55 protein-coding genes (1 of these 55 cut by a window edge) are annotated in these 57,671 nt (G+C 41.1%); 33 read left to right on the top strand and 22 right to left on the bottom strand.

The features are described 5' to 3' along the window. From nirB to NQT65_RS01280, 4 genes are all read left to right on the top strand, one after another. Positions 1-1,968, top strand: partial view of a nitrite reductase large subunit NirB gene (gene nirB / locus NQT65_RS01295; protein ID WP_256850301.1) — the 3' portion only. It extends 609 nt beyond the left edge of the window; 1,968 of the gene's 2,577 nt are visible here — the last part of the coding sequence; the start codon falls outside the window, past its left edge; it ends in the stop codon at positions 1,966-1,968. Then, positions 1,955-2,308, top strand: coding sequence for a nitrite reductase small subunit NirD (gene nirD / locus NQT65_RS01290; protein WP_256850300.1), 354 nt, complete (start codon positions 1,955-1,957; stop codon positions 2,306-2,308). The genes nirB and nirD overlap by 14 nt, the downstream gene beginning before the upstream one ends. 11 nt (positions 2,309-2,319) lie before the next feature. Continuing rightward, on the top strand, positions 2,320-3,186 hold the full coding sequence (gene cobA, locus NQT65_RS01285; RefSeq protein ID WP_256850299.1) for a uroporphyrinogen-III C-methyltransferase: 867 nt from the start codon (positions 2,320-2,322) through the stop codon (positions 3,184-3,186). 269 nt (positions 3,187-3,455) lie between these two features. Beyond that, positions 3,456-4,709 carry a nitrate regulatory protein gene (locus tag NQT65_RS01280; RefSeq protein ID WP_029771678.1) on the top strand — a complete coding sequence of 418 codons (1,254 nt, stop codon included), beginning with the start codon at positions 3,456-3,458 and terminating at the stop codon, positions 4,707-4,709. 32 nt (positions 4,710-4,741) lie between these two features. On the opposite strand, the gene lepB is transcribed toward NQT65_RS01280, so the two are convergent. The 4 genes from lepB to aceK form a co-directional block, all read right to left on the bottom strand. Further along, positions 4,742-5,392, bottom strand: a complete 651-nt coding sequence (lepB, locus tag NQT65_RS01275; RefSeq protein ID WP_004586775.1) for a signal peptidase I — start codon at positions 5,390-5,392, stop codon at positions 4,742-4,744. 138 nt (positions 5,393-5,530) lie between these two features. Further along, on the bottom strand, positions 5,531-5,785 hold the full coding sequence (locus NQT65_RS01270; protein ID WP_004586776.1) for a DUF2999 family protein: 255 nt from the start codon (positions 5,783-5,785) through the stop codon (positions 5,531-5,533). Positions 5,786-5,888: 103 nt separating this feature from the next. Then, positions 5,889-6,851: a zinc-binding dehydrogenase gene (locus NQT65_RS01265; protein WP_256850298.1), complete on the bottom strand. Its 963-nt coding sequence runs from the start codon at positions 6,849-6,851 to the stop codon at positions 5,889-5,891. Positions 6,852-7,169: 318 nt separating this feature from the next. Then, positions 7,170-8,945: a bifunctional isocitrate dehydrogenase kinase/phosphatase gene (aceK, locus tag NQT65_RS01255; protein ID WP_256850297.1), complete on the bottom strand. Its 1,776-nt coding sequence runs from the start codon at positions 8,943-8,945 to the stop codon at positions 7,170-7,172. 117 nt (positions 8,946-9,062) lie between these two features. Between aceK and NQT65_RS01250 the strand changes: the two genes are divergently transcribed. The 3 genes from NQT65_RS01250 to NQT65_RS01240 all read left to right on the top strand — a co-directional run bounded on the left by NQT65_RS01250 (position 9,063) and on the right by NQT65_RS01240 (position 11,537). Next, complete coding sequence (locus tag NQT65_RS01250; RefSeq protein ID WP_256850296.1) at positions 9,063-10,010, top strand: LysR family transcriptional regulator; 948 nt, start codon at positions 9,063-9,065, stop codon at positions 10,008-10,010. A gap of 196 nt (positions 10,011-10,206) precedes the next feature. Beyond that, positions 10,207-10,509 (top strand): hypothetical protein, encoded by a 303-nt coding sequence (locus NQT65_RS01245; protein ID WP_256850295.1) that lies wholly within the window; start codon positions 10,207-10,209, stop codon positions 10,507-10,509. A 596-nt stretch (positions 10,510-11,105) separates the two neighbouring features. Further along, positions 11,106-11,537: a hypothetical protein gene (locus tag NQT65_RS01240; protein ID WP_256850294.1), complete on the top strand. Its 432-nt coding sequence runs from the start codon at positions 11,106-11,108 to the stop codon at positions 11,535-11,537. A gap of 12 nt (positions 11,538-11,549) precedes the next feature. Here the strand turns inward: NQT65_RS01240 and icd are convergent, their stop codons facing one another. Then, the gene (icd, locus tag NQT65_RS01235; RefSeq protein ID WP_256850293.1) at positions 11,550-12,800 is read right to left on the bottom strand and encodes an NADP-dependent isocitrate dehydrogenase; all 1,251 of its coding nucleotides are present in this window, start codon (positions 12,798-12,800) and stop codon (positions 11,550-11,552) included. Positions 12,801-12,978: 178 nt separating this feature from the next. On the opposite strand from icd, the gene NQT65_RS01230 reads away from it, so the two are divergent. Beyond that, complete coding sequence (locus tag NQT65_RS01230) at positions 12,979-13,782, top strand: M61 family metallopeptidase (RefSeq protein WP_256850292.1); 804 nt, start codon at positions 12,979-12,981, stop codon at positions 13,780-13,782. Here the strand turns inward: NQT65_RS01230 and NQT65_RS01225 are convergent. Beyond that, positions 13,779-14,324, bottom strand: coding sequence for a dienelactone hydrolase family protein (locus NQT65_RS01225; RefSeq protein ID WP_256850291.1), 546 nt, complete (start codon positions 14,322-14,324; stop codon positions 13,779-13,781). The genes NQT65_RS01230 and NQT65_RS01225 overlap by 4 nt on opposite strands. Positions 14,325-14,693: 369 nt before the next feature. Here NQT65_RS01225 and NQT65_RS01220 point away from each other — a divergent pair, with 369 nt between their 5' ends. Beyond that, positions 14,694-14,861 carry a hypothetical protein gene (locus tag NQT65_RS01220; protein WP_024033460.1) on the top strand — a complete coding sequence of 56 codons (168 nt, stop codon included), beginning with the start codon at positions 14,694-14,696 and terminating at the stop codon, positions 14,859-14,861. Between the two features lie 131 nt (positions 14,862-14,992). After that, positions 14,993-15,853 (top strand): transporter substrate-binding domain-containing protein, encoded by an 861-nt coding sequence (locus NQT65_RS01215; RefSeq protein ID WP_256850290.1) that lies wholly within the window; start codon positions 14,993-14,995, stop codon positions 15,851-15,853. A 29-nt stretch (positions 15,854-15,882) separates the two neighbouring features. On the opposite strand, the gene NQT65_RS01210 is transcribed toward NQT65_RS01215, so the two are convergent. From NQT65_RS01210 to rnm, 5 genes are all read right to left on the bottom strand, one after another. Continuing rightward, positions 15,883-16,458, bottom strand: coding sequence for a YceI family protein (locus NQT65_RS01210; RefSeq protein ID WP_256845100.1), 576 nt, complete (start codon positions 16,456-16,458; stop codon positions 15,883-15,885). Between the two features lies 1 nt (position 16,459). Further along, positions 16,460-17,008: a cytochrome b gene (locus NQT65_RS01205; protein WP_256850289.1), complete on the bottom strand. Its 549-nt coding sequence runs from the start codon at positions 17,006-17,008 to the stop codon at positions 16,460-16,462. A 120-nt stretch (positions 17,009-17,128) separates the two neighbouring features. After that, complete coding sequence (locus tag NQT65_RS01200; protein WP_004586788.1) at positions 17,129-17,968, bottom strand: segregation and condensation protein A; 840 nt, start codon at positions 17,966-17,968, stop codon at positions 17,129-17,131. Positions 17,969-17,973: 5 nt separating this feature from the next. Next, positions 17,974-18,594 (bottom strand): L-threonylcarbamoyladenylate synthase, encoded by a 621-nt coding sequence (locus NQT65_RS01195; RefSeq protein ID WP_126007363.1) that lies wholly within the window; start codon positions 18,592-18,594, stop codon positions 17,974-17,976. Beyond that, on the bottom strand, positions 18,591-19,445 hold the full coding sequence (rnm, locus tag NQT65_RS01190) for an RNase RNM (protein WP_004586790.1): 855 nt from the start codon (positions 19,443-19,445) through the stop codon (positions 18,591-18,593). Before rnm ends, NQT65_RS01195 begins: the two co-directional genes overlap by 4 nt. 449 nt (positions 19,446-19,894) lie before the next feature. Between rnm and NQT65_RS01185 the strand changes: the two genes are divergently transcribed. The 6 genes from NQT65_RS01185 to trpA are packed head-to-tail and all read left to right on the top strand — an operon-like array spanning position 19,895 to position 26,483. Beyond that, positions 19,895-21,463, top strand: a complete 1,569-nt coding sequence (locus NQT65_RS01185) for an anthranilate synthase component 1 (RefSeq protein ID WP_256850288.1) — start codon at positions 19,895-19,897, stop codon at positions 21,461-21,463. Position 21,464: 1 nt separating this feature from the next. Continuing rightward, entirely contained in the window at positions 21,465-22,067 is a 603-nt protein-coding gene (locus NQT65_RS01180; RefSeq protein ID WP_004586792.1) for an aminodeoxychorismate/anthranilate synthase component II, read from the top strand. 11 nt (positions 22,068-22,078) lie between these two features. Next, complete coding sequence (gene trpD / locus NQT65_RS01175) at positions 22,079-23,116, top strand: anthranilate phosphoribosyltransferase (protein WP_256850287.1); 1,038 nt, start codon at positions 22,079-22,081, stop codon at positions 23,114-23,116. After that, positions 23,109-24,473, top strand: a complete 1,365-nt coding sequence (trpCF, locus tag NQT65_RS01170) for a bifunctional indole-3-glycerol-phosphate synthase TrpC/phosphoribosylanthranilate isomerase TrpF (protein ID WP_256850286.1) — start codon at positions 23,109-23,111, stop codon at positions 24,471-24,473. The genes trpD and trpCF overlap by 8 nt, the downstream gene beginning before the upstream one ends. A gap of 7 nt (positions 24,474-24,480) precedes the next feature. Then, a complete protein-coding gene (gene trpB / locus NQT65_RS01165) occupies positions 24,481-25,665 on the top strand; it encodes a tryptophan synthase subunit beta (RefSeq protein WP_004586795.1) in 1,185 nt (394 codons plus the stop codon). After that, complete coding sequence (gene trpA / locus NQT65_RS01160; protein ID WP_004586796.1) at positions 25,662-26,483, top strand: tryptophan synthase subunit alpha; 822 nt, start codon at positions 25,662-25,664, stop codon at positions 26,481-26,483. Before trpB ends, trpA begins: the two co-directional genes overlap by 4 nt. Positions 26,484-26,546: 63 nt before the next feature. On the opposite strand, the gene NQT65_RS01155 is transcribed toward trpA, so the two are convergent. Together NQT65_RS01155 and NQT65_RS01150 are read right to left on the bottom strand one after the other, a co-directional pair. Continuing rightward, positions 26,547-27,125, bottom strand: a complete 579-nt coding sequence (locus NQT65_RS01155; protein WP_004586797.1) for a type 1 glutamine amidotransferase domain-containing protein — start codon at positions 27,123-27,125, stop codon at positions 26,547-26,549. 400 nt (positions 27,126-27,525) lie between these two features. Next, a complete protein-coding gene (locus NQT65_RS01150; RefSeq protein ID WP_256850285.1) occupies positions 27,526-27,795 on the bottom strand; it encodes an HU family DNA-binding protein in 270 nt (89 codons plus the stop codon). Between the two features lie 172 nt (positions 27,796-27,967). On the opposite strand from NQT65_RS01150, the gene NQT65_RS01145 reads away from it, so the two are divergent. Then, the gene (locus NQT65_RS01145; RefSeq protein WP_004586799.1) at positions 27,968-28,543 is read left to right on the top strand and encodes an inner membrane-spanning protein YciB; all 576 of its coding nucleotides are present in this window, start codon (positions 27,968-27,970) and stop codon (positions 28,541-28,543) included. Positions 28,544-28,610: 67 nt separating this feature from the next. Next, the gene (locus NQT65_RS01140) at positions 28,611-29,252 is read left to right on the top strand and encodes a CPBP family intramembrane glutamic endopeptidase (RefSeq protein ID WP_024033448.1); all 642 of its coding nucleotides are present in this window, start codon (positions 28,611-28,613) and stop codon (positions 29,250-29,252) included. A gap of 70 nt (positions 29,253-29,322) precedes the next feature. Here the strand turns inward: NQT65_RS01140 and NQT65_RS01135 are convergent, their stop codons facing one another. Then, positions 29,323-30,747, bottom strand: a complete 1,425-nt coding sequence (locus NQT65_RS01135) for a sodium-dependent transporter (RefSeq protein ID WP_256850284.1) — start codon at positions 30,745-30,747, stop codon at positions 29,323-29,325. 186 nt (positions 30,748-30,933) lie between these two features. On the opposite strand from NQT65_RS01135, the gene NQT65_RS01130 reads away from it, so the two are divergent. From NQT65_RS01130 to NQT65_RS01110, 5 genes are all read left to right on the top strand, one after another. Beyond that, complete coding sequence (locus NQT65_RS01130) at positions 30,934-31,236, top strand: YciI family protein (protein WP_256850283.1); 303 nt, start codon at positions 30,934-30,936, stop codon at positions 31,234-31,236. 155 nt (positions 31,237-31,391) lie between these two features. Continuing rightward, entirely contained in the window at positions 31,392-31,655 is a 264-nt protein-coding gene (locus NQT65_RS01125; protein WP_024033445.1) for a PepSY domain-containing protein, read from the top strand. Between the two features lie 3 nt (positions 31,656-31,658). Further along, positions 31,659-32,333 (top strand): response regulator transcription factor, encoded by a 675-nt coding sequence (locus tag NQT65_RS01120; RefSeq protein ID WP_004586804.1) that lies wholly within the window; start codon positions 31,659-31,661, stop codon positions 32,331-32,333. After that, entirely contained in the window at positions 32,327-33,664 is a 1,338-nt protein-coding gene (locus tag NQT65_RS01115) for an ATP-binding protein (RefSeq protein ID WP_055018715.1), read from the top strand. Before NQT65_RS01120 ends, NQT65_RS01115 begins: the two co-directional genes overlap by 7 nt. Continuing rightward, positions 33,651-34,061, top strand: a complete 411-nt coding sequence (locus NQT65_RS01110; RefSeq protein WP_256850282.1) for a hypothetical protein — start codon at positions 33,651-33,653, stop codon at positions 34,059-34,061. Before NQT65_RS01115 ends, NQT65_RS01110 begins: the two co-directional genes overlap by 14 nt. A 110-nt stretch (positions 34,062-34,171) precedes the next feature. Here the strand turns inward: NQT65_RS01110 and NQT65_RS01105 are convergent, their stop codons facing one another. Next, complete coding sequence (locus NQT65_RS01105; RefSeq protein WP_024033443.1) at positions 34,172-35,206, bottom strand: AI-2E family transporter; 1,035 nt, start codon at positions 35,204-35,206, stop codon at positions 34,172-34,174. Between the two features lie 170 nt (positions 35,207-35,376). On the opposite strand from NQT65_RS01105, the gene NQT65_RS01100 reads away from it, so the two are divergent. Then, positions 35,377-36,270 (top strand): TIGR01777 family oxidoreductase, encoded by an 894-nt coding sequence (locus tag NQT65_RS01100; RefSeq protein ID WP_126007381.1) that lies wholly within the window; start codon positions 35,377-35,379, stop codon positions 36,268-36,270. Between the two features lie 130 nt (positions 36,271-36,400). Further along, positions 36,401-37,576: a GGDEF domain-containing protein gene (locus tag NQT65_RS01095; RefSeq protein ID WP_256850281.1), complete on the top strand. Its 1,176-nt coding sequence runs from the start codon at positions 36,401-36,403 to the stop codon at positions 37,574-37,576. A 50-nt stretch (positions 37,577-37,626) separates the two neighbouring features. Here NQT65_RS01095 and NQT65_RS01090 read toward each other — a convergent pair whose 3' ends face one another. Continuing rightward, positions 37,627-40,179 (bottom strand): glycoside hydrolase family 3 protein, encoded by a 2,553-nt coding sequence (locus NQT65_RS01090; RefSeq protein ID WP_256850280.1) that lies wholly within the window; start codon positions 40,177-40,179, stop codon positions 37,627-37,629. Further along, positions 40,179-41,453, bottom strand: a complete 1,275-nt coding sequence (locus NQT65_RS01085) for a sugar MFS transporter (protein WP_256850279.1) — start codon at positions 41,451-41,453, stop codon at positions 40,179-40,181. The genes NQT65_RS01090 and NQT65_RS01085 overlap by 1 nt, the downstream gene beginning before the upstream one ends. Before the next feature lie 258 nt (positions 41,454-41,711). On the opposite strand from NQT65_RS01085, the gene NQT65_RS01080 reads away from it, so the two are divergent. The 3 genes from NQT65_RS01080 (at position 41,712) to NQT65_RS01070 (ending at position 45,500) form a co-directional block, all read left to right on the top strand. Continuing rightward, complete coding sequence (locus NQT65_RS01080) at positions 41,712-43,043, top strand: GH1 family beta-glucosidase (RefSeq protein WP_096041555.1); 1,332 nt, start codon at positions 41,712-41,714, stop codon at positions 43,041-43,043. Positions 43,044-43,103: 60 nt separating this feature from the next. Continuing rightward, a complete protein-coding gene (locus NQT65_RS01075) occupies positions 43,104-44,432 on the top strand; it encodes a glycoside-pentoside-hexuronide (GPH):cation symporter (RefSeq protein WP_256845107.1) in 1,329 nt (442 codons plus the stop codon). Positions 44,433-44,495: 63 nt separating this feature from the next. Next, on the top strand, positions 44,496-45,500 hold the full coding sequence (locus tag NQT65_RS01070; protein WP_256850278.1) for a LacI family DNA-binding transcriptional regulator: 1,005 nt from the start codon (positions 44,496-44,498) through the stop codon (positions 45,498-45,500). 54 nt (positions 45,501-45,554) lie between these two features. Here the strand turns inward: NQT65_RS01070 and NQT65_RS01065 are convergent, their stop codons facing one another. Both NQT65_RS01065 and NQT65_RS01060 read right to left on the bottom strand, forming a co-directional pair. Continuing rightward, positions 45,555-46,220, bottom strand: a complete 666-nt coding sequence (locus NQT65_RS01065; RefSeq protein ID WP_256850277.1) for a DUF2987 domain-containing protein — start codon at positions 46,218-46,220, stop codon at positions 45,555-45,557. Further along, a complete protein-coding gene (locus NQT65_RS01060; RefSeq protein WP_256850276.1) occupies positions 46,213-47,022 on the bottom strand; it encodes a glucosaminidase domain-containing protein in 810 nt (269 codons plus the stop codon). The genes NQT65_RS01065 and NQT65_RS01060 overlap by 8 nt, the downstream gene beginning before the upstream one ends. A 265-nt stretch (positions 47,023-47,287) precedes the next feature. Between NQT65_RS01060 and NQT65_RS01055 the strand changes: the two genes are divergently transcribed. The 3 genes from NQT65_RS01055 to NQT65_RS01045 all read left to right on the top strand — a co-directional run bounded on the left by NQT65_RS01055 (position 47,288) and on the right by NQT65_RS01045 (position 52,108). After that, the gene (locus NQT65_RS01055; protein WP_256850275.1) at positions 47,288-48,580 is read left to right on the top strand and encodes an anti-phage deoxyguanosine triphosphatase; all 1,293 of its coding nucleotides are present in this window, start codon (positions 47,288-47,290) and stop codon (positions 48,578-48,580) included. Positions 48,581-48,796: 216 nt separating this feature from the next. Then, the gene (locus tag NQT65_RS01050; protein ID WP_024033431.1) at positions 48,797-49,108 is read left to right on the top strand and encodes an Mpo1-like protein; all 312 of its coding nucleotides are present in this window, start codon (positions 48,797-48,799) and stop codon (positions 49,106-49,108) included. A gap of 444 nt (positions 49,109-49,552) precedes the next feature. Then, positions 49,553-52,108, top strand: a complete 2,556-nt coding sequence (locus NQT65_RS01045; RefSeq protein ID WP_256850274.1) for a TonB-dependent receptor plug domain-containing protein — start codon at positions 49,553-49,555, stop codon at positions 52,106-52,108. 80 nt (positions 52,109-52,188) lie between these two features. On the opposite strand, the gene NQT65_RS01040 is transcribed toward NQT65_RS01045, so the two are convergent. The 3 genes from NQT65_RS01040 to NQT65_RS01030 form a co-directional block, all read right to left on the bottom strand. After that, positions 52,189-53,232: a branched-chain amino acid aminotransferase gene (locus tag NQT65_RS01040; RefSeq protein WP_083901793.1), complete on the bottom strand. Its 1,044-nt coding sequence runs from the start codon at positions 53,230-53,232 to the stop codon at positions 52,189-52,191. A gap of 150 nt (positions 53,233-53,382) precedes the next feature. Next, the gene (locus tag NQT65_RS01035) at positions 53,383-54,435 is read right to left on the bottom strand and encodes a fatty acid desaturase family protein (protein WP_256850273.1); all 1,053 of its coding nucleotides are present in this window, start codon (positions 54,433-54,435) and stop codon (positions 53,383-53,385) included. Further along, positions 54,432-55,475, bottom strand: coding sequence for a flavin reductase family protein (locus NQT65_RS01030; RefSeq protein WP_055255678.1), 1,044 nt, complete (start codon positions 55,473-55,475; stop codon positions 54,432-54,434). The genes NQT65_RS01035 and NQT65_RS01030 overlap by 4 nt, the downstream gene beginning before the upstream one ends. Before the next feature lie 401 nt (positions 55,476-55,876). Between NQT65_RS01030 and NQT65_RS01025 the strand changes: the two genes are divergently transcribed. Then, the gene (locus NQT65_RS01025) at positions 55,877-56,977 is read left to right on the top strand and encodes a PQQ-dependent sugar dehydrogenase (protein WP_256850585.1); all 1,101 of its coding nucleotides are present in this window, start codon (positions 55,877-55,879) and stop codon (positions 56,975-56,977) included. Positions 56,978-57,431: 454 nt separating this feature from the next. Beyond that, the gene (locus NQT65_RS01020) at positions 57,432-57,611 is read left to right on the top strand and encodes a DUF6435 family protein (protein WP_029772742.1); all 180 of its coding nucleotides are present in this window, start codon (positions 57,432-57,434) and stop codon (positions 57,609-57,611) included. Positions 57,612-57,671 lie beyond the last annotated feature (60 nt).

Here is a 57,671-nt window from a genome sequence, read left to right as displayed (position 1 = left end):
CATACCGCTAAAGCCACCAGCGAAATAGTAAAAGGCGAAACGAGCCGTTACAGATTAAATTTTTCAGATGACACGTTTTTAGAAACCGACTTAATTTTGTTCTCGGCCGGTATTCGCCCATACGATGAGCTTGGCAAAGTAGCCGAACTTGAATTAGGACAACGTGGCGGCATTGTAATTAATAACCAATGCCAAACATCAAACCCAGATATATATGCTATTGGCGAATGTGCCTTGTGGGACAAAAAGCTTTTTGGCTTAGTTGCTCCGGGATATAACATGGCTCGCGTGGTTGCAAGTCAACTTACAGGCGGCGAACTTGAGTTTTTAGGCGCCGATATGAGCACAAAATTAAAACTACTCGGGGTAGAGGTAGGCTCAATTGGCGATGCCCACGCTAAAACTCCCGATTGCAAAGAGCTAGTTTATCAAGATCCTATTCGTGATTGTTATAAAAAAATTATTTTAAATGAGGCAGGCAACAAGTTATTAGGCGCAGTGCTTGTTGGCGATACTAGCGATTACGACACACTGTTGCAGTACATGTTAAACGACATGGAATTACCCGCACACCCTGAGTGCCTCATTTTACCTGATAGCGAAGGAGCACCTGTTTTAGCGGGAAATGCCCTGCCCGATACTGCCACTATTTGTTCGTGTCACAATGTAAGCAAAGGCGACATTGTGGGTGCAATTGATGGCGGCTCATGCGATTTACCTGCAGTTAAAGCTTGTACCAAAGCCGCCAGCGGCTGCGGGGGCTGTGCCGCATTATTAAAATCGGTAGTCGACAGTGAACTTCAAAGCCGTGGGGTTGAAGTTAACAACCATGTGTGTGAACACTTTGCTTTTTCGCGCCAAGAGTTACTGCATTTAGTAAAAGTAGAAAGCATTAAAACTTTTGATGATTTGCTCGCTAAACATGGCAGCGGTCATCACGGCTGTGAAATATGCAAACCTGCAGTGGCCTCTATTTTAGCTTCAACGTGGAATGAGTTTATTTTAGAGCCCGCTCATGTTGGCCTGCAAGACACCAACGACACTTACCTTGCAAATATGCAAAAAGATGGCTCTTACTCTGTCGTTCCCCGTATAGCGGGTGGCGAAATTACCCCCGACAAACTTATTGTTATTGGTCAAGTTGCCAAAGACTTTAACCTGTATTGTAAAGTCACAGGTGGGCAGCGTATCGACTTATTTGGCGCACGCCTTGAAGAGCTCCCTATTATTTGGGAAAGACTTATTGCAGCCGGTTTTGAAACCGGTCACGCTTATGGTAAATCGCTCAGAACCGTTAAATCATGTGTTGGCAGTACGTGGTGTCGCTATGGCGTACAAGACAGTGTTGGCCACGCGATTGCGATTGAAAACCGCTACAAAGGTTTACGCGCCCCGCATAAATTTAAAATGGCCGTATCGGGTTGTACTCGCGAGTGCGCTGAGGCACAAAGCAAAGATATAGGCGTAATAGCAACCGAAAATGGCTGGAACTTATACGTATGTGGAAATGGCGGTATGCGCCCGCGCCATGCTGATTTATTTGCTACCGATTTAGATACCGAAACACTCATTAAATACATTGACCGCGTGATCATGTTTTACATTAAAACCGCCGATAAACTGCAGCGCACCTCAGTGTGGATGGAAAATTTAGAAGGCGGGTTAGATTATTTAAAAAGCGTAGTAATAGACGACAGCCTAGGTATTTGCCATGAGCTTGAAACGCAAATGGCGCTTATAACTAAAACTTACGCCTGCGAATGGAAAAAAGCAGTGGAAAGTCCAGAGGCCTCAAAACGGTTCCGCCAATTTATTAATAGCCCAGATGCCGATAGCAATATTTTATTTGTACAAGAGCGCAACCAAATTCGTCCCGCCACTGAGTCTGAAAAACGTAACCAGCAAAATTCGACAAACCGTATCCCCGTAATGGAAATTGAGCAGGAGCAAGCTGATGTATTGGCATAAAATTGGAACAACCGACGACCTAGTTGCTAATAGTGGCGTATGCGCATTAGTAAACAACCAGCAAGTGGCCATATTTTATGTTCCACAAAATAGTGAGCCTGTGTTAGCCATTAGCAACTACGACCCGATAGGCAAAGCCAATGTACTATCGCGCGGCATTATTGGCTCTATTGATGAAAAATTAGTAGTGGCCTCCCCTTTGTATAAGCAACATTTTTGTTTAAATACCGGCGAGTGCCTAGAAGCAGAGGCAATACAGCTCCCCGTATTTGAAGCCAAAATAGACAATGGCAATGTCTTTGTTAGCGCTGAGCCGAAAGCCATTACAGCGTTAGCATAAGGAGTAAGAAAATGAGTGTTCTTTCGTATTTTTCGGGTATTGAAAGCCCATGGCTAAACAAGTTTGTTAATAAACTCACTCAAGATACAAAGCACAAAGCTAAACATCAAAAAAACGGCCACGTGTATTTAATAGGGGCAGGCCCGGGCGATGCTGAGCTTATAACGGTGAAAGCGCAGCGCCTGATTGCAGCAGCCGACGTGGTATTGTACGACAGCCTAGTTAGTGAAGCGCTTTTAAATACACTGCCTAAACATGTGCAGCGAGTGTATGTAGGTAAACGCGCAGGTAAACACTCTATGCCACAAGCTGCCATTAGTGCCTTATTAGTAAAATACGCACAACAAGGGTTTAAAGTTGTTCGTTTAAAAGGTGGCGATCCGAGTATTTTTGCGCGCATTAATGAAGAAGCCAACGCCCTATCAGAGCACAATATTAATTTTGCTATTGTCCCAGGCATTACCACGGCGTGTGCAGCCTCGGCTTATACTGGTATACCGCTTACTGCTCGCGATTTGGCCCGAAGTGTTACATTTTTAACGGCGCAATTTGCCGATCCTAATAAACTCCCTAATTGGCACAACTACACCTATGTACAAGGCTCTAACAACCCCACGCTAGTCGTCTATATGGGATTAGGACGTTTAAACGCATTAAGTACTGGTTTGCAATCGGTTGGCTGGCCTAAAACAACCCCTATCGCATTGATAGAAAATGCCACCACCAACAAGCAAAAAATAATAACCAGCACGCTTGAGAAAATTACTAGCGAGAGTGCGGTGCACACATTAACGGGCCCTACGCTAATTATGGTTGGCGAGGTAATAAATCATCAAATGGCTATCAGCCCAGCGTTGCTGCAATGTAGTAACGCATAAATTCCCCCTCTGGTGTTTGCTCTGTGCAGTTTACAGAGTAAACACTTTTTTCCCCTCGTTCATGAAGGGCGCAATCGAGTGCAAAAACAACTATTTTTGCACCAAAAAGGTTTATTCCTGTAATAAGGACAGATAAGTTAAAATGGGAACAAATAACAAGTATGGCTTTAAGCAGCTGTTTTAATTTAATTTTAAATTCAATCGAAAATTTTTTAAATGATTGGAACAGTGGTTGCACTTTATATACAAAAAAGTGTGGAACAAGTCCTATGTTATCGAGCAACCCTCTCACAAAACAGTTTTTATTAGCAGCAAAATACCAAGAAATTCATGCCTTAAAACAGCTTCAAAAAAGCTGTGCATCGCTTACTAAACTGGGCGATTTTATACACCAGTTACAAAAAGAGCGTGGCATGAGCAATATTTACTTAGCCTCTAACCGCAAACGTTTTGCTTCGCAGTTAAAACAACAAATTAGCTTAACAGAGCAAACGCAAACGCAGTTTTACCACTCAATTAAAACGACCTTTATTACCGATAACGCCGACACGGGCCACACCCGTTTGTACAATTTAATTACCCATAGTTTGCAATCGTTAGAGGCGCTGCCAGAGCTGCGACAACAAATAGCAAATCAAAAAATTACCCCTGTGCATGCAACTCAATCGTACACGCAGCTTATTTCGTGTTTGCTAAATATAATTTTAGAAGCCGCCGATGGCGCAAGCGACCCGCGCGTTACACGATTGCTAGTGGCTTATTTTAATTTTATGCAAGGTAAAGAATACGCCGGACAAGAACGTGCCTGTGGCGCGCAAGCGTTTGCGTCAAGTAAGTTTACCGTGGAGCAAAAACAACAGCTTGCTCATTTTGTTCAACAACAGCACCACAGCTTTACGTTTTTTAACGAATACGCCGACGAACACGTATTAAAATGCTACCGCTCGTTAACTGATCACCCCGTAAATAAGCAAGTGGATCAGCTACGGGGGCTTTTACAAAATTTAGATGACGAAAATGCGCAGCCGCTTTCTCAGCTTAGTGAGGTGTGGTACGAGGTAACAACAACGCGTATCGATATTATGCACAAAATTGAGCAAAACCTCAGTGACTACCTTATTGACTCTGCAGCAATGCAAATTGCTCAGGCGCAGCGCACTTTAAATTCAAATAAACAGGTTATAAGCAGCCTTGAAGAACAATACATGCCAATGACCGACGGCCAACTCGCGTTTAAACAAAATACCCCCCAAAATACCGCTGCTAATAAACTCAATAGTAATAAAAGCATGTACGACTTAATCATGGAGCAAAGCCAACATATTAAGCAAATAAACCAGGCTTTAGTTGATGCTAAACGGGTAATAACAGAACAAAAAATAATACATCAGGCAAAGTATATTTTAATAGAGCAGCTAAGCCTTAGCGAAGAGCAAGCTCATAAAAAGTTGCAAAAGCAAGCAATGGACTCGCACTGCTCGCTTTATAATATTGCGCAAAAAATTGTAGAGCTAAGCGATTAAAATCGGGCGTGTGGTTAGCGCCCAAAACCGCCTTAAAGTAAGGGTTTTAAAAAGCGGTTTTTACGAGGTAAGTAATAATCGTCGTAATCAAGCGACACAATAATGCGCTCTGCTTTGCCAAGTAGTTCGCTGCGAGGGATCAAACCAATAACACGCGAGTCAGCACTGTGATCGCGGTTATCACCCATTGCTAAATAATAATCTTCAGGAATAGTTATTTTATTAAAACCCGATAGCTGCGAAGGCGTATGTGCAACACGAATCGTGTGTTTGTGGCCATTTAAATCTTCTATTTTATCTAAAGAATCAATATTGCTTTGCAAGTTATTGTATTTAAGTTTAACGCCATTAATTTCTAGCTCGTTGTTATAAAGCGCTACTGTATCGCCTGGCACACCAATTACGCGTTTAATTAACCGGTTATCAGCAGCTTGTGAGTCAAATACAATAATATCGCCTGTTTGTGGGTCGGCTAATTTAACTAAAGGAATATGTGTAAAAGGGATGCGTATATCATAAGCCATTTTATCGGTTAAGATTCTGTCGCCTTCTAATATGGTGGGTTTCATCGAGCCTGTCGGTACTTCATACCAATCGGCAACTGCGCTTCTAAACACGCTCATCAGCGCAATAAATAAAATTAACGAACGGTTATTTTTCCAAAATTTATAAAGTGGCTTCATACCTAGTCCCTACCTATCATAAGTAATAGTATGACTAGCTTAATACCAAGCAGTTCAATGAATAATGTAACAAAAAGTGTGGTGATTTTAGGTAGAATTACCAAGGCTTATGCCTTGGTAAGGAGTAATTTGTGAAGCTTATTGCTGGTTTAGCTTGTCTTTCGCTTCTTTTACTTTTTCAAAGTCTAGGCCGAGTTCGTCGGTGGCTTCTTTAATTAAGTGCGGCTGAGTCATCACCACGGCCATTAACTGCTGTAGTTTTTCAGGCGGAATACCAAGCTCTTGTACTAATGCCATTGCCATCATTGGGTTTTGTGTAAAGGCCTCGAACAATGCTTTTACTTTTTCGTCGCTTACATTGTGCTCTTTAAGTATTGCTAGTATTGGGTTCATTTTTAACCTTGTGTGTTTTGTACGTATTTTATATTTACTAAATTATATTAGCTGAGCCATGCATTAACAACGCCAACACACGCCTCAGTGTTACATTGGGTGGTTATTCTACAAGTAATACCACTTTACCGGCATTTTCATTACGCTCTAAAATAGCATGCGCTTCGTTTGCATCGCTCCACGGTAGTGTTTTATACACGTTAAAGTCGTACTTTTTAGTAGCAATATCATTGTAAAAACGCGCAACTAAGTCATCGCGTAATTGGCGTTTAAACTCAATGCTACGGTTTCTAAGTGTTGATGCATGAAACGAAATACGTTTGCGTAGTAGCGCTGCAAAATCAACCTCAGCAAAACGCCCATCTAAAAAAGCGAGCATAATAATTTGGCAATCCATGGCAGCAATAGCCGCATTTTTATTTAAATAACTGCCCGATACGGGATCTACAATTGCATTTGCTAAAAGCTCATTTGCTTGCATATATTCTACAAAGTCAGTTGTTTTATAGTTAATGGCATGATCGGCGCCAAGGGCTTTTGCATGCTCGCATTTTTCATCTGAGCCGGCAGTAATAACCACCGTTGCACCTGCACTGTTAGCCATTTGAATAGCCGCACCGCCTACACCACTTGCCCCTGCATGAATAAGCGCTGTTTGGCCTTGTTGTAATTTACCAAGTTCAAAAAGCGCACCAAATGCTGTTAGGTACACTTCGCTAATAGCTGCACCTTCTACCATGGTTAAATCATCTGGCAATACCATTAATTGTTTAGCATCTATGGCAACGTATTCGCTGTAAGCCCCGCCTGCGCACAAGCTAAAAATACGTTTATTAAGCCAGCTTTTATCAACATCAAAACCAAGCTCAACCACCGTGCCTGCGCACTCTAAACCTAAAATGGGGCTATCCCCAGCTGGGGCTGGGTATTTACCTTGGCGCTGCATGCAATCAGCGCGATTTACACCTATAGCTGACACTTTTACTAGCACTTCGTGGCTTTTTAAAACCGGTTTATCGGTTTCACTAAATGCAAGGGTGCCACCCTCATGAGAAATATATTTCATTAATGCTCCGTATTTAGCCTTTTAATTAGGGCCTGTTAACCTTTCAGGATTAAAATTTGTTCAATCTAGGGGCCATTTAATCGCGGCGCGAGGTTTGTAACCTAGTGGGCTAAGTAAAAACCGAGCAACAAAGAGTAAATGGCCCCTAGGCAGAAACCCTTCGGGCAGCGCCTGTTTGGCATTTATGCTACGTTATCGCCTATTTATAGGGAACAACCACACTACATAGGCTCTGCCTTGCCCAATTACCAAACAGACGGCTGCAAATTTAACCTCGAAAGATAAACAGGCCCTAGCTAGACATGGGGTTAGTTATTATTATTTAAACCGCCAGCTTTGTTTATACGGGTACACATCAGGCAAATAGCCTGATTTAATTTGTTGTTGGCAAGCTTGCCAAAAATCAGCTAAAAACAGATCGTTATGTTCGCCGTTAAAATAGTTAAATGCCGTTTCGTTTGCGCTAAAAAACACCTTAAACTGACTGGGGAAAATATCGTTTTCTGCTATATCAAAATAACTGTTGGCGCTTAGCTCCTCTAGGTCGTTTTGTGCGCTAGGTACATCTCTAAAGTGGCAATCAGTCAATGGGCAAATTTCATCAAAGTCGTAAAAAACAACGCGCCCCCAACGGGTTACGCCAAAGTTTTTCATTAGCATATCGCCTGGGAATATATTTGCGCCGGCTAAGTCTTTAATCGCTTTACCGTAGTCGGTCATAACCTGTTGTAATGCTTTGTTAGAGCAGTGATTAATGTATAAATTAAGCGGCGTCATTTTTCGCTCGACATACACATGCTTTAAAATAAGCGCCTTACCCGATATGACCATGCTGCTGCCAATTTGTGCCTTCATTTGCTTAAGTAACTCGTCGCTAAAGCGGCTGAGGTCGAACGCTAAATACCTAAATTCGTGTGTATCTACTAAGCGCCCTACGCGGTCGGCTTGCTTTACAAAGTTGTACTTGGCTTTTACTTGCGCTTTGGTGGCTGTTTTTGGTGCACTAAATTTATCTTTTATTACTTTATAAACGTAGTCTAGCCCTTCAATGGTAAATACCAGCATAACCATGCCCGGTGTACCTGGGGCTGTCACGTATTTAAAATTAGTAGGGCTATTTTTAGTGGTATCGACTTTGTAACGATAAAACTCTGTTTTAGCGTGCTTAATAAAGCCAATGGCGTTAAATAACTCAAAGCGTTTTTTATGAGGCATCAGCACGCTCAAGTAATCTACATAGCGCGCGGGTTGGTCGGTATCGACCATAAAATAGGTACGAGCAAAACCAAACAGTAAACTTAACTGATCGGCGCCCATCATTACGGCATCAAGCTTTAACCCTTTATTAGTATTTAATATGGCGATAGCAAAAGGCATATTATCGCCATTTTTAGCGATACAGCGCCCTATTAAGTAGCAGGCTTTGTTTCTAAAAAATAATGAATTTGCGTATTCTATAAACCCGTCGTTTAAATTTATAAGCTCATACACTTGTTTACATTGCTGCTTTGCACCGGCCATTAACGTTGTTTGCAATGCCTGTAAATCGGCGTTTAATTGACTAAAAGGTACTCTAAATGCTTGGCGGGTAATGAGCGTTTTTACAGCATGGTTAAACCCATCTTTAAACGATATTCTCCTTACTAAATTTTCATACGAACGCGGCTCGCTTCTGTATTTTGCTTTTAATACAAACAAATGTACGGTTCGAATTTTTTTATCGTCCCAAATTGCACCAAAGGTAGAATTAAAAAAGGTATGCGCTATGGGTTTATTTTCATGATTTTGCACCATATCGCCGTATATATTTTTAGCTAGTTGCCATGTTTGCGGGCAACTCAGTTCAGCGTAAGCAATAACTCTCACAGCTTCACTGACATTTTTTACTTCCCGTTCGTACACTTGTAAGCGTTCGCGCATGGCAGTTTGCACATCGTGATATTTTTGTTGTTCAAACCGGCTTTGCGCACCTAGCGTAATATTTAAAAACTGCGCAAACATTGCTTCAAAGCCTGCAAAAACAGCGCGGGCCAACTTAGTAGCAATAACTTGCTGTAGCGCATTATTGGATTGATTAGTTAACGATTTTGACATGATTGCAGCACTTTTATTTTTACCACTTATAGCGGTTATTTTTTATTAATTGTTTACACCTTAGCAAGCAGGCTTTAATTTAGGTAATTAATAAAGCATATAAATAAAATTGATCATATGAATATACGTAACGTCGATCTCAACTTATTAGTGTACTTAAATGTGCTCATTGATGAAAAAAGTGTTTCAAAAGCGGCCAATAAACTCGCACTAACACAACCTGCCATGAGTAACGCACTTAAACGATTACGTGATTTATTTGACGACCCATTACTTGTGCGTGCCGCAGGCTCTATGACCCCCACCAGCAAAGCACTTAGCTTAAAGCCTGAAATAGAGTCTCTTTTAAAAATGGCAGAGGCGATTACTCAGCCCAGTGAGGAATTTAACCCGGCAACGGCAGAGGTGACTTTTAGAATAATGGCAAACGACTACATGGAGTCGACCTTAATTGCCCCCTTTATTACTGAGCAGTTAACTAAAAACCCGGGGGTTAATTTTGATGTACTGAGTCCAAGCGATGTAAACCTGCAAGATATGGAAAAAGGCACTATTGATTTAGCCATAAACCGTTTTAATGGCTTGCCTCGCTCGTTTCATCAAGCCAGTGTTTGGCGCGATAATTACTGCTGTTTAACCCACCCTAAAAATACCTTTTTACAGCATTCAAGCCTTGATGATTACCTACAAAAAGAACATGTTTGGGTAAACCGTGCAGGCTGGGGGCCAGAAGCCGCCGTTACCAATAAGTCAGGCAAGCAAAAACTAGGTTGGGTAGATGAAGCACTGTGGCAGCTAGAACAAACGCGTAAAATACGGGTGTTTACACGCCACTACATGATTGCAAGTTTGCTATGCCAATCAGAGCAACTTATTGCCACCTTACCGCGCAGGCAAGCTAAATTATTAACCACGCATACCGATTTAGTCATTAGCCCAGTACCGTTTCAAATAGTCCCTATTGAGGTAAAAATGATATGGAGCCCGCTACTCCACCATGCTCCCGCACACCAGTGGTTACGCCGTGAGTTGCTTGAGTTTGCTAAAACAATTGCGGATAGGTAGTTAGTAATTTTCTTTAATTTAAAATTCTGCTTACAGCTCAAAATGTATTAAAAAAGATTTAAGGAAAATCACTATCAACATTGATTACTCTAATTATTCACTTAAAGAATTACATGAAGCACTTGAAACTATTGATGCAAACAAATACCCGCAAAGATACAAACATCTAATAGAAGAGCTAAACAACCCAAAGAGAGTGGACCCTAAGGTTATAAAGCAATTAGAAATAACAGAGCAAAACTCAAAGAAAGAAACCAAAGCATACGTAACTATTTTACTAGGCTTGTTTTTCATTCTATGGAGCTACTTTACTTATAATGATGGCGTTATACATAATAAAGGAGGGGAACGGGTAATTGCTTCTATCGAATCGAGCCCAAAAAAATTCTATTTTATTATTTTTGGTGCAATAGGCTTAGGGTGTATAACCGTCGCGCACGGTATAGAAATGATAGTAAAACAAAAAAAAGCGCTCAAAAATAACAATTATGAAAAATAAAAAAGAATATCCTTACCTATGCGAAAGCCGCCTTAGCTATATTTATAGATGTATAAAATGTGGCGCTTTTATTAAAAAAGGAATGCACGTTTGCTATCGGTGTGAACATGTTTTTTCTAAAGAAGATGTTGATATTATGATCAAACAGTATCGTAAAAATTATAAGAAAAACTGGCATCATAAACTTTATTTTGTCGTTTTTATCACAACTATTATATGCGCATTGCTCTTTTAAAAATAAAAAAGCGCCATGGTATTCAACTTTGGGAAAATACCATGGCGCTTTTGAAATCGTAGAAATAGGAGTGAACCCTACCCTTTATATTTAGCAACCTTGATGCCAACCCACCACAAAAATAAAAAACTTTAAAATCAAACACCTAATAAAATCATGCTTTTAATTATTATTTAGTGTGTCCCAGTTTTGTGCATTTTTATAGGTTTTTGCACCACTTTGAATAAGCATGCTAAGTGGTTTTTGGTTTGTTGTCATTTACTATTGATAAAATCAATGTCAGTTATTGAAAACAACAATTTCATTAATAATACACTTAGCGCTAAAGTGAAGTTAAGCCAACAAACTAAGAGTAATGATTATGACAACATCAAGCTTCACACAACAAGACGGGTTATTTATTGACACTAATTTACATCAGTTTATTACCCAGCAGTTATGCACTAAAACCAATACCGCTGAGACATACCAAGCACTTGCTACCTTGGTTGATGAGTTTGGTTGTAAATGCCGTAAAACAAAGCACCAACCCGATGACATTTTAGAAGTAGATACGCTACTGCATGCGTACCAGCGTAAAAACCACCCGCTTTGCCATGTAGATGCACAAACAACCGAGGCAGTACTTGATGAATACTGCTGCCAAGTACCGGCTATTATTGTAGTTGCATTAATGGATACGCTTAGTGGTACTCAGTGCGATGAACCTAATGCACACGATATTTACCACCGCGCTGCACAGCTTACTAATCGACCATGTGTACACAAGGCAAAAACAGCCACAGCGGCCTAATAATGGAGTTGCTTAAAAATACTCGATAACCTTTTGTGCAAAGTCACTGCAGCTTAGGGTTGTCGAGTTATTAATATTTTGCGTTAAATCAAAGGTTACATTACCGCTTTTGAGTGCTTGTTCGAGCGCTTGTTCAATCAGCGTTGCCGCCTCATCCCAGCCCATAAACTTAAGCATTAAAACGGCACTTAAAATACTGCTACTTGGATTTGCTTTGTTTTGCCCTGCTATTCTCTCAAACGTGCCATGGGTTGGCTCAAAAAATGCCACATCGTTATTTAAATTAGCAGCCGGCATAATGCCCACACCGCCAACTTGTGCGCTGAGCATATCTGCTAAAAAATCGCCATTTTGGTTTGTGGTTGCTACCACATCAAATTGCTCTGGGTTCATTAAACATTGTTGCAGCATGTTATCGGCTATCACTTCTTTAATAATTAAAGGCGATTTATTAGCGCGTGCTATTTCAAGCCAGCGTCCGTTTTCGTGTGGGGTAGCGTTAAACTCATTTTGCGCTAAGGCAAACCCCCAACGTTTAAAGGCACCATCGGTAAATTTAAGTACGTTTCCTTTATGCACAAGCGTTAACGATTCGCTGTTATTTTTAAGGGCATAATTAATTGCATAGCGTACTAGGCGCTCGGAGCCTTCTTTAGATATATTTTTTATACCTATGCCACAGTCTTGAGAAAACCTTAGGCGCGTTACTCCCATTTCTTCACATAAAAAGTCGAGCATTTTCTCGCTCTCTACGCTACCCGCTTGCCACTCTATTCCTGAATATACATCTTCGCTGCTATCACGCAGCACTGTTATGTTAGTTAAAAATGGATTTTTTAACGGCGATGGCAACGCACTGAGCCCTTTAACAGTGCGCATATTTACAAATAAATCCATCTCGTGCCTTAGCGCCACATTTAATGAGCGAAAACCGCCGCCAAGAGGTGTAGTTAGCGGCCCTTTAATTGCTATTTTACACGCACGTACTGCGTTAATCGTCTCCTCTGGGAACCAATCACCATCATATAATTTTGCTGCTTGCTCGCCGTTATATACTTGCATCCAGTGAATTTTTCGCTCCTTTGCATAACAGTGTGTAATGGCATTATTCACCACATGCTGCATGGCAGGTGTGACCTCTTGCCCAACCCCGTCACCATTAATATAAGCAATAATAGGGTTTACAGGCACTTGCCATTGGCCTTTAGCATCAATAGTAATATTTTGTCCGTTCTCAGGAATTTTAATATGCTGATAAGCCATGGTTAATACCTATACTAAAAATAGTGTTACCTAATTAAATCATGCTTGATTGAGCATGTATGCAATTTGCTTTTTATAATTGATATTAGTTAAAAAAATAACGAATAACATGTGCTTAATTACGTAAATAGTGGGTCTAGTATTAAGCGCGTAATAAGCGCGTATTTAGGAGGTATAAATGAAATTATTTTGGCTGTTATTGCTATTAATGTGCTCTTTAAAAGCGTCAGCTGTTGATGTGGTTATTCATAATTTAGACGCACTGACTACTAAGGGTCAAAAAACGGTAGCTACTTGGGTAAATCAAAGCCTTAAAAAAACACAAAATACCTTAGGCCCATTACAACAAAGCACCCTCCCTATTTATTTAAAGCCACAATATTTTGCTTTTGAACCCGTGCCATGGGCTAGCATAAAACGAAATAATCCCGATGGATTAGAGCTGCATATTGACCGCTACGCAAGTTTAAATGCATTTACAAAAGATTGGACGCTTTACCATGAGCTTTCACATTTATATTTGCCACTACTGCCTTACTCTGGCTTTTGGTTAAGCGAGGGGTTTGCCAGTTACATGCAAAACGTAATAATGCGCAACAGCGGTGTCATTAGCCAAGCGCAATTTGTTCAGCGCCTAAACGCAGGGTTTGATCGAGCACGCTTACAAACTAAAACAAAGCAACAGCCACTTAATAAACTTTCAAGTGATATGTGGAAGCAACGTGCACAACAGCGGGTTTATTGGACAGGAGCTGCATTTTTTGTAGAAGCCGATTTAGCCCTTCACAAACAAGGTAAAAGCGTTGCCGCTATAATAAAGCAATACCAACTATGCTGCAGAGCTGCGCGCACAAGTGCTAAAACGCTCATAAAAGAGCTAGATAAGCTCTCACGCAGTAGTATTTTTACTACCTTGTACGCGCAATATAATACGCGCACTGACTTTCCTGTTATTTCTAAAACGCAGTTAAATACACTTTAAGTACTTTTAATAAGTGCGCAATACTCATCATATGCTTTTACATTGTAATTAGTAGAGTAAGCATTCATAAAACCATGTAAAAACGGTGTTTTGTTACACGTAACTTGGCTTTTACTGGCTAAAGCACTTATCACTTCATCTACATTAAAATGCATTTCGGTATGTGGAAAAATAAACGTACAAGGTACTTTTGCCGCAATATCTAAATGATTTCTAATTTGTGAAGGGTAAAAGCCAATGAGCTTTTTTAGGTGTGGATTGCCTGTTAATAACTGTGCGCGCCACGCGGCACTTGCGCCTGCACTAAACCCTATACAGGCTGTTGGCTCTGTAAGGTTATTGAATACATTTAAGAGCTTAGCTACGTAATTGTCATGGCCACAGGAATTTATAAATTTATTATAATAACACTTTTCACTATCAAGGGGTTGCAGTTCTCCTTTGTAGGGGTCTATAACCTCTGTATTGCCTTGCATAATATCTAACAACCTCACTAAAGGTGCTGTTACACCATAAATATCGCTGACTATTATGTAATTCATACTTACCTTTTTAAGGTTAAAATCCATGCGTTTAAGCAGTTGATAAAATTAAGTATAAGTAATTTTTAAATTAATAGCTTGCACACATTTTTTATTTAGGTTACCTTTCTTCTCTGGTTTTAAAAACCACCGCGGTTAACCTTTTTACCCTGATCCAGTAAGCCCCGCAAAACGTATATTTTAAAGCTAAGTTATTGTACGGCGAGAACCCCTATTAATACCTTGATGATTTTTTTAATATCATCGCAAAAGTGTCATAAAGATCGTCAACACTGTAATGAAGCTAAACACAACATCGTTAATTTATTAACTGCATTTGGCTATAAAAAATAGCGCAGAGTAAATAACAAGAATAAAGTGAGTTTTATTATGTCTTATAAATACAATGGATCTATGATCCAAATTGCCCATCCGGTGCAATCAATTTCTGTAAACAAACAACGTGTTATTTTTAGTGATACACAAGGTTTGAAAAACGCAATGTTTCAAAAAGCAAGCGAAGCGCGCGAATTTGTAAAATGGTTAAAAGCCAACTAATCATTGCGAGCAATTAACTGCTTAAGCAGTTAATGTTAATAAAATGTGCCAGCTTTGTAGCTGGCATTTTACTTTGTTGCACTTAATTGACTACAATAGCGATACTTTCATTGTTTTAGGTAGTTGTAGTAATGCTCCGCGCATTTTTGTGTATCACCTTATATTTAAGCATTTCTTCAGTCAGTTACGCCCACACGATTAACTGGCTAACGCACGACTTTGCGCCCTATTACATTTTAAATGGAAAATATCAACACCAGGGGCGTGATGAAAGCGTTATAACCTTACTCGAGCAACAACTTGAGCACATCACGTTTAATCGCCTTGTTATCCCCTCTGGCAAAGTTACGCAAGAACTAGCCAATAAATCAGCCACACATTGTGCCCTATCACTTTATAAAAATGCATTTAGAGAAAAGTTTATTCACTTTAGCGAGCAAAGCTCAACCACGGGCCTTTCACCTTCCATTGCTATGCATAAAGGTTTGGCACATTCACTAGAAGTGCCTAACTCAGAGCCGGTGTCGTTGCAGGATTTATTAGCAGAAAAAAAGCTCACGTTAGGTGTATCTATGAACCGCTCATACGGCGAGCAACTCGACAGCGTAATAAATAACACCCCCGATGTTGATATCGTTATTCGCCCAACGCGAAATAGTTTAGCCAGCCTTACCTATATGCTTAATTTAAAGCGCTTAGATATTTTATTAGGTTACCCAAGTGAGCACCATTACTTAGCTAAAACTATGTACTTTGAAGAAAACCTAACTCAGCGAGCGATTGTTGAAGCGCCACCGTTAAGTTATGGCTATATTGGCTGCACTAAAAATGAGCAAGGTGCTAAAAATATTCAACTATTAGATGAGCAATTAAAAAAAATTAAGCAAACCGAGCAATACCATCAAGTAATGTTACGCTGGTTACCCCCACATTTAAAACCCTTATTAGAATCAAGAATTCACGCTACAAAAAACAAAAACGCCACTAACTAAAGTGGCGTTTTAATTTAATCTACGCTTTATTATTTACGCACACCTTCAATAGACAGCCCAATATCAACATGGGTAGACGCTGGGCCTAAATTATAATCAATGCCGTAATCGGTGAGTTTTAAACTGGTTTCGCCCTCAAAACCAGCACGGTAGCCACCCCAAGGGTCTTGCCCTTCACCTACTTTATCCATTTCAAACGTAATGCGTTTAGTTACGCCATGTAAAGTAAAGTCTCCCGTTACTGTTGCTGTATCATCATCGGTAAATTTCACATCGGTGCTTTTAAATGTTGCTGTTGGGTATTTATCCACATTTAAAAAGTCTTTACCGCGTAAGTGTTTATCACGCTCAGCATGGTTAGAGTCTAAACTTGCAGTATCTATATTTACTAAAATATTAGACCCTGTTTGCGTTTTAGCGTCGTAACTAAAGCTGCCATCAAAACGGTTAAATCGCCCGTGTAGCCAGCTGTAGCCTAAATGCTTAATTTTAAAGGTAACAAATGCATGCGCCCCTTGCGTATCAATTACATAATCTGCTGCATTTGCAGTGGCCGATAACATCATTACACCCGATAGAGCTGCACTTAATAGTCGTTTTTTCATGTTAGTATTCCTTTGGTTTGATCATTCTTGTTAAGGTTTTATCTTTATCAATAAAGTGGTGCTTTAATGCCCCCAGTGCATGCAAAACAGCCAAGCCAATTAATGTACACGCACCGTAGTAATGAATTTTTCCGGCAATATCGGCTTGTCCATCAAAGTTATAATCCAGAGCTGGTACATTAAATATCGAAAAAACGGCGATTGCTCTGCCATCGGCGGTAGAAATCAAATAACCCGACACTACAATGACTGCTAAAATTAGGTACATAACAATATGCGCGGTATGTGCAATGTGGTTTACTGTTTTATTTTGACTAAGGGGGCGAGGTTTGGGGCTGAATACGCGCCACAAAATTCTAAAAATAAGCACTGCGGCGAGCGTTATACCTATACTTTTATGTAAATCCAATGAGCCTTTATACCAGCTATCGTAATAGGTTAGCTCAACCATGTATAAGCCCAAGCCAAATAAACCAAACACGGTCAAAGCCATCAACCAGTGTAAAGTAATGGCAATAAGGCCATAAGATGTGGGCGTATTTTTAAACATGTGGGTTCCTCTAAATTCAATAATTTAAGAATATAGAGGGTGAAGAAAAACTAAAATAGCGTATACAAACAGCATCTGTGCATATACGCACATACAACTTGAGCTACAGGTTTTTGCTAGTTAGCTATTAGGCGTGTCGGTAAGGTTTATGTAAATTAAGCTATCAGGTGAGACTTGCAAACAGCTAATTAAGCCTTCTTTTATAAGCTCAAGCATAGCAATAAAGCTAACCACTACACCGCTTCGCCCTTCACTAAGGGTGAATAAATCGTTAAACGGCAGCGCTTTTTTTGCGTTACTCAGCTGGGCTAAAATTTGGCTCATCCGCTCACGGGTAGAGAGGATTTCTGCTGTCACTTGGTGATGCTCAAATGTTTTGGCGCGCGCCATCACGTCGCTCAGTGCTAACATTAAATCTTTTAACTCAAGCTCTGGCAGGTTTTGAGCGGTATTTTCAATAACCGGCATAGTTGCATGTGCTACGAAAATATCACGGCCTACACGGGGGATGGCATCTATATTTTCGGCTGCTTTTTTAAACTGCTCGTATTCTTGTAAACGCTTGATCAGTTCTGCGCGGGGGTCTTCCTCTTCTTCGAGCTCCTCGTGCACAGGCAATAACAGACGCGATTTTATTTGTGCCAATAACGCTGCCATTACTAAGTACTCACCGGCAAGCTCTAACTGAAACTCACTCATCATTTCTACATAACTGACATATTGCTCAGTAATGCTAAAAATAGAGAGTTCGAGCACATCTAACTTGTGCTTTTTTATTAAATACAGCAGTAAATCAAGCGGTCCTTCAAAGGTTTCCAAAATAATTTCAAGTGCATCGGGCGGAATGTATAAATCTTCAGGTTTATCTACAACGGCTTTGCCATGCAAAAAAGCCAGTGGCAGCTTTTGCTGCACTGGCTCACTTTGAGTCTTTTTTTCGCCCTGTGTTGAATCACTCACCAAGGTTACTCAAACGGGCTGGTATCGCCACACCCTACACGCAAAATGTGAATATCATCTTCTGATAGGTCAATAACCGTGGTTGCTTGCTCTGCAAGGTGTCCGCCGTCAATAATTAAATCTACGTGTTTATCTAAACGCGCTAAAATTTCATCTGGATCTGATTCTGTAAACTCTTCTCCAGGTAAAATTAACGAACACGACATTAACGGCTCCCCAAGCTCTGCAAGTAATGCGCATGCAATTGGATGCTCTATAACGCGCATACCAATGGTTTTTTTCTTATCGTTTAATAACCGCTTTGGCACCTCTTTTGTGCCTTTAAAAATAAATGTGTATGGCCCTGGCGTATTATTTTTAATAAGCCTAAACATTTGGTTATCTACGCGGGCATAAGTTGCCAGCTCGGATAAATCACGGCATACCAGCGTAAAGTTATGGTGTTTTTCTATTCCACGAATACGCTCAATGCGCTCTTTTGCTTGCTTATTACCGAGGTTACACCCTATCGCGTAGCCCGAATCTGTTGGGTATACAACAACCCCGCCCTGTTTAATAATATCAACCGCTTGGCTAATAAGTCGTGGCTGTGGGTTTGCTGGGTGAATATGAATTAATTGACTCATGATAATGCTCCTTCTTGCCCTTCCCACACTTGCCAAACCCCTTGGCAGTCTTTGGGTAAGTATAAGTTTTTACCTAGCTCTAAATAACTAGTTGGAAAATGAAAGTCAGAACCTTGCGAGCACAATAAACCGTACTCTTGGCTCAATTGCCCTAAAAATTGGCGTTCAGTGGGCGCTTGTTGCGGCTGCGCAACTTCCATGGCATCGCCCCCGTCACTTTTGTATTGCACAAGTAACTTACGTAACCATTTATTAGACATTTGATAACGCCCTGGGTGTGCAAGTACCGCAACCCCACCTGCAGCATGAATGGCGCTAATGGCTGTTTGCATATCACACCAATTGCTTGGAACATAACCTGTTTTGCTGCGCCCTAAGTATTTTTTAAATACCCCAGGAAAATTTTTAGCAACGCCTCTTTCAATCAATGCACGCGCAAAATGGGCACGGGTAATTTGGGCGTTTTCTGCCAGCGCCTTGGCTTGCTCGTAAATACCATCAAAACCGTTTTTTGCCAGCCTTTTGCCAATTTCAATGGCGCGTTCATCACGCTTTTGCTGCTGCGCCGATAACAATGATGTAAGGGCATTGTTGTTTATATCAATATTTAGCCCAACAATATGTATTTCAAAGCTTTCCCACTTGGTAGAAATTTCTACGCCAGATATAAGCTTAAGTGGTAGGTTTTCTGTTTCGATAAACGCTTTTGCCGGCGTAATAGCAGCCACAGTGTCGTGATCGGTTATCGCAAACACATCAATGTTTTTTTCTACGGCGCGGTTTAATAATTGCTCAACTGTTAAATGTCCGTCTGAATGCGTTGTATGGCTGTGTAAATCGTATTTTATCAAAAGAAAACTGCTTAAATTTAAGGGTAATAGATGTTTATATAAGTATAACAACTTTTTTGACTAAATTGTTTTAAATAAACACTTGACACAAAAGCGCTAAATACGTTTTACTGTAGCCACTTTAAGACACATTAAGAATTAATAAAAATGATCAATTCAATTCAACACACTATTTGGTGGTGGCACTCATAATTTTTGGGTGATGAATTGTCGTGTCTAGCAAATATTCAAAACCCGCAACTATGCGGGTTTTTTTATAACTAAATTTTACGTATTTAATTTTTTATTTTGAGGCAAAAAAACATGAATAACGGTCTTACTCTTACACATCGTTGGTGGTGGCGCCTGATATAGCGGGACGGTAATGATCTGTTTGTAATTTAGATATCGTTATTCAAACCCCGCATTGCAAAAGCATTGCGGGGTTTTATTTTTTGAGGGAATGAGGTTTGATTTTTAGTCATATAACTACCACACCAGGCGAAGTTACTAGCATAACGCAAGTGCGCGACTACATTAGTAGCCCACTTGCACTTTATGCATCACTTGATAAGCCTAATTCGCTACTGCTTGAATCAGCCGAAATTGATTCTAAAGACAGTGTTAAAAGCTTAATTTTAGTTGACTGCGCGCTGCGCATTGTTTGCCAAGGTAAAACCGTCACGGTAAGCGCACAATCTAATAACGGTAAACAGTTACTGCCGTATTTAAGAGCCAATGTACAAAGCTGCGATGCAACCTTAACCGACACAAGCCTAACTCTTGTTTATAAAGGCGGTTCTAATGACATTGACGAGGCAAGTAAACTGGTTGCCGATAATGCATTTAGCGCACTACGCACCTGTATAAACAGTATCAAAAGCACCACCGAAAACCCGTTTTCGGTATTTTTAGGCGGTGTATTTGCCTACGACATGGTGGCTAATTTTGAGCAGCTAAGCGACGTACCCGATGGCGAAAACACCTGCCCAGACTACGTATTTTACTTAGCCGAAACCTTAGTGGTTATCGATCATCAAAAACAAACTACCGAGCTTATTGGTAATGTGTTTAATGGCCCAGACGTACACGCTAATTGTTTTGAGGTAGGTAAAGAGCTAGAACGATTAAATGCCTTATGCGACAAAGCAGAAGAGTTTAGTGCGCCTATGCAAACAGGTACTTGCGATGTAAGTGTTGATATAAGCGATGAAACTTACTGCGAGCAAGTGGTTAAGCTTAAAAAGAACATCGTTGATGGTGATATTTTTCAGGTTGTGCCTTCGCGCACGTTTTCACTGCCCTGCCCTGATTCATTGCACGCATATAGCCAGCTTAAAAAGCAAAACCCAAGCCCTTATATGTTTTATATGCGCGATGAAGAATTTGCTTTATTTGGCGCCTCACCTGAGTCTGCGCTTAAATACGAAGTGCAAAGCAAACAAGTTGAAGTTTACCCTATTGCCGGTACTCGCCCACGTGGAAAATTTGCCAATGGCGCAATCAACCCAGATTTAGACAGCCGTATTGAGCTTGAACTAAGAAACGATCAAAAAGAGCGTGCAGAGCATTTAATGCTAGTTGATTTAGCTCGTAACGATGTGGCACGCATTAGTGTAGCCGGCACGCGCCATGCAAAAGAGCTATTAAAAGTAGACCGCTACTCGCAAGTAATGCACTTGGTTTCTCGCGTGGTGGGCACATTAAAGCCTGAGCTTGATGCACTACACGCTTACCAAGCGTGTATGAACATGGGCACGCTGGTAGGCGCTCCGAAAGTACGCGCTGCCGAACTTGTACGCCAAACCGAAGGCAAACGCCGTGGCAGCTACGGTGGCGCAGTAGGCTATTTAACAGGCGATGGTGCAATGGATAGCTGCATTGTTATTCGCTCAGCGTTTGTTAAAAATAATACCGCGTATGTGCAAGCAGGTGCAGGTGTCGTTTACGATTCTGATCCACAAGCCGAAGCTAACGAAACCCGCGCTAAAGCCCAAGCGGTGATCACCGCCATAAAATCGACTTATGAGGCGGTATAAAATGAGCACAGCAAACCCAATGAAAATATACTTTTTAGATAACTTTGATTCGTTTAGCTACAACCTTGTTGATGAACTAACCATGCTGGGCTGTGAGCTTGTGGTATACAGAAATAACATAAGCGCAGAGGTTATTTTTAATAAAATGCGCCAAGAGCCTGGGCAAGTATTATTAGTGCTTTCGCCAGGACCTGGTGCACCCAGTGATGCAGGTTGCTTAATGGAATTAATCGAACTGGCTAAAGGTCACTTCCCCATGCTGGGCATTTGCCTAGGGCAACAAGCACTTACACAAAGTTATGGCGGAGTAATCGGCCACGCTGGCGAAACCGTACATGGTAAGTCATCAATCATTAATTTAAACCCGCACCCGGTGTTTGAAGGAATGGGCAACACCATGCCCGTAGCCCGTTACCATTCATTAATGGCAACCAAGGTACCTGAAAATATTGAGGTAATTGCACAATTTGACGATATTCCTATGGCCATATATCACCACGACGATAAAGCGTTAGGTTATCAATTTCATCCCGAGTCAATACTTACGCCAAATGGTGCAATGCTACTTCAACAAAGTGTTGCGTACTTAACGCGCACCAACTAATAGAGGACATTATGAGTACCCAAGCAAAAGAGACCATAAATGTTCAATACGCTATTGAGCAACTTATTCAAGGCAAGTCGTTAAACTATGCCCAATCAAACGCATTATTTAACCAAATAATGCAAGGTAACATGAGCGAAATAGAGCTCACTGCATTGCTAATCAGCCTTAAAATAAAAGGCGAAGTAAGTGATGAAATTGCCGGCGCTGCAGCGTCAATGCGAGAAAACGCCGTTGCCTTTACAACCACTAGCACGCAACTTGCCGATAGCTGCGGCACCGGGGGCGATGGCTCAAACACGATTAATATTAGTACTACCGCGGCTATTGTTGCAGCTGCCGCGGGTATTAATATGGTAAAACATGGTAATCGCAGTGTATCGAGTAATTCGGGCTCTGCTGATTTATTAAAAGCACTGGGCATTAATATTGATATGAGCCCAGCACAGGCTGCACATTGCCTTGAGCAAACCCATTTTACCTTTTTGTTTGCACCGCATTATCACAGTGGTGTACGCCACGCGATGGGCGTACGTACTGCGCTTAAAACACGTACCATTTTTAATATTTTAGGCCCGCTTGCTAACCCTGCTGCACCACACGTGCAATTACTGGGTGTTTACGATGAGTCTTTATGTATGCCAATGGCGCAAACACTTAAAACTTTAGGCACTAAGCGCGCGATGATAGTGCATGGTTCTGGCACTGACGAAATAGCCCTGCACGGCCCAACTAACGTAGTTGAGCTAAACAATGGCGAAATAACGCAGTACACATTAAACCCAAGCGACTTTGACCTTGCAAACTATTCACTTGAACAACTAGCCGGTGAAGGCCCACAATATAACGCAAATGCGAGCCTCGCTATTTTACAAGGTAAAGGCAGTGATGCGCACAATGCTGCAATCGTAGTCAATGTGGCTGCACTTTTATACCTAAGCGGTAAAGTACAGTCATTAAAAGAAGGCGCACAACAGGTACAAACATTACTAAGTTCAGGCAAAGCCATGAACACATTAAATGCAATTATTGAGGTAAGTCATGGCTAATGTATTAGACAAAATTGTTGCTGATAAAAAACAAGAGCTAATAGAGCGTAAAGCCGCGCGCCCACTAGAGAGCTTTAAACACCTAGCAGTGCCAACCAGCCGCAGCTTTTATAAAGCGTTAGCAAAGCCGGGTACGCAGTTTATTTTAGAATGTAAAAAAGCATCTCCTTCAAAAGGGCTAATAAGAGAGCCGTTTGATTTAACCGAGATCACCTCTGTTTATAAAAAATATGCTAGCTGCATGAGCGTACTTACAGATACTAAATACTTTCAAGGTAGTTTTGATTATTTAGAGTTTGTACGTAGCCAAGTAGAGCAACCACTTATTTGTAAAGACTTTTTTATTGATGAGTACCAAGTTTACATGGCACGTATTTATGGCGGCGATGCTATATTACTAATGCTTTCAGTGCTTGATGATGAACAATATAAAGCGCTACATGCAGTTGCCGACTCGCTTAACATGTCGGTATTAACCGAAGTCAGTAACGAAGAAGAAGTGCACCGTGCCCTTGCACTTGATGCGCAAATTATTGGTATTAATAACCGTGACCTTCGCGATTTAAGCACTGATTTAGCCACCACCGAAAAGCTACGTACGCTTATCCCACAAGATAAAGTGGTTATTTCAGAGTCAGGTATTTACACTCATCAAGATGTTAAACGTTTAGCGCCATTATGTGATGGCTTTTTAATTGGCAGTTCTTTAATGGCTGAGCGCGATTTAGAACAAGCCTGCAAAAAAGTGATTTTAGGTGATAACAAAGTGTGCGGCTTAACCCGAGCACAAGACGTACAGGCCGCTTACAACAACGGCGCAGTGTACGGTGGACTCATTTTTTACCCTAAATCGCCTCGCTATGTTGATTTAGATTGTGCGATTGAGCTGAGCCAAAGTGCGCCACTTAAATTTGTCGGTGTTTTTGTTAATGCAAGCCCGCAGCAAGTGGTACAATACGCGCACGAACTAAAACTTGCCGCAGTACAATTACACGGTCAAGAAAGTGACGATTACATTGCCGCATTACGTTCACAGTTACCTAAAGGTTGTGAAATTTGGAAAGCACAGGCAATTAAAGATACATTGCCAACCCCAGCTACGGGCGTAGACCGCCATCTTTATGATACCCACAGCGATACACAAGCCGGTGGTACAGGTAAAGCATTTGATTGGGCAGTACTGCGCGACGCAACAACCCCCTTTATGCTAGCGGGTGGCTTAAATCCAGACAATATAAAAGACGCGCTTTCTCAAGGTGCCCTAGGCCTTGATTTAAATTCAGGCGTTGAAGAATCTGCGGGTAAAAAGTGCCCTATCAAATTACAAAATGCTTTTACAAGCATCAGAAATTATTGAGGTTATAATGCAAAATCCAGCTTATTTTGGCGAGTTTGGCGGTATGTTTGTACCTGAGCTACTTGTCCCTGCGCTTAAGCAGTTAGAGAACGAATTTAACAAAGCACAAAAAGACCCTGAATTTCAGGCTGAGTTTACAAAATTATTAAACGAGTATGCCGGTCGCCCTACGCCGCTTACTTTAACGCGTAATTTAATTAAAAATCCTAAAGTAAAACTTTACCTAAAACGTGAAGATTTACTGCACGGCGGCGCACACAAAACCAACCAAGTACTTGGTCAAGCGTTGCTAACTAAACGTATGGGTAAAAAAGAAGTTATTGCCGAAACTGGAGCGGGCCAACATGGCGTGGCAACAGCCCTAGCCTGTGCATTACTTGGCTTAAAATGCCGCATTTATATGGGTGCTAAAGACGTTGAGCGCCAACAGCCTAATGTATTTAGAATGAAATTAATGGGCGCAGAGGTTATTCCGGTAACAGCCGGCTCTGGCACATTAAAAGATGCGGTAAACGAAGCGCTACGTGACTGGTCTGCAAACTACCAAGACGCTCATTACTTACTTGGTACCGCAGCGGGTCCTCACCCATTCCCAACAATTGTACGAGAGTATCAAAAAATCATTGGTGAAGAAGCTAAACAACAAGTACTAAAAGCAGAAGGACGCCTACCAGATGCCGTACTAGCCTGTGTTGGCGGTGGCTCTAATGCCATTGGTATGTTTACTGACTTTATTGACGAGCCAAGTGTAAAACTTATTGGTGTAGAGCCTGCAGGTAAAGGCCTAGATACCCACGAGCACGGCGCTACAATTTGTAAAGGTACTAAAGGTATATTGCACGGTACCTATACGTACATTATGCAAAATGACGATGGCCAAATTGAAGAGTCATACTCAGTATCTGCCGGTCTTGATTACCCTGCAGTTGGACCACAGCACGCGTTTTTACACGAAACAGGCCGTGCTCAATATGTGGGTATTACCGATACAGAAGCCCTTGACGCGTTCCAAGCACTGGCTAAAAACGAAGGCATTATTCCAGCTCTTGAATCAAGCCATGCCCTTGCTTATGCGCTTAAATACGCCGAAGAGCAAACAGAAGAAAGCATTTTAGTGGTTAACTTAAGTGGCCGTGGCGATAAAGATTTAACCCACGTACACAGCGTTTTATCACAAGGAGGTCAGCTATGAGCCAGTTAAATACAGATCGTTACGGTAAAACCTTTGCTGCACTTAATGAGCAAAAACAAGGTGCATTTGTGCCATTTGTTACCATTGGCGACCCAGGTAAAGAGCAAAGTATTGCCATTATTAAAAGCTTAATTGATGGCGGCGCGGATGCACTGGAGCTAGGTATTCCGTTTTCGGACCCAATCGCCGATGGCCCAGTTATTCAAGCGGCGAATATTCGTGCTCTCGATGTAAACATTAACACGCAAGATTGCTTTGATATTATTAAAGAAATACGCGATTACAATGCAGATATTCCAATTGGCTTATTATTGTATTCAAACCTTGTGTTTAAACGCGGTTTAGAAACATTTTATAAAGATGCAAAAGCGGCGGGCGTAGACTCTATTTTAGTTGCTGATGTACCACTTCATGAGTCTAAAATGTTTAGAAAAGCAGCCATGGCAAACGGTGTAGACCCAATATTTATTGCCACACCAAATGCCGATGACGATACTCTGCGCCAATGTGCATCTTACGGCCGTGGCTACACGTATTTATTATCGCGTGCGGGTGTTACCGGCACTGATACTAAAGCGCAAATGCCAGCGGGTAACATAGTAACTAAGCTAAAAGAATACCATGCAGCCCCTGCTTTATTAGGCTTTGGTATTTCTACTCCCGATGATGTAAAAGCCGCCCTAAATGCCGGTGCAGCTGGTGCTATTTCAGGCTCAGCCGTTGTTAAAATTATTGAGGCCAACCTTAATGATTTAGATGCGATGACAACGCAGTTAAAAGCATTTGTAGCTGATATGAAAGCGGCCACCGCACTGTAAAAGCTTAAAATTTACGCATTAAAAAAGGGCATTTAAAATGCCCTTTTTTATTAAGCTCTAAACTTAGTGAGCTTGATGCTTACCTTCTAAAATTTCTTCAATAAATTTTGCATTAAATGCTTCTAAATCTGCAGGACTGCGGCTTGTTACTAAGCCTTGGTCTACACTCACCTCTTCATCAACCCAGTTTGCACCAGCATTGATTAAATCACTTTTAATGCTTGGAAATGATGTAACGGTACGGTCGCGTAATTTATTAATTTCGGCAAGTAACCAAGGGGCATGGCAAATAGCTGCAACGGGTTTGTTTTTCTCGGCGCCAAAAAAACCGTCTATAAACGCTTTTGCGTGCTTATCTTGGCGTAACGTATCTGGGTTAAATAAGCCACCTGGCAGCATAAGCGCATCGTAATCGCTGGCACTGGCATTTGTAACAAGTTTATCTACGCTTACTTTGTCGCCCCATTTATCTTCATCCCAGCCGGTGATTTCACCCTCTTTTACCGACACAATATCGATATCGGCGCCGGCATTAAGTAAAGCATCACGTGGAGATAATAGCTCACTTTGCTCAAAGCCATCGGTGGCTAAAATAGCAATTTTTTTGCCTTGTAAACGAGTGCTTGTTTGTAATGTAGACATAGAGTTCTCCTTATTGCGTTTAATAAAATGTTTCAATCACCCTATTAAAAGCATAACCGATGCCAAATTTAACCTATTGAAAATAAAGATGAATATAAATTAAAGCTATCAAAGCTATGTAAATCATTTAGAGGGTTTGAACAATCTACATAGCTTAATTTAAAGTGCGTATTAAAAACCAGCACACAAGCTTTGCTTACAAGATGAAGTAGTTAGGCATTAACTAAAAGCTGGGGATTTATTTTCTAGACGCACCCTTTTAGCCGGGTGCGCCGAACTATAATTTTGTGATTAATAGCGCTAACTAAACCTAAAAAGGTAACCGGGCTATTAGCAAGTATTGGTTGCAGGAACTAGTCGCTGGTACTGGTCACTGGTACCGGTCAATGCAAGTTGCTATTTAAAGGAGATCTTTTAATGCTTTGGCAGGTTTAAATACGGGTTTGTTAGCGCCTTCTATTTCAATGCTTTCGCCTGTTTGTGGGTTACGCCCAGTGCGCGCTGGGTAGTAGCTTAAAGCGAATGTACCAAATCCATTAATTTGCACTTGGTCGCCTTCAGACAGCGATTTAGTAATTACTTTTTGTAAGCTAGTAAGGGCTGCTTGTGTGTCTTTTTTTGTTAGTTCACTGAGTTTTGCTATTTGGGCAACAAGTTGTGCTTTGTTCATTGTAGGCTCCTAAATGCACACTTAATCAGTGTTGGTTAAGTGTGGGAATATGATGATGGATAATTAAAGCCACGCAGGCTAAGGCTTACAGGGCAACAAGTCAACCTTGTAGTTGCCTAGTGTTATGTGGTAAAAACTTCCCTGACTTCTTTTTGTATAATTTAGGTAGTATATGCACGCATTGATTGAATACATCCCGCTAATATTATTTTTTGCGGTATTTAAATTAGTTGATATTTACTGGGCAACAGGCCTTTTAATGGTCACTACGCTTATTCAAGTTGCGTATAGCTACTTTAAGCACGGCCATGTACCTGCCCGCCAATGGCTATTTTTTGCTATTGCAGCGGTGTTTGGCACATTAACCTTAGTACTCCACGATGAGCAATATATAAAATGGAAAGCCACGTTAATTTACGCCGGCCTAAGCCTTACCTTATTAATTAGCCGCTACGTGCTGAATAAAAATCTTGTTAAAAAAGCCCTTAGCTCAATCCTCGAAAACGCCAACGACTCTAAACAGGCGATTGAAGTACCTGAGCCGGTGTGGAATAAGCTTAACTTAATGTGGGTTGCCATTACCGCAGGTATTGCAGTGCTGAATATTTACATTGCGTATAATTTCTCACTCGATTTTTGGGTTAACTTTAAAGTGTTTGGCTTAATGGCCATTACCTTTGTGAGTATTTTGATCACTATTTTTGCTTTGTATAAATACTTCCCTGATGAAGAAGAACCCGCAAAGTAAAACACCTTCGTCATAAAAATGTCGTCTTTGCTTGATAGCGTGTAAAAAAAATCAATCAGAGACGACCTTGAACGCCAATCAATACCGCTGGTTTGAATTTACCCTAATATTTGTTTTATTGCCTTTAATAGGCTTTACCCTTCGTAGTTACCTAGCTAACTGGCTAATACCCGCACTGATTGTTTTAATGAGTGTGTGTTGCATGTTATTACTGAACGACCCTCACTTTAAGCGATTTAGACTTACAAGCCTGGGGCAGTTTTCTGCGGTAAAGCGCCGTTTATTTAGTTTCTTTTTTTTAGGAGCGCTTTTTTCAGGCGTGTTTTACGGCATTATTCACCAAGAAAACTGGTTTAGCATGCCGCTGCACTCATTTTATAACTGGCTACTTTTACTGCTTCTATACCCGCTGCTGTCGGTATTACCACAAGAGCTAATTTTCAGAACCTACTTTTTTCATCGCTATAAACGCATTATGCCCAAAAAAAGAGTGCGTATAGTGGTAAGCGCAACGGTGTTTGCCCTTGCCCATATTGTGTATGCCAATTGGGTGGCTGTAGGCTTAGCATTTTTAGGCGGGCTATTATTTTCGTTTACCTACGCGCAAAGCCGTTCAACCATAGTGTGTGTAATTGAGCATAGCTTATGGGGATTGTGGATGTTTACACTGGGGATTGGCAGTTCATTAGACTCAGGAGCTATCAGCTAACAAGCTAAGCCGCTATTTAAAACACAAAAAAGCCGCGTTAATACGCGGCTTTTGAAAACTTTTTTATAGCCTAAAATCCAAATAACTTAAAGGCAAAAAACTTAGTCGCTACTGTGTTAATAAATATGGCTAATAAAATAACCGGAATAAACGTAGAAAGCGAAAAGTTAACGTATTTCTCCATAAAGCTACCGGCGTAATTTGGTGAGCCTTGGGTTAGCTCATCTGTTAGGCGCGCTTTTTTCCAGCGGTACATAACAAATAAACACACCATTAAACCATTCAGTGGCAATATAGTGTCGTAAAATACATCATAAACAATATCAAAAAAGCTTTTATTACCGCTGCCGTAACTAGTAAACGACGTTAGGCTATCAACCATACCAAACGACATAGTACATAATATAGTTAACACACCGGTGGCTAGCGTTAAAATACCTAAGGCTTTTTTACGGCTGATCCCTTTGCGGTCGCTAAGGGTCGCTGTAGGAACTTCTACAATTGATACAAGCGAAGTAATCGCTGCAAAAAACACTAATAAAAAGAACGAAAACGCCACTGCAGACGCGCCAAAGTAACCAATGTCATTTTGTAGTGCTAATAAAATTTTAGGTAAGTACACAAATATCATCGATACAGACGAGTCAGAAAGTGCGGCTGGGTCGGTATTAGGATCAAAACTAAATATTGCCGGTAACACCATTAAACCGGCAACAAATGCCACTAATGAGTCGGTAATAGCTACCATTTTAGCACTGCCAACAATGTCATCTTTTTTAGATATGTAAGAAGCGTACGTCATTAAAATACCCATACCTAGCGATAGTGAGAAAAACGCTTGGCTTAGTGCACCATTAAGCACGCTGGCACTCATTTTAGAAAAATCAGGAATAACATAATATTTAACACCAGCCATGGCGTTATCAAGCGTTAATACATACGCTACAAGGGCAAGCAACATAACAAATAAAGCCGGCATTAAAAACTTAGCGGCTTTTTCTATGCCTTGTTTAACCCCACCCAATAAAATAAGGTTAACAATAATAACGACCACCGCCATGTAGCCAAAAACAGTGTAGCTATTTATAAAGCTGCCAAAATGGCTCGGATCTGCCAATGCATCTAAATTACCCATGGCGGTTTGGCTTAAGTAACCAAAAATCCACACGGTAATAACCATGTAAAATACGGCAATCATAAACGGCGTTAATACAGCCAAAAAGCCTGCAAACTTCCATTTTTTGTCGTTATTTGCCAGCGCTTTGTACGAACCAAGTGGATCTTTTTGCGCGTTACGACCCATGGCCATTTCAGCCATCATTACCGGTAAACAAATAAAAGCAACAAACAAAGCGTATACAAGTAAAAATGCACCACCACCATTTTTAGTTGCCGACACAGGAAAACCTACTAAGTTGCCAATACCCACTGCCGAACCTGCTGCAGCCAGTATAAAGCCAAGACGGGAGCTAAAATGCTCTCTATTATTGCTCATGTATTAACCTTGTTATTTTTAAGTTATTCAAGCGACTCTACCAGTGTTGTGCCGCGCTTTTCAAGCAATTACACACTAAAAATAATTAATAACTGTAAACCTAGCTTTAACGGTAATTTGTTCACCAACTATCAACGTTGTGCTAGTATTTGCGTTATTAAACTTAACATTTTTTTGAGAATTACTATGTTGTACATGATTTATTCAACCGACGTTGAAAACAGCTTACCGCTTAGAAAAGAAGCCCGTCCCGCCCACTTAGCACGTTTAAGCGAACTTGACTCTCAAAACCGTTTACTTGTTGCCGGCCCACTGCCAGCAATCGACAGTGAAGACCCGCAAGATGCTGGATTTACAGGTTCATTAGTCATTGCCGAATTTGATTCACTTGAAAAAGCACGTGAATGGGCAGCAGCTGATCCATACGTTGCAGCCGGCGTTTACGCAAACACCGTTGTAAAACCATATAAAAAAGTATTACCAGCGTAACGAACACCCTGAATTTAAAACGTTATTTAATTCAGGGTTGGTTCACTGCTAATTAATTAAGCTGGCGAACGTAAAAGCGCATATTGGACGTTTTTACTTGAGTTTTAGTAGCTTAGTTAATTAGAATAGCTGGGTTTGATCTAGGAGTTCCCGTCATGCGTGTATTATTAACCCTTGGTTTAATTGCCTGTATTAGCGTCAGTGGCGCCGTACACGCAAGTTCGACTGTTACCAAAGCAGTTAAAAAAACTGAGATCAGCAAAAAGAAAGCCGTAATACTTGCAAAAGAAGAAACTGACGGTAAAACCTTAAAAATTACAGAACAAGCAAAGTTTTATACTGTACGTATACTCAAATCTGACGGCCACGTCGTTGATTTACATATAAATAAAAAAACCGGCGAAGTGAAAAAGGATTAGCAAATGCGAATTTTAGTTATAGAAGATGATTTACACTTAGCAGACAACCTACGTAATGCTTTAGAGAAAGAACGTTACAGTGTTGATTTATGTCACGATGGCGAAGCTGGCCTATTCCATATTACAGAGTACCCGCTAGATATGGCGGTGGTTGATTTAGGCTTACCAAAAATTGACGGTATTGAGCTAATCAATAAAGCACGTGCACAAGGCGTGACGATCCCTATTTTAATCTTAACGGCGCGCGACCGCTGGCAAGACAAAGTTGAAGGCCTAGATGCAGGCGCCGACGACTACTTAACCAAGCCGTTTCATGTTGAAGAATTAATTGCGCGTTGTAACGCACTTATTCGCCGCAGTGCGGGTAAAGCTAACCCAGAAATGACAGCGGGTCCAATTAAAATTCACACTCGCTCGCAACAAGTTTGGGTTAACGACAAAGAACTTAGCCTTACGGCTTATGAGTACAAAGTACTTGAGTATTTAATGGTTAACCCGCAAAAAGTAATTTCTAAATCAGAACTTACTGAACACATTTACGACCAAGATTTCGATCTTGATTCTAACGTTATCGAAGTATTTGTACTTCGTCTGCGTAAAAAATTAGACCCTGAAGGCACATTAAACCCAGTAGAAACACTACGTGGGCGTGGTTACAGGCTTAAAAGTCAGTGGTAGCATCGCAAATATCGCTTAAAATAAGGCAAGGATTTATCCTTGTCTTTGTTTTATTGGTGGCACTGCCCATTTTGTTTTACTCGATTGGTAAAGCGTATTACGCCTCATTAGTCGAAACCACCGAAAAAAATCTAGAAGCCCACTTATACTCCCTTATTTCTGAAGTCGACTTTACTGAGCGCGGCATTATTATGCCCAGCACAATTTTAACGCCTGAGCTTAATAACTTAAATTCAGATACCTACGCCATGATTTACCGCGATGATGTACCTGTGTGGCACTCAGAGTCGGCAGTAAACGTAAACTTTAAACCCGAGTACATAGAGCCTAAAGCAGGTGCAGCCGACTTTAGACGTGTGGTTTACAACAATGCAGTTTACTGGCAATTAAGCCTAACGGTCATTTTAAATAATATTGACCAATCTGAGCAGGCACGTTTTATATTACTCAAACGAAACGATGCATTGCTAAGGTTAATGGATGGCTTTAAACAAACCTTAGTCGATTGGATGTTTATAATGGGTATTGCGATTGCCGGTTTAATGGCAATTGGGTTTATTTGGAGCGGCCGTCCGTTACAACGTCTTGATAAAGAAATAAAAGCCATTGAGTCGGGCGATATTCAAGAAATTAAAGGCTTATACCCTGTAGAGCTGCAAACAATTAAATCAGACCTAAACTTATTACTAGAGTCGCAGCAACGTCAAAAAGAGCGCTACAGAGCCTCTTTAAGTGACCTAGCACATGCATTAAAAACCCCCCTTGCGGTATTAAAATCAAGCCCGCTTGCTAATGATGCCGATGCCCAAGAGCAACTTGATAGAATAAATGTGATGATCGAGCATCAGTTAAAGCGTGCAGCTACTGGCGCATCAGACACATGGAAAAAGCAAACTCCAGTTAAACCTGTGATTGATTCTATTTTAAGTGCAATGGCCAAGGTATACCGCGATAAAGACATTATATTTAATTGTACCGTGACCGATAAAGATTACTTTTTAGGTGACCAAACAGATTTAATGGAGTTACTGGGTAATTTAATTGATAACGCCTGTAAAGCGTGTCGCTCGCAAGTAGAAATACAGGTCATTCAAAGTAAAACACTGTGCATAGGCATTAGTGACGATGGGCCCGGTGTACCCGAGGATAAACGCGAGTCTTTATTAACCCGTGGTACCCGCCTTGATACTTACGAAAGCGGCCACGGTGTTGGCATGGCGATAGTCTCTGACTTGGTTAAATCTTATAACGGACACTTAACGATTAATAAGTCGGACACCTTGGGCGGCGCACAATTTATTTTAGAGTTTAATTACAATGATAAAAAATAGCCTTTTAATCACACTTGCGAGCCTATTAGCCCTAAGTGCTAATGCCAGTGCCAGTGCGCAAGCACAGTGTACGCTTGAGCAAAACGCAACGCCAAGCCAAACTAAACGCTATACGCAGTGTTTAGACACCCAAATAAATCAGGCTAAATACAATCAGGGTACTTGGGTTCAAAAACGTAAATATGAACTCACTAAATTAGAAGAGCAAAGCGGAAATACGCAAATACTCATGTTGTTTAAGCGCAGCGTCGACAACCATCAAAAGTATACTGAAGCAAGCTGCCAATGGCGCTATATATTAAAACTGCCAAATGCCAGCCAAGCCGCTATTGATTACAAATTATGTGAACTTGCACTTATTGAACAGTTTACTCAAGTGCTTAAAAAGCCACTTTAAACGGGGATTAACACCCATAAAAAAAGCGATTAATACTGTGTATTAATCGCTTTTTTTGTATCAATTATTTAATCAAATACGCAATTTTAAGCTTTGAAAACCAATTGATATTATTTATCGTCTATCGACTCACCAGTACCAAGTAGCGTGGCAACCCAACGCCCTTCATCACTTGCCTCTAGGGCTATTTTAACAATCATGGTAAGCGGTACCGATAGCAACATGCCTACAGTGCCTAATAACCAACCCCAAAATATTAACGACAAAAACACCACCAAGGTAGAAAGCCCAAGCCCTTTACCCATAAATTTAGGCTCTACAATGTTACCCATTACCGTATTAATAATTAAATACCCTGCACCTACAAGCCCGGCTGTTAATGGTCCTTGTGTGATCAGTGCTAACAATACAGCTGGTACTGCGGCAATAATAGAACCTATATTAGGAATATAATTAAACATAAAGGCCAACACGCCCCACAGCACAAAGTAGTCAACATCTAAAATCCATAAATAAAATGCTGCAATAATACCGGTGGCTAAACTCACTAATGTTTTAATTGCCAAATACGAATTAATAGAAACCAAAAAGCGGTCAATTTGCTCCATTTTTCTGTCTGGGTCGGCAAGTGCCATATGAATTTTTTTGCTTAATGCAGGCCCTTCAAAAAGCATAAACACCACAGTTAAAATTATTAAAAACATGTTTGCCATTACGCCACCTAAGCCGGTAAGCATATTCGTGGCTACATCAACCATTTTACCTGGGTCAAACATAGAGAGAATTTGATCTCTATCGATTAAGATATTGTATTGCGATGCAAGATCGACCAGCCACACAAACTCTTCTTGTAATTGGGCTTTATATTCAGGAAGTTGCTGAGAAAAGTCGTTTACGGATTGCCCTACAAGGCCGCCTAAGCTAACACCTAAGCCCACAATGATAAGCACCACAATAACAACAGAAACCCCTTTAGGGATCCGATAGCGACCAAAAAATGTGATCAGCGGGTTGCATACAATGGCAATAAACGCCGCCAAAATAAAGGGAATAATAATAACACTTGCGGCCTTAATACCGGCTAATACAACCACCAGGGCTGCAAATATTATTAAGCTTTTATTTACGCCAGTTAAACTTGCCAACGCGCCAATCCTTTTCTTATGAAATTCGCTTTAGTGTAAGGCAAAAACTAATTAAATGAAATATTTACAAAGTGATCGTTGTTTTTTAGTTAACGTAATAATTTGCATTAAGATAGTTTAGATAGTATACATTTTAAACAAATCGTACACTTAAAATTGGTAAGATTTTTATGCATATTTTTTTTACAGGCGCTACAGGCCTAATAGGTAAACACTTAACGCCTTTTTTGCTACATCATCATAAAGTAACCGTACTGAGCCGAAATAAAACCAAAGCCCATGTATTGCTTGGTCATAATATTGATGTAGTAAGCACCGTTGATGAGGTTAATTTTAACCATGTTGATACTGTAATTAATTTAGCCGGCGAACCTATCGTCAACAAACGCTGGACGCAGGCACAAAAACAAACAATTAAAAACAGCAGAATAAACCTTACCACGCAAATCAGCGATGCTATTTTAAATTGCAGCACGCCCCCTGCTACATTTATATCTGGTAGTGCCATTGGCTATTATGGCCGCCAAGGCGATACCCCCGTAGATGAGGACACCGACGATGTAAATGATGAATTTAGCCATCAGCTATGTAAAGAGTGGGAGCACGCGGCACTAAAAGCGCAAAGTGATAAAACACGAGTGTGCTTATTACGCACGGGAATTGTACTTAGCAAAAACGGCGGCGCTTTAAGTAAAATGCTACCTGCGTTTAAATTTTTTGCAGGTGGCCCCATTGGTGATGGGGAGCAAGGTATGTCGTGGATTCATATTGATGACATGATTCAACTGATTTTATTTATTATAAAACACACGTCGCTCTGCGGGCCAATTAACGCCACTGCACCCACCCCTGTTAGTAATAAAGTATTTAGCAAAAGTTTAGGTAAAGCATTGTCACGCCCTGCGGCCCTAACCATGCCAAGCCCTGTGTTAAAGGTGTTAATGGGTGAAATGTCTGATTTGCTCACTACTGGGCAATATGTAATACCCAAAAAAGCGTTAGCGCATAATTACCGTTTTCATTTTACGGATATAGATTCGGCTCTGAGAAGTTTAATAAAGTAGGTGTATTCAGCATAGATACACCTAATAAAGGTTATAAAAATACTACTTTAAGCTAGGTTACTGTAATTAATATAAGCTTTAGTATCTAGTCTCCATTAAAATAGTCGTTTTATAATAAAAGAACCTTTCTATGCTGCACTTACCAACCGTTATAAGCCTTTCTTTTATTTTAAATCTTATAATTGGGCTGTATTTTATCTCTATTTATCAATATAAAAAACAAACTAGTTTTTTATATTTTGGCCTAGCTTGTACCACCTTTACATTCGCCATACTATGCGCAAGCTTACGCGTGATCATTGCATGGCCGTTTATTACCCATTACTTTGCCAGTTTATTTATTATTGCTTGCCCACTTTTTTTAATTATGGGATTAAAAGCACTCAGCCCTTTAAATAAAAGCATATGCAGGCAAGTTAGCTATTTACTCATCATGGCTGCGGTTTTTTTGCTCGTAGTTTACAACACCGCTGTAGAGCAAGTATTGGTTAGTTTAACTGTGGCAGGGTTATTTTTGTATGCCTCGTATATTGTTTTAAGCACCCGCTTTATAGCAAAATTACAGCAACGTATGCTACTGCTTTGCCTATTACTGCATGCACTCGTTATGCTAATACAAGGAGTTTTATTACTGTTGCCGTTTTTTACCGCGCTCAACTTTGATTTTGCCTCTGTTTTGCAATTTACTTTAGCTGTACACTTAATACTTGCCACTAGCGCCGCCCTATTGCTGCCTTTTTTAGTGTTTGCCAATACAGAGCATACGCTCAACTCCCTTGCTAATCGCGACCCATTAACCCAGCTATTAAATAAACGCGGTTTAAATGCAGTGGCCAATACGTTATTTAATAAAAATAATGCCGAGCATCCCCTTAGCATTATTATGGTCGATATAGACTTTTTTAAGCGCGTTAACGATGAATACGGACACGATGCAGGTGATGAGGCAATTAAATGGGTTTCGCAGCATATTGCAGCGCTTTTTTCTAACAGCGCAGTTACCGCGCGTGTTGGCGGCGAAGAGTTTGCAATTTTACTTAACCACTGCACTTTAAATGAGGCACAGTGCGCGGCAAACACCCTCAGAAAAAACATTAAAAACAAGCCCTTTAGCTATTACGGCAACACCATTTATTTAAGAATAAGCGCTGGAGTGGCATGCAGCGATACTCAAACAAGCTCTTTCAAATCGCTACTTAGTGCGGCAGATAAGCGCTTGTATATTGCTAAAACCACAGGACGCGACAAAGTTATATATGAATCTGCACAAAACCCTTTTATAAATAACAAACCGGCTTGCACATAAAAAAAGCCCTTCAATTGAAGGGCTTTGACATACACACTAAAACAAAATGATTACTGACATTTAAGCCCAGCAGAGTCTGCCTTATTAGGCACAAACTGAATGTTTGCTACCGACACTGAGGTTTTACTGCTTGCATGTAAACTAAACGGGCTTGTAAGGCTTGCAAAGTCTACGCCTTGGTTAGCAAAACAACGTAAGTCTACCGACACCGACTGCCATTTATTTTTGATTGATTGATCAACCATTTTACTCAAAGCAATCGCACCACCACACTTACCTGAACAAGTCATAGCAAGGTTTACGTCATCGGTTAGTGGTTCATTAAGTTTAATATCAAAACTAATAACGCCATTAGCCTCTAAATAGGTAATGGTATCTTCTGCAAAGCTTGTGACTATTTCAGCACTTGCCTTTTGCTCGCCGCTAAAATTAAATTGGCGCGCGTCTTCTTGAACTGTTTTATCCTCAGTACGGTATTTAAGTGCACCCAGTTGATGAGTACTGCTTGATACATCTAATAGCTCATCGCCAGATTTAAGTAATAAACGCCACGGAGCAACCGGAGCGCCAACTAAAATATCCATACTAGTGAGCGCTGAGTTATCTAATTTAGAGTCTTCGTCTAAATTATCAGCCAATACATTTTTATCGCCATAAGTTAAACCAAAGCCGTACGGTAATAATGGGCTGTAATCGTCATCGCCTTTATTAACCGTTGCTTGTACTGCTGTTTTAGGCCATGAAAACGAAAGCTTGCCGCTAAAGTCATGTTGAATGCTGCCATCTTTGGCTTTTAAAATAACATCGGCAATACCGCCGCCCTCTGTACCTGGCAGCCATGCTGCAACAAATGCATCTGAGGCATTTAATTCACTGTTAACCCACATAGGGCGACCCGAAATAAATACCGATACAACCGCAATACCCTGCTCTTTTAACGACTTTAATAACGCGAGCGATTTTTTATTACCGCGCTCAAATTCAAGGTTATCTCTATCGCCATGGCCTTCTGCATAAGGCTCTTCACCAAATACCACAACGGCTACATCTGGGCGCTGCTCATATGAGCCATCCACACTTAAAATGGCACGACCACCCGCCATAGTAATTTGTTTTTCAAGACCTGCGTAAATAGACGTGGCACCAGGAAAATCAGCATTTTTGTTATTCGTCCCTTGCCAAGTAATACTCCAACCACCCGACTGCTTACCTATGTTATCGGCTCCATCGCCGGCAATAAGTACAGTTTGGTTTGCATCAAGAGGCAAAATATTGTTTTTGTTTTTAAGTAAAACAAGTGATTCGCGTACTGCTTGACGCGCAACTTCGCGGTGCTGCTGCGCACCAATTAGCTCAGTTTTACCCGAAAACTGACGCTTAGCCGGGCTTGGTTTATCAAATAAACCGGCACGCAATTTAACGCGTAAAATTCTACTTACTGCATCATCAATGCGCGACATGCTGATTTCGCCAGCTTTCACTTGCGCTATGGTGTTTTCGTACAGCGGCTTCCAAGCGCCCGTTGGCACCATAAAAATATCAAGCCCCGCGTTAACAGCCTGTGCACAGCTTTCGTTTGTACAGCCTTCAATTTGGCCGTGGCCGTTCCAATCCCCTACCACAAAACCATCAAAGCCCATGCGGGTTTTAAGCACATCGGTTAACAGGTATTTATTGCCGTGGTTTTTAACCCCATGCCAGCTATTAAACGATGCCATAACCGACTGACTCCCCGCCGATAAGCCGCCTACATAACCTTGGGCATGTATATCAAACAAATCTTGCTCACTGTCGATATTATTACCTTGGTCATCGCCATCGACTGTGCCGCCATCACCTAAAAAGTGCTTAACGGTGCTAATAACACGTTTATCACTTAAAAAGTCGCCATCGGCCTTGCCCTGTAAACCATTTACAATGGCAGCAGAATAATCACGTACAATGCGAGGGTCTTCTGAATAACCTTCATAGGTTCTGCCCCAGCGGTCATCGCGCACAACAGCCACTGTAGGTGCAAATACCCAATCAATACCCGTTGCCATTACTTCAACCGCAGTGATAGCTGCTATTTGCTCAATCAATGCCGGGTTGTTTGCCGCACCTAAACCGATATTATGCGGAAATAAGGTCGCGCCAATTACATTATTGTGACCATGCACCGCATCGGTGCCCCACATTGTGGGTATTTTACTGCCATCGATAGAGTCATCTACCGACGCCTGATAAAAATCTTCAGCCAATTTTACCCAGTCCATTGGTGTTGCGTGTTTATCACCGTTAGGAAACGCACCGCCCCCATTTAGGTATGAGCCAAAGCCATATTTGCGCATGTCTTCAACGGTAATATCACGAATTTCTGGTTGAATCATTTGAGCTACTTTTTGCTCAAGTGTCATCGTTTTTAAATAATCGGCTATTTTAGCTTCAATTTTTGGGTCTTGTTTTACGGCAATATTAAGTTTTGGCCAAATTTTCTCTGTTTTAGACAACGCATTATTAGCTTCAGGAGTGGTTGTCGCGTCATTCGAACAAGCCGCTAAAATGCCTACTGATGCAATTAATGAGGCACGTGCTATTTTATTAAGTGAAAAAGGGGTTTTCATTATAGAGTCTCCTGAGCTTGAACTGGTTTGCTTCCGCTTAAACCATAAAACGCGATAAATAAGTAACAAAAAATAGGTAAAACATACGAAAGTTGAACACCCACACTATCAGCAAGTGCACCTTGTAAAAGTGGCACTATTGCACCCCCTACAATCGCCAAGCACAAAATACCAGAGCCCTGCGCGGTATGCTTACCAAGGCCATTTAACGCTAAACTAAAAATAGTTGGGAACATAATAGAATTGAATAAACCAACCAGTAGTATTGACCACATTGCTAATTGGCCGGACGTGCTCATGGCAATAACCACCAAAATAATAGCCATACTTGCGTTAAAGCCAAGTACTTTACCAGCGGGTAATTTTTGCATTACCGCTGCACCAATAAAACGCCCAACCATAGCTCCACCAAAATAATATGTGATGTAGTGAGCGGCAACATGCTCTTTTAATCCGGCAATATTTTCTTGTGCTAAAAAGCTAACTAAAAAACTGCCAATCGCAACCTCTGCACCTACATACATAAATATACCCACAGCACCGAGTGTTAGGTGGCGGTATTGCCATGCACTACCTTCAATTGTCTTTGACTTTTCAGCGGCTTCTTTTTGCTCATTCATTATGTCTGGCAATTTAAGCCACGCAAAAATACCGGCTAATAAAATAAGCATGCCTGCTAATAGTAAATAAGGAAGTTGTACCGACTCTGCATTTTGTGCCGGTGTTAAAAACGCTTCGGAAGCAGAATCAAGAATCAAAAATGCACCAAATGTAGGGGCAACCGTAGTGCCTAGCGCATTAAATGCTTGCGTTAAGGTAAGGCGAGAAGACGCTGTTTTAGGGGCGCCCAATAAACTTACATAAGGGTTTGCAGAAACCTGCAACAAGGTAATACCGCTTGCCAGTACAAATAAAGCAAACAAAAATACTGGGTAATTATGTAGTGCCGCGGCTGGGTAAAAAAGCACACAACCACATGCCGCTATAAGTAATCCCACTACAATGCCTTTTTTATACCCTAATTTTTTAACTATATAGCCACTTGGCAGTGACATTAAAAAATAAGCCCCAAAAAAACAAAACTGAACCAGCATTGCCTGAACATAAGTTAGGTTAAACACCGCTTTTAAATGCGGGATTAAAATATCGTTTAAGCAGGTAATAAATCCCCACATAAAAAATAAAGTAGTTAAAGAGGTTAATGCAAAACCATAGTTTTTATCTTGGTAGTTTTGCGACTGTGTGTGTGTCGTCAGTGGTGCTGAACTGGCCATGGGCTCTCCGCAATTTATTATTATAAATTAATGCAAAAGTCGTTATTAAAAATTGCCGTGTAACCCAGCAACATTAAAGAGTTGACCTTCGTATCAATTAACACTAATCTAAAAATGTAAGCGCTTTCACGTGTAATTAAATACGAACATGTAACATATTTCAACAAGTTTTATTTTTTTATAAACGCGCCCTTACGCTTCATCGCAGTAAATACAGTGGCTATTTATGCATTTAAGGTTTAAAAAGGTTTGTTACTAATGACAAAATTATCGTTACCATCTCATTCACCTCTATTAACAAAAAACTTTGTTTATGGTGTGGCTACGGCATCATTTCAAATTGAAGGCGGGTATGAGCATCGCCTGCCCTGTATATGGGATACCTTTTGCGATACACCCAACAAAATAGCCGACAGCTCAAATGGGCATGTTGCCTGCGATCATTACAACCAGTGGCAAAACGATATTGAATTAATAGACTCGCTTGGCGTAGATGCGTATCGACTTTCTATCTCTTGGCCGCGCGTTATTACCTTATCGGGCGAGCTAAACCCTGAGGGCGTAAAGTTTTATACTAATATTCTTGATGAGCTTAATAAGCGCAACATTAAAGCGTTTGTAACGCTATATCACTGGGATTTACCTCAACATTTAGAAGATAAAGGCGGCTGGTTAAATCGCGATACAGCTTATGAATTTGCTCGCTATGTAAAGCTTATTAGCCAAGCATTTGGCGAGCGGGTATTTTCGTACGCGACCCTAAATGAGCCATTTTGCAGTGCCTTTTTAGGCTACGAAGTAGGCATACATGCCCCAGGTTTAGTGGGCAAAGAGTACGGTAAAAAAGCGGCGCACCATTTATTGCTTGCCCATGGTTTGGCAATGGATGTGTTAAAACACACCTCGCCTAATACTCAAAATGGTATTGTGCTTAATTTTACACCTTGCTACCCCTTAACGCAGTCAGCAGAGGATATAAACGCAGCTCGCTACGCCGATGATTATTTAAATCAATGGTATATGAAACCTATAATGGATGGCCAATACCCAGAAATTATAAAACAGCTTCCTAGCAATCAGCAGCCTGAAATCCACCCAGGCGATATGGACATAATTTCACAATCTATTGATTACTTAGGCATTAATTTTTATACGCGCCAAGTATACAAAGCGCACCCTAGCGATATATACGAGCCACTTGCTCCACAAGGGCCTTTAACCGACATGGGCTGGGAAATTTACCCGCAGTCGTTTACCGATTTACTTGTAACGCTTAACAACACCTACACCTTACCGCCTATTTATATAACCGAGAACGGCGCAGCTATGCCCGACACCATTAAAAATGGCGAGGTAAACGATGTAGATCGCCTAAACTATTATCATAGCCACTTAAATGCCGTGCACGATGCCACAGCGCAAGGGGTTAATATTATTGGTTACTTTGCGTGGAGCTTAATGGATAATTTTGAATGGGCTGAGGGCTACTTAAAACGCTTTGGTATTGTTTACGTTGATTATAAAACTCAGCAACGTACTATAAAAGCCAGTGGCCAAGCTTATAAAAGCTTGATACAAAGCCGTAAATAGCCAATAAAAGCTATTCGATTAATCGCATAAATAAAAATCAAAAAGCGAGAACCTAACATCATGATAAGTGTAAAAGAAAAAATAGCCTATGGCCTTGGCGATACGGCAAGTAATATTATTTTTCAAACAGTTATGATGTTTTTAATGCTTTACTACACAGATGTAGTAGGGCTTTCTCCAGCGGTGGTAGGCACCATGTTTTTAGTGGTTAGGTTGTTTGATGCCATCACCGACCCAGTTATGGGCAACTTAGCCGATAAAACCCAGTCGCGCTTTGGCCATTTTAGGCCCTATTTATTGTGGCTTGCCCTGCCCTTTGCGCTTATTAGTATTTTAGCTTTTACCACGCCAGAGCTTGAAGGCACTGATAAAATTATTTACGCCTTTACTACCTACACCTTGCTTATGGTGGCGTATACCGCCATAAATATTCCTTATTGCGCATTAGGTGGCGTGCTCACTAACGATGTAAAAGAGCGTGTTAGCGTGCAATCGTATCGTTTTGTGTTTGGTATGTTAGGCGGCGTTATTGTTGCGGGCTGTACAATGCCAATGGTTGAATACTTTGGCCAAGGCGATAATGCCAAAGGTTACCAATACACCATGACGGCAATGAGTTTGCTTGGCTTAGTGTTATTTTTACTGTGTTTTTTTGGTACTAAAGAGCGCGTAGAGCAACCGCCTGAGCAAAACCTGTCGTTGTTTAAAAGTCTAAAAACCTTAATTAAAAACGATCAATGGCGAGTCCTGTGCGCTGCCGCGCTATTTTTACTCACTGGCCAAGTATTACGTTTAACCCTAGGTGTTTATTACGTTAAATACTATTTAGGGCAAGAAGATTTAATTACCTCTTTCATGACCCTAGGAGTGGTTGCCAGTATGGTTGGGTGTGCGTGTGCTCAGCCGTTGGCTAAGCGATTTTGTAAGATAAAAGCCTATATTAGTTTGCAGTTAATCGCTGCGGGCATATGTATTGTGAGCTATTTTATCTCCCCTGATAACATTACCTTGGCATTTGCTGCCTTTATTTTGTGGAAGTTTTTTTTAGATATGGCCACCCCGCTACTATGGGCAAAAATGGCCGACACCATAGACTACGGGCACCACAAAACTGGGGTAAGAATTACTGGCCTTGTGTATTCGGGCGTTATATTTTTTATAAAAATGGGTGTGGCGTTAGGCGGTGCAATTGCAGGCTGGCTGCTGTCTTTTTATAATTACCAAGCGCAAACAATGCAGAGCCTTGATACGCAACAGGGTATTTTATTATCGTTTACTATTATACCGGCGTTTGGTTCTTTGTTTGTTGCATTTATTATGCGTAAATACACGCTCAACAACGCACAGTTAGCCTCTATACAGGCATCGCTAAAAACTAGTGCTAGTTAACATTTGGTGGGTACGGTATTATTTGCCCGCCAAAATAAAGGATATAAGTGAGTTAACAATAACATGGCCACAATTTATGAAGTGTCGGAGCTTGCTGGCGTATCGTTAGCTACAGTGTCACGGGTAATGAATAAAAACACCCGCGTAAGTGAAAAAACCACTAAAAAAGTACTCGATGCAATGCAGCAGCTGGGCTATAAGCCCAACTCTATTGCGCAATCGCTTGCCTCAAACAGAACCAACAGCGTGGGTATTTTGGTCTCAGAGCTTCATGGTCCTTTCTTTGCTCAAATGATGGCAGGCATCGAGTCAGCCCTGCGCGCTGCGGGTAAGCACGTTATTATTACCACCGGTCACAGTGAAGACGATAAAGAAAAAGACGGCATTGAATTTTTAATTAGCCGCAAATGCGATGCGCTAATTTTACATGTAGAGTCAGTCAGTGATGACTACCTAATTGAGCTAAGTAAAGGTAAAACCCCTATTTACCTTATTAACCGGTACGTACATTCACTTGAAAGTAACTGCATTAGCCTAGATAACGAACTCGGCGGCTACTTAGCCAGTAAATCTATTGTTGAACAAGGCCACACAAATATTGCTTATATTGCGGGGCCGCAAGTTAAAGCCGATGCCAGAAACCGTTTAAAAGGCCATAAAAAAGCACTGCACGAAAAAAACATCCCCTTTAATGAGACGCTGTTTTACGAAGGTGATTTTAACGAAATTGGCGGCAGCAAAGGCCTTGAAAAACTACTCAACACGCGTATTCCATTTAGTGCTTTAGTGTGTGCCAACGATGAAATGGCATCAGGTGCTATGAAATACGCCCGTGAGCATGGCTTTAATTTACCAAACGATTTGTCGGTTATTGGCTTTGATAACGTTATATTTGCCAATTATCTTTACCCTACACTTACCACCATAGATAACCCAGTAGAAGAAATGGGTGAAATGGCTGCAAAAATGGTGCTACAAGATGTGTATCAGTATAAAAACTTACACATAAACCGCGTGTTTGAACCCACCCTAATTAGACGTGATTCAACCCAAACACTGCCAAAATAACGCATAAAAAAACGGCGCTATATTAAGCGCCGTTTTTTATTAAACCCCAGTAACTTATTTTGCTATCCACGGGGTTACTTTAACTACGTTTTCTATATCACCAAGCAAATTTACGTCATCTTCCCAGTTATCCTGTACTGCAAAATGGCAGATTGATTTTTCGCACTGTATATGTGGGTTATTAAAGGTCACAGGCTCTTTAAATGTTACAGCAACGCCTTTTTGCTCAGGCAATAAAAACCACATAAGCTTACTAACAAAAAAGCCCGATAAGTCTGTTAAAAGTTCATCTAACTCGTTATTAATTGTGTACAACGAATCTTTAGTTAAGCTAAGCCCTTCAAATTCGCTGGCCTCAATTTGCAGTTTTAACTGACAATCGTGATCAGGGTTTTGTGGCTCTACAACAATAACGGCTTTATCCGTATCGAGCTCCTTATCAAACGGTAAAAGTAACTGTGCTTTATCGGTAAAGTTGAGCGGGTATTCGTTATTTTCAGTTAAAATTGTGCCGCTTTTAATAGCACATGCCTCGTTTGTGGCAATATCGCTAATGTAAAAGTTAACCCGTGCATACTGAAAGTCGCCCTTGTTAACCACTTTTAATCTATCGTAAAAGCCATCGTACGACATAACAAACTCTTTGGCATTGACGGTACTTGCCGCCAAACTTAATAAAATGAGTATGGCGTTAATATTTATGAGTCGTTTTTTATTCATCAAAATAAGCTCTGTTTTGGTTAATCATGGTATTTAGCTCTTCTATGTAGGCCTCGCCGCGCTCTGAGTACGACATTAAACCATGCGTTAGTGCCGTTGCCGCAATGGGCTTTTGCTGTTGTCGTAAATCTTCGCGTATCAGGCGTAAATCTTTGTAGGCATTATGCGTGTTAATATTTCTAAAATACGAGCTTACTGCTGCGCGTACCGACTTAAATGCAGCAACTTCGTGCGCCGCTCCGCTATTGCGGCGCCTTGGCACCATACCGCAGCCTTTTGAATAGCACCATTGGCCAAAAAAGTTAAGCCCTATGCGTGCAAAGCGCGATGTACCCCACGCCGACTCATTCGCCGCTTGCATTAGCGCAAGCTCTTTAGGAATAATATCAACACGGCGCAGCGCTTGGCTTAAAATTAGGGTGTTTACTGTTTCAGGTAAGCCATAGGCTTTTAAAATATTAACGATGTCGCGCTGTTGTTTTTTCTCGAGCGGTTCGTTGTATTCAAGCATCATACGCGCAATTTCTAACTTAGCGCGTTGCTGTAATATTTTTTTATTTTCAGCCTCAACATGTGGGCGAATAAAATCAAAAAAGGCCTGTTTTTTCTCTTTTACATCAGCAAATTCAGAAAATTTAGGTAAGGTAACATTGTGCAGGGGTTTTTCTTTTTTCTTTACTGTTTTAGGTTGTTCACCTGTGGTTTGTTCTTCAACCTCTTGCTCATTACTTTGCATAAACGGGTATGCAAGCGCCCATAAAAAAAATACGCTTAGTAACAGCTTTAAAATGGTTTTTAGCATGTAGTCTCTCTTTCAAACAACAATTATGCATGGATAATACACACACATACGAAACCCCATTATACCTAAGCCACTATATAAACGCGAATAACACCCAGTGTGTAACCCTTTAAGGGCCGCGCTTTGCTAAAAAATGCTAAAGTGGCTGCTTGCGATAAATATATTATCCCCCACCTCAGGTTATGTACTTGTTCATTCGCAATTTATTAGGGCATGCGTATACTGAGCTTATACCGTGTATAACAACGTTTTGTGAGTAAGCAGTATGGATAAGCAATGGCAAAGCCGAATAATAGAACAGTATAAAAATCGCCCTAACGATAATCGCTCCCCCTGGCAGGTAGACCGCTCTCGTATAATTCATGCCGCAGCTTTTAGGCGCTTACAAGCAAAAACCCAAATTATGGGGATAGGCTTAAACGACTTTTATCGCACACGCTTAACGCATTCTTTGGAGGTATCGCAAATTGGTACCGGCATATTGCGGCATTTAAAAGCACAGCACAGCGATTTTGAACACTTCCCCTCTACCGGTTTATTAGAAACCTTATGTTTAGCCCACGATATAGGCCATCCCCCGTTTGGCCATGGCGGCGAAATTGCCTTAAATTATATGATGCGTGAGCACGGTGGATTTGAAGGCAACGCACAAACATTGCGTATAGTCGCTAAACTTGAGCCATACTCTAACGGCCACGGCATGAACCTAACGCGCCGCACGTTGCTTGGCTTTATTAAATATCCCGCATTTATAGACGATTTATGGCACACCATTCCGAAGGTAAATAATACACGTTCATTTATAAAAGCAGATGATTGGCGCCCCGCTAAAGGCTTATACAAAGACGATGCACAAATATTTGAATGGATCATTGCCCCTTTAAGCGACAACGACAAAGCGCTATTAACAAGCCATACGCCAATAGATCAGTTCCGTGCAAAAACCCGTTATAAATCGTTAGATAGCGCCATAATGGAACATGCCGATGACATAGCATATGCAGTGCACGACCTAGAAGATGCCATAGCCACTAAAGTGCTGACACTAGATGATTGGCAAACACACGCATTACCCCACTTAAACGCGCTTAATTACGATTGGTTAAACACTAAATTAGACTCGCTTACCCAACGCTTATTTTCAAAAAACGATTTTGAACGTAAAGACGCCATAGGCGAGCTGGTAAATATGTTTATTATTCATATTCATTTAGATGTTCAGCATGGTGATTTTGAGTGCCCTATTTTAAAGTACACTGCAAAGCTAGACCCACAGTACGAGCTCGTTTTACAAATACTCAAACATTTTGTATTTAATCGCTTAATACGCGACCCAGAAATGCAGCAAATAGAGTTTAAAGGTCAAAACTTACTGATTGAATTATTTACCGCTTTTGCCAGTGACCCACTGCGTTTATTACCCGAAACAACGCAAACTCTTTATCTAGACGCTGAAAAACAAAACCAAGGGATGCGCATAATATGCGACTACCTAAGCGGCATGAGCGATGAGTACGCCTATAAAACCTATCAGCGGTTATTCTCACCAGTACAATAAAAGCCACGAGCACATCCTGCTAAGCGTTTGGTTAAAGGAAGAGCCTGTGTAAGGGGTTACTGCAAATAAATAGGCGTGTGCAAAAGGCGTTATCGAGCCCACTCGATTACAAACTTAGCACTGCGATTAAATAACCTCTTGTTTGCAAAAATTTTTCCTGCAAAATCTAGCAGGCCCTTGTATATTTAATAAACTATAAAAATAAGAGCATTGACTATGAACACACCACACACTTTTAACTCCTTTAAAGCGTTTTACCCGTATTACTTAAAAGAGCACCGCAATGTAACCTGCAGAAGGCTTCACTTTATTGGCAGCACGCTAGTACTTGCAGTCATCTTTATTGCATTGATCAAGCAGCAATATAGCTTGCTGTGGTTATTACCGGTTATTGGCTACGGATTTGCTTGGATTGGGCATTTCTTTTTTGAAAAAAACCGCCCCGCCACTTTTAAGCACCCCCTTTATAGCTTATGGGGAGATTGGGTCATGTTTAAAGATATACTTATCGGTAAAATAAAATTTTAATTTTTATATTATTTTATTATAAAAATCACTCAAAACCTTTTTAAACGCTATACAAATTTCAGCTTAAATAACCCACTTTTTATATGTTAATTTATTTAACATATAAAAAGTGGGTTATACACTTAATTTAAAAAACACTGAGTAACAGCCATTATTAAAGGCGTACACACTGCTCTTACCTGTTAACTAAAAGTAAACCTCATTATTGCCAATTATTTTAAGCCCCATCAGTTACTTACAAAACCTAGCCTATTTATAGCTTTTACCTCATTTAGTTTTATTAATTAAACCTTGTAACTATATACCCTTTAATTTTAATTGAATGTTATTCAATTGACTCATTTTGTTAATGCGGTTTATGTTCTCAAAGCAGCTCCACTAAAAAGTAGCAGCTATAAAAACAAAAACTTTAAATCAATGGGTGATCAGATGAGGATTAACAACATGAATAAAAGCCTTCCGTTTATAAAAGTGAGTACAGCAGTGGCTGTGGGTGCATCGCTTTCGCTATTTGGTGCGTTTTCTGCACACGCGGCACAGCAAACACCTCAAGTACAAGAAGATATAGAGCAAATTAGCGTAATTGGCTCACGCCGTTTAGGGCGCACAGTTGAAGACAGCGCCGTACCTATTGATATTATTGGCGCTGAGGCGCTTACCAGTTCAGGCCTTACGGAAACAAACGCGCTACTGAGCAATTTGTTACCAAGTTTTAACTTTCCACAGGCATCGCTTACCGATGGCAGTGATCATGTACGCCCTGCACAACTTCGAGGTTTAGCACCCGATCATACCTTAGTGCTGGTTAATGGGAAGCGTCGTCATAGTAGCGCACTGCTTAATTTAAATGGTTCAACGGGGCGTGGCTCATCTTCTGTAGATTTAAATGCAATACCAGCTAATGCTATTGAACGCATTGAAGTTTTACGCGATGGCGCTGCGGCGCAATACGGCTCTGATGCTATAGCGGGTGTGATTAACATTGTACTTAAAAGCGCAAGCAGTGGCGGCTCCCTTGCTGCTATTTATGGGGCTAATATCACCGAAATGGATGGCGTACCTCAGCTTGAATCGGTATCTGAGGGTAGCGATGGCAACCTAGCATTTACCGAAGGCGGCGATCCCTCTTTAACCGATGGGCAAACGCTTACTTTGCAAGGTAATATTGGTTTAGAGCTTGGTGATAATGGCTTTTTAAACATTTCGACTGAATACCGCGACCGCCACTCAACTAACCGTGCCGATTACGATCAACGCGAAAACTACGACCGATTAGAAGATGGCTCACTCGACCCTCGCGAGTTTACAGTTAACCGCTATAACCATAACTTTGGTAATGGGGATGTAGAAGACCTATCGGTTTTTTATAATGCAGGGTATCAATTAGCTAACGATGCAGATTTGTATTCATTTGGCTCTTACTCTAAACGTGAAGGTGAAGGCGCTGGTTTTTATAGACGCGCAAGCGATAGCCGTAATATAGAAGAAATATACCCCGACGGTTTTTTACCTGTGATCACCTCAGATATAAACGACTACTCACTCGCGTTAGGTGTTAAAGGCTTTATAAGTGATTGGAACTACGATGTATCGGCTGTGTATGGTGAAGATGCGTTCGATTTTGGTGTAACCAATAGTTTAAATACGTCATACGGCCCCACTAGCCAAACACGCTTTGATGCAGGTACGCTGACATACGATCAACTTACTTTAAATGTTGATTTAAGCCGCGAAGTAGACGTCAGCTTTTTAGAAAGCGCGGTAAGTGTTGCCATTGGGGCTGAGTACCGCACAGAAGGCTATCAAATAGAAGCTGGCGAAGAAGCCTCATACGCACAAGGCTCATTTGGCCCAGGCGGAGTAGTCACAGGCGAAGATGGCCCATTTGGTGCAGCAGGTGCGCAAGTATTTCCAGGCTTTACACCCGAATCAGAAGGTGACAACAGCCGCCATAATGTAAGCTTTTACATAGATTTAGAAACCTACCTGACAGATGATTGGAACATAGCTGTGGCAGCCCGTTATGAGGATTACTCAGATTTTGGCGATACACTTAACGGCAAAATTGCAACGCGCTATTCGTTAACCGAAGATTTAGCCATACGCGCTTCAGCCTCAACAGGGTTTAGAGCGCCTTCATTACAACAGCAATATTTTACTTCGGTTGCTACCGTATTTGTTGATAGCATTCCGACCGAAACCGGCACCTTTGCACCAAGCAGCGATGTAGCCAAAGCGCTTGGCTCACCGGGCCTTGATGCCGAAGAAGCCACTAACTACGGGGTTGGCTTTACTTGGTCTACCGACTTTAATTTCAGCTTATCGGTTGATTACTATCAAATACTAATTGATGACCGTATTGTTTTATCTAACAATTTATCGGGCGCAGCAATAGAAGAGTTGCTAGAAGGTACGGGCGCTAACCAAGGCCGCTTTTTCTTAAACGCTATAGATAGTAAAACGCGCGGTGTTGATGTGGTTGCCTCGTACAACTTAATCACCGATGGCTATGGCGATATTGCCTTTAACTTAGGCTATAACTACGGCAAAAATGAAGTCACTGATATTATTGACCCGCCCGCTGAATTGCAAGGTGCTGGGTTTGATCAAGACAACTTGTTCTCAGGTACAGAGCTGCGCCGCTTTGAAGTAAGCACCCCGCGCAATAAATACAATTTAAGTGCTACATGGACCCATGATGCGCTGCGTACCACACTAAGAACTACGCGTTATGGTGAAACCCAAGACCCTTCATCAACGCCTGAGCTAAACGAGGTATTAAAACCTAAGTGGATCACTGATTTAGATGTAGCCTATGCCGCTACCGATAACCTAACGCTTAGTTTAGGTGCCAATAACATTTTTGATGTATACCCAGATCCTACCCGCGAAAATGTAGAAGAAGTCTCTACTTTTTCTCGCTTGTTTGCTTATTCGAGCTTTTCGCCCTACGGATTTAATGGCCGTTACGTGTACGGCAAAATAGAAATGAAGTTTTAAGCGCTAAACATTTCAAAAAGTACTCAAAAACACAAAAGCCACCTAGTCGGTGGCTTTTTACTACGAACTGCTCAAATCAATTAGATTTTAGTTAACCAGCCGTGTTTGTCTTCACTTTTACCCCATTGAATATCGTTCAATGCTTGGCGTAATCGCGCTGTTGTAGGACCTGGCTCGCCACTGCCTACTTTGTATTCTTTATCGTTATGAATAAACGTGCCTACCGGCGTTAACACCGCAGCAGTGCCTGAAAGTGCAGCTTCTGTGCCCGGCTTTGCAGCACGCTCTAAAAGCTCGGTAACGCTAAAGTTACGCTCGCTTACCGTCATGCCTAAATCTTTTGCAATGGTTAAAATGCTATTACGGGTTACGCCATGTAAAAACGTGCTATCAAGCGCTTTGGTAATAATTTCGTTACCATCAATAAGAATAAAGTTAGCAGCACCTGTTTCTTGTACGTCGCCGCCAGGGCAAAACAAGATTTGATCGGCTTGGTATTTTTCGCGCGCTGCGCTAATTGGTGCAAGTGCACTGGCGTAGTTACCGCCACTTTTTACCATGCCCATGTGCGGGGCACAGCGCATGCCATCTTCTTCAAGTAATACACGCAGCGCAGTAGCACCGCCTGTAAAATAATCGCCAACTGGCGATAAAAGTGTATATAACAACGAGCTCATTGACGGCGCAGCCGCTTTACCAATGGCAGCCTCTGTTCCTATGTGAGTTGGGCGAATGTACATAGAGCCTGGTGGTAATGGCGTTTCATCAGCATACTCTTTAACAATCTCGATAATCATGTCTTTTAGCATTTGCCCATCAAAGCTTGGTAAGCTTAATAATGCAGAGCTTTGCTGCATACGCGCAATGTTTGCATCTATTCTAAAAATATAAATAGAGCCATCTTCGTGGCGAAAAGCTTTTAAGCCTTCAAAACACGTGCTTGAATAATGAAGGACGTGCGCGCCCGCATGAAGTTCAAGTTTATCGGAAGGGACGATTGAGCTTTCGCTCCATTGGTTATCAGAAAAACGAGCTTGAATCATCTGCGGCATAAACACGGTACCGAATGCGGCCATTTTAATCTCTCTTGTGTGGTCTATTTTTCTCCATTGTATGACATTCATGCATCATTTAACCATAGCAAAACTGAGGCTTTTTTAATTATCAAAAAGAATTTTTTGCAACTGCTGTTTATAAATTGGCCATAATGTTAGGCACATACAAAAAAGCCGATTAATGCACCTTCATTAATCGGCTTTTTAAAGGCACATTATTTATTTAAACGAGTACCTAATAATACGTTTTAATACCGAGCTATACTGTTTAAAAAAACCACCGGTATGATAATCAATACCGTGTTTTTGCATAACGGCTTGCACTTGCGGGGCGACTTCTTGATAGCGTGAGGACGGCATATCAGGAAATAAGTGATGCTCAATTTGGCAACTTAAATGCCCAGTTAAAACATGAAACCAATGCGGGCCTGTAATATTTGATGAGCCTAAAACTTGGCGATAGTACCACTGCCCTTGCGTTTCGTTTATGCAATCTTCTTGTTTAAAGGTTTCGGTGTCCTCGGTAAAGTGGCCACAAAAAATAATGGTTGAGGTCCATAAATTACGGATTAAATTTGCCAGTAAGTTGCCCGCTAATACCCATAAAAACAAAGGGCCTGCCAATAAAGGAAATGTCACATAATCTTTTATTAATTGGCGCGCACCTTTACTAAAAAAGCGCTGTTTTAGGGTAGAATGCGATACACCCCCTTCGCGGTTTTCTTTCTTTTTACCTATAAACACACGTTCCGCTGCCAGCTCGTGATACGACACCCCCCACTGAAACAGCACACTTAAATTAATATACGTAATAAACTGCCACACATTTTTTAAACGCCATTTAAAATCATTACTTAAACGTAATAAGCCATAACCAAAGTCGCGGTCTTTACCAATAATATTAGTGTAGGTGTGGTGTTCAAAGTTATGAACGCGATGCCAACTTTGCCCATCGCAGGCAATATCCCATTCGTAGTGTTGTGAGTTAAGCTGCTTGTCGTTCATCCAATCGTATTGGCCGTGCATAACATTGTGGCCAATTTCCATGTTGTCTAAAATTTTTGCCAGCGCTAATAACAGTACACCCGCAACCCATAAAAGTGGCTGAATAAAGCCCAGCATAAGTAAAATACGGCCACTCCACTCACATAGCCGCTGCTTTTTAACAACCGAGCGAATGTAGTTTGCATCTTGTTGCCCTACTTTGCCTAGCGTATCCATTTTTATGCTATCTAAATCGTGGGCTAACTGATCAAAGTTTATGTTTTTCATAGCTGTAACTCCAAGTCGCTAACAGGTTGACTTACACACAGTTGAATTAACTGCTCGCCGTTATCACTCAACTCACCAGTTTTTAAATTACGCACCACGCCTGACTTTTTAATGCACTGGCACTGGTGGCAAATACCAATGCCACACCCGCGTTTAACCGGTAATTGTTTTTCCTCAAACTGTGCTAACAATGCGTTATTAGCATTTACGACATGAGCGCTGCTATTAATCTGTACGTTAAACAGACTGTCGTCATTTTGGCTTGGCAGCGTTAAACCAAATGCCTCTTGGTAGTAATTTAAATGGTGTTTTTTAGCAAAGTCACACACCGTTTTCATAAAGTTTGCAGGCCCACAGCAGTATATGTCTGGGTTTTCCCATACATTTACATGGCGAGTAATATCATCTGATTGCTCGCGTGTGAGCAGTAAAAACGAAAAATGCGAAAACTGGTTTGCTAATGCGCTTAGCTCGTCTACACATTGGTGCGCTGCGGCTTTGGCATAATAAATCAGCGATACTTTTTGTGTGGTATGTTTTAAATGCTCACTAATCATGGCTAGCATAGGTGTAATACCCGAGCCGCCCGCTATAAACGTTGCATTGTTTTGGGTGTTTTTATAAACAAAGTCGCCACTAGGCGCTGAAATATTGCACCACTCACCGACTCGTAAAGCACTGCTTAAAAGGCTTGTAAAACGCCCTTGCTCATTAGTTTTAATTAATAAACGCACCAAGCCCGTAGTTTTAAATTGCTCAGGGCTTGAGGCAACCGTAAACACACGAGTTAATAAACGCCCGTTTATTTCTACCGTTAAACTAATATGTTGGCCAGCATTGTGTGCCTGCCAGTGCTGAGTAGGCTTTAAGGTAATACTTAAAAAATCACCATTGTGCTGCGTCAGCTCTTCTATTTTTGCTCTATAAAGACCAGCACGCCACGCAGGCTTAACCATTTGCATAATGGGCTCAATGTAGCCTGCAAAGCTTTGATGGTGTAAAAACCACTTCGAAAATTGGTCTAATACTTTAGTAATCATCACTATTAATCTCTTGGATATTAAATATTGAATTTGAACTTACATGTGTACGCTCAAACTTCAGCGCACAAGTGTACGCCCAAAAAAATTAATTTCAATAGTATTAGAGTAAATATTCAGTTTTTTTAGCGCAATTTTTACGCAGCGTCCTAATTTAAAGCGCTGTACTAAAGCCTCAATTAAGGTGTAATAAATAGCTGTTTAAATTATTAAAAACAGCCATACAGCACTGCGGGTAAACTCTTTATGATTGAAATATATATAGTTTTTATTAAAGCACTACATTTAGCAAAATCAGCAGCAGCATGCTAATGTAGGTATTACTTGCTTATTTATTGGACAGGACAACAACTGTGTTTTTACCTATAAAAACGATTGCTAAAACATTATCAACGGCGTTTATAGCTGTACTCGTTTCAACGCCGGTGGCAGCTGTTGATTACAAAACCCTTGATGTGTTACCGCTCAATGTAAAGGCCGTCAGTGTGGCTAAAGGGGTAACTATCCCCTGGGCTATCGAGCCATTAAGTAACGGTGATTTACTTATAACCGAGCGAAGCGGCGCACTTTATTTACTGCCTAAAAACTCATCAACCTTAACTAAGCTCTCGGGTTTGCCGCTAATTGATGCTAACGGGCAAGGCGGTTTACTAGATTTAGCCCTACATAGCGGACCAGACAATAGCCAATGGCTTTACATAACTTACTCAAGTACCCAAGGCGCTAAAAGTGGCAGTAATACAGCCCTAATGCGCGCCAAGCTTAGTGACGATCGCACTGAGCTTTTAAGCACACAATTACTATACAAAGGTGAGCATAACAGCACAAAAGGCCAGCACTACGGAAGCCGTATTGTGTTTGATAACCAAGGGTATGTTTACTTTTCGATTGGCGATCGCGGCTCGCGCGATAAAAACCCGCAAGACTTAACCCGTGATGGCGGTAAAATTTATCGCTTACACGCTGATGGCCGTATCCCAAGTGATAACCCGTTTGTAAATCAAAAAAGCGCTAAGCACGCTATTTGGTCTTACGGACATCGTAACCCGCAAGGCATGTGGTTTGATAAAACAACACAAACGTTATGGTCTCATGAGCACGGCCCACGCGGCGGCGATGAGCTAAACATAATTAAAGCGGGCGCTAATTATGGCTGGCCGGTGGTTAGTTATGGTGTTAATTACAGCGGTACGTCGTTTACCAACATACAAGAAAAAGACGGCATGCAATCGCCCGTACTGCATTGGACCCCCTCCATTGCCCCTTCTGACATGTTATTGGTTAGCAGCGATAAGTACCCGCAATTAAAAGGTAAGCTTTTGCTATCGTCTATGAAGTTTTCGTTTTTAAGTGCACTGGAAATATCTAACAAAGGTGTTTCAAAGCAATATAAAATTTTAGAAGGGATAGGCCGCGTCCGCAGCTTAGCACAAGGCAGTGATGGCTATATTTACTTAGGCATTGACGGACAAGGAATTAAACGCCTTGAGCCTGAGCAATAAAACCGTTAGTAACCGCAGCATAGCAAATAATGCGTTTACCTTGTTTTTATATAACAAGGTAAACGCCCTACGGCTAAAAGAACTATTTAGCTCTTTGTAGCGTATGGTAATGCTAGGGCGTGTTGATCTCTGATGGTTGAATTTGCAGCAGTATGTTTGGTTTTTAGGCAAGGCAGAGCCTATGAAGTGTGGTTACTCCCCATAAATAGGCGATAACGCAGCATAAATGCCAAACATGCGCTGCCCTTCGGGTTCTGCCTAGGGGCGATAAACTCTTTGTTGCCTACATGGATGTAGGTAAGGGGCGTGAGCAGGACGCGGAAGCTTTACTCGGTTTTTACTTAGCCCACTAGGTTACAAACCTCGCGCCGCGATTTAATCGCCCCTAGATTGAACAAATTTCAATCCGCAAAGATCAACACGCCCTAATACTTTTATAAAACTAAGGAGCCCCATGTTTTCACTATTTAAATCAGACCCGACAAAAAAACTACGCAAAGAGTATGACGCAAAGCTTGAGCAAGGCATGCAAGCACAGCGTAAAGGCGATATTAAAAGCTACGCCATGTTAAGCGCAGAAGCCGAAAAAATCTGGAGTGAAATAGAAGCGCTTGAGGCTAAAAAAGCCAGATAATACCAATCGTGTTAAGTAATTAGACATTTATAGCGACGGATAAATAGAGTGATAACAAGG

The sequence above is a fragment of the Pseudoalteromonas agarivorans genome, from assembly GCF_024518735.1.
Taxonomy (GTDB): Bacteria; Pseudomonadota; Gammaproteobacteria; order Enterobacterales; family Alteromonadaceae; genus Pseudoalteromonas; species Pseudoalteromonas atlantica.
The sequence above is the reverse complement of the archived record's forward strand: the minus strand, read 5'-3'. Positions and strand labels throughout refer to the sequence as shown.

Coding starts and splice junctions, on each gene's coding strand:
- NQT65_RS01050 (WP_024033431.1), top strand. CDS start 48,797: ATGAACACACCACACACTTTTAACTCCTTTAAAGCGTTTTACCCGTAT.
- NQT65_RS01080 (WP_096041555.1), top strand. CDS start 41,712: ATGACAAAATTATCGTTACCATCTCATTCACCTCTATTAACAAAAAAC.
- NQT65_RS01265 (WP_256850298.1), bottom strand. CDS start 6,851: ATGAAATATATTTCTCATGAGGGTGGCACCCTTGCATTTAGTGAAACC.
- NQT65_RS01225 (WP_256850291.1), bottom strand. CDS start 14,324: ATGAATTACATAATAGTCAGCGATATTTATGGTGTAACAGCACCTTTA.
- NQT65_RS01135 (WP_256850284.1), bottom strand. CDS start 30,747: ATGAGCAATAATAGAGAGCATTTTAGCTCCCGTCTTGGCTTTATACTG.
- NQT65_RS01110 (WP_256850282.1), top strand. CDS start 33,651: ATGATAAAAAATAGCCTTTTAATCACACTTGCGAGCCTATTAGCCCTA.
- NQT65_RS01020 (WP_029772742.1), top strand. CDS start 57,432: ATGTTTTCACTATTTAAATCAGACCCGACAAAAAAACTACGCAAAGAG.
- nirD (WP_256850300.1), top strand. CDS start 1,955: ATGTATTGGCATAAAATTGGAACAACCGACGACCTAGTTGCTAATAGT.
- NQT65_RS01090 (WP_256850280.1), bottom strand. CDS start 40,179: ATGAAAACCCCTTTTTCACTTAATAAAATAGCACGTGCCTCATTAATT.
- NQT65_RS01270 (WP_004586776.1), bottom strand. CDS start 5,785: ATGAACCCAATACTAGCAATACTTAAAGAGCACAATGTAAGCGACGAA.
- NQT65_RS01030 (WP_055255678.1), bottom strand. CDS start 55,475: ATGATTACTAAAGTATTAGACCAATTTTCGAAGTGGTTTTTACACCAT.
- NQT65_RS01155 (WP_004586797.1), bottom strand. CDS start 27,125: ATGTCTACATTACAAACAAGCACTCGTTTACAAGGCAAAAAAATTGCT.
- cobA (WP_256850299.1), top strand. CDS start 2,320: ATGAGTGTTCTTTCGTATTTTTCGGGTATTGAAAGCCCATGGCTAAAC.
- NQT65_RS01035 (WP_256850273.1), bottom strand. CDS start 54,435: ATGAAAAACATAAACTTTGATCAGTTAGCCCACGATTTAGATAGCATA.
- NQT65_RS01095 (WP_256850281.1), top strand. CDS start 36,401: ATGCTGCACTTACCAACCGTTATAAGCCTTTCTTTTATTTTAAATCTT.
- NQT65_RS01150 (WP_256850285.1), bottom strand. CDS start 27,795: ATGAACAAAGCACAACTTGTTGCCCAAATAGCAAAACTCAGTGAACTA.
- NQT65_RS01145 (WP_004586799.1), top strand. CDS start 27,968: ATGCACGCATTGATTGAATACATCCCGCTAATATTATTTTTTGCGGTA.
- NQT65_RS01250 (WP_256850296.1), top strand. CDS start 9,063: ATGAATATACGTAACGTCGATCTCAACTTATTAGTGTACTTAAATGTG.
- NQT65_RS01120 (WP_004586804.1), top strand. CDS start 31,659: ATGCGAATTTTAGTTATAGAAGATGATTTACACTTAGCAGACAACCTA.
- NQT65_RS01220 (WP_024033460.1), top strand. CDS start 14,694: ATGTCTTATAAATACAATGGATCTATGATCCAAATTGCCCATCCGGTG.
- NQT65_RS01070 (WP_256850278.1), top strand. CDS start 44,496: ATGGCCACAATTTATGAAGTGTCGGAGCTTGCTGGCGTATCGTTAGCT.
- NQT65_RS01100 (WP_126007381.1), top strand. CDS start 35,377: ATGCATATTTTTTTTACAGGCGCTACAGGCCTAATAGGTAAACACTTA.
- NQT65_RS01205 (WP_256850289.1), bottom strand. CDS start 17,008: ATGTTTAAAAATACGCCCACATCTTATGGCCTTATTGCCATTACTTTA.
- NQT65_RS01040 (WP_083901793.1), bottom strand. CDS start 53,232: ATGAATGTCATACAATGGAGAAAAATAGACCACACAAGAGAGATTAAA.
- trpB (WP_004586795.1), top strand. CDS start 24,481: ATGCAAAATCCAGCTTATTTTGGCGAGTTTGGCGGTATGTTTGTACCT.
- trpA (WP_004586796.1), top strand. CDS start 25,662: ATGAGCCAGTTAAATACAGATCGTTACGGTAAAACCTTTGCTGCACTT.
- NQT65_RS01230 (WP_256850292.1), top strand. CDS start 12,979: ATGAAATTATTTTGGCTGTTATTGCTATTAATGTGCTCTTTAAAAGCG.
- NQT65_RS01045 (WP_256850274.1), top strand. CDS start 49,553: ATGAATAAAAGCCTTCCGTTTATAAAAGTGAGTACAGCAGTGGCTGTG.
- aceK (WP_256850297.1), bottom strand. CDS start 8,945: ATGTCAAAATCGTTAACTAATCAATCCAATAATGCGCTACAGCAAGTT.
- NQT65_RS01065 (WP_256850277.1), bottom strand. CDS start 46,220: ATGAATAAAAAACGACTCATAAATATTAACGCCATACTCATTTTATTA.
- NQT65_RS01060 (WP_256850276.1), bottom strand. CDS start 47,022: ATGCTAAAAACCATTTTAAAGCTGTTACTAAGCGTATTTTTTTTATGG.
- NQT65_RS01055 (WP_256850275.1), top strand. CDS start 47,288: ATGGATAAGCAATGGCAAAGCCGAATAATAGAACAGTATAAAAATCGC.
- lepB (WP_004586775.1), bottom strand. CDS start 5,392: ATGAAGCCACTTTATAAATTTTGGAAAAATAACCGTTCGTTAATTTTA.
- NQT65_RS01125 (WP_024033445.1), top strand. CDS start 31,392: ATGCGTGTATTATTAACCCTTGGTTTAATTGCCTGTATTAGCGTCAGT.
- NQT65_RS01180 (WP_004586792.1), top strand. CDS start 21,465: ATGAGCACAGCAAACCCAATGAAAATATACTTTTTAGATAACTTTGAT.
- trpCF (WP_256850286.1), top strand. CDS start 23,109: ATGGCTAATGTATTAGACAAAATTGTTGCTGATAAAAAACAAGAGCTA.
- NQT65_RS01280 (WP_029771678.1), top strand. CDS start 3,456: ATGTTATCGAGCAACCCTCTCACAAAACAGTTTTTATTAGCAGCAAAA.
- trpD (WP_256850287.1), top strand. CDS start 22,079: ATGAGTACCCAAGCAAAAGAGACCATAAATGTTCAATACGCTATTGAG.
- NQT65_RS01195 (WP_126007363.1), bottom strand. CDS start 18,594: ATGAGTCAATTAATTCATATTCACCCAGCAAACCCACAGCCACGACTT.
- NQT65_RS01130 (WP_256850283.1), top strand. CDS start 30,934: ATGTTGTACATGATTTATTCAACCGACGTTGAAAACAGCTTACCGCTT.
- NQT65_RS01075 (WP_256845107.1), top strand. CDS start 43,104: ATGATAAGTGTAAAAGAAAAAATAGCCTATGGCCTTGGCGATACGGCA.
- NQT65_RS01210 (WP_256845100.1), bottom strand. CDS start 16,458: ATGAAAAAACGACTATTAAGTGCAGCTCTATCGGGTGTAATGATGTTA.
- NQT65_RS01085 (WP_256850279.1), bottom strand. CDS start 41,453: ATGGCCAGTTCAGCACCACTGACGACACACACACAGTCGCAAAACTAC.
- icd (WP_256850293.1), bottom strand. CDS start 12,800: ATGGCTTATCAGCATATTAAAATTCCTGAGAACGGACAAAATATTACT.
- NQT65_RS01215 (WP_256850290.1), top strand. CDS start 14,993: ATGCTCCGCGCATTTTTGTGTATCACCTTATATTTAAGCATTTCTTCA.
- NQT65_RS01240 (WP_256850294.1), top strand. CDS start 11,106: ATGACAACATCAAGCTTCACACAACAAGACGGGTTATTTATTGACACT.